Origin of the sequence: Microbacterium sp. NPDC058269, from assembly GCF_042881445.1 — a bacterium.
In the GTDB taxonomy this organism is placed as follows: domain Bacteria; phylum Actinomycetota; class Actinomycetes; order Actinomycetales; family Microbacteriaceae; genus Microbacterium.
The window spans coordinates 170,246-224,778 of the sequence record NZ_JBHVXT010000002.1 but is presented as its reverse complement, the minus strand read 5'-3'; the positions used below and the strand labels follow the sequence as shown (position 1 = coordinate 224,778).

General features: G+C 69.1%; 57 protein-coding genes (2 of these 57 running past the window's edge). 19 read left to right on the top strand and 38 right to left on the bottom strand.

Annotated features, from left to right (window positions below; translation table 11 throughout):
* Positions 1-1,157, top strand: partial view of a uracil-xanthine permease family protein gene (locus tag ACFVWL_RS09310; protein WP_387181496.1) — the 3' portion only. 172 nt of this gene lie to the left of the window's left edge; the window shows 1,157 of its 1,329 coding nt (coding positions 173-1,329); its start codon lies beyond the left edge, outside the window; the stop codon is at positions 1,155-1,157.
* A gap of 80 nt (positions 1,158-1,237) precedes the next feature.
* On the opposite strand, the gene ACFVWL_RS09305 is transcribed toward ACFVWL_RS09310, so the two are convergent.
* Genes ACFVWL_RS09305 through ACFVWL_RS09285 form a run of 5 tightly spaced genes read right to left on the bottom strand, consistent with a single transcriptional unit; the run spans position 1,238 to position 7,405 of the window.
* Entirely contained in the window at positions 1,238-2,977 is a 1,740-nt protein-coding gene (locus tag ACFVWL_RS09305; RefSeq protein WP_387181494.1) for an acetyl/propionyl/methylcrotonyl-CoA carboxylase subunit alpha, read from the bottom strand.
* Complete coding sequence (locus tag ACFVWL_RS09300; RefSeq protein WP_387181492.1) at positions 2,974-4,557, bottom strand: carboxyltransferase domain-containing protein; 1,584 nt, start codon at positions 4,555-4,557, stop codon at positions 2,974-2,976. The genes ACFVWL_RS09305 and ACFVWL_RS09300 overlap by 4 nt, the downstream gene beginning before the upstream one ends.
* Entirely contained in the window at positions 4,557-5,357 is an 801-nt protein-coding gene (locus ACFVWL_RS09295) for a putative hydro-lyase (protein ID WP_387181489.1), read from the bottom strand. Before ACFVWL_RS09295 ends, ACFVWL_RS09300 begins: the two co-directional genes overlap by 1 nt.
* Position 5,358: 1 nt before the next feature.
* Positions 5,359-6,123: a LamB/YcsF family protein gene (locus ACFVWL_RS09290; RefSeq protein WP_387181486.1), complete on the bottom strand. Its 765-nt coding sequence runs from the start codon at positions 6,121-6,123 to the stop codon at positions 5,359-5,361.
* Between the two features lie 4 nt (positions 6,124-6,127).
* Entirely contained in the window at positions 6,128-7,405 is a 1,278-nt protein-coding gene (locus ACFVWL_RS09285) for an NRAMP family divalent metal transporter (protein ID WP_387181485.1), read from the bottom strand.
* A 173-nt stretch (positions 7,406-7,578) separates the two neighbouring features.
* Between ACFVWL_RS09285 and ACFVWL_RS09280 the strand changes: the two genes are divergently transcribed.
* Both ACFVWL_RS09280 and ACFVWL_RS09275 read left to right on the top strand, forming a co-directional pair.
* The gene (locus ACFVWL_RS09280) at positions 7,579-8,217 is read left to right on the top strand and encodes a GntR family transcriptional regulator (RefSeq protein WP_387181482.1); all 639 of its coding nucleotides are present in this window, start codon (positions 7,579-7,581) and stop codon (positions 8,215-8,217) included.
* 235 nt (positions 8,218-8,452) lie between these two features.
* Positions 8,453-9,271 (top strand): matrixin family metalloprotease, encoded by an 819-nt coding sequence (locus ACFVWL_RS09275; RefSeq protein WP_387181479.1) that lies wholly within the window; start codon positions 8,453-8,455, stop codon positions 9,269-9,271.
* Positions 9,272-9,341: 70 nt separating this feature from the next.
* Here the strand turns inward: ACFVWL_RS09275 and ACFVWL_RS09270 are convergent, their stop codons facing one another.
* Positions 9,342-10,028 (bottom strand): TetR/AcrR family transcriptional regulator, encoded by a 687-nt coding sequence (locus ACFVWL_RS09270; protein WP_387181476.1) that lies wholly within the window; start codon positions 10,026-10,028, stop codon positions 9,342-9,344.
* 127 nt (positions 10,029-10,155) lie between these two features.
* On the opposite strand from ACFVWL_RS09270, the gene ACFVWL_RS09265 reads away from it, so the two are divergent.
* Positions 10,156-11,028: a DUF1266 domain-containing protein gene (locus tag ACFVWL_RS09265; RefSeq protein ID WP_387181474.1), complete on the top strand. Its 873-nt coding sequence runs from the start codon at positions 10,156-10,158 to the stop codon at positions 11,026-11,028.
* Positions 11,001-12,062, top strand: a complete 1,062-nt coding sequence (locus tag ACFVWL_RS09260; RefSeq protein WP_387181473.1) for a hypothetical protein — start codon at positions 11,001-11,003, stop codon at positions 12,060-12,062. Before ACFVWL_RS09265 ends, ACFVWL_RS09260 begins: the two co-directional genes overlap by 28 nt.
* An 80-nt stretch (positions 12,063-12,142) precedes the next feature.
* Here the strand turns inward: ACFVWL_RS09260 and ACFVWL_RS09255 are convergent, their stop codons facing one another.
* From ACFVWL_RS09255 to ACFVWL_RS09230, 6 genes are all read right to left on the bottom strand, one after another.
* The gene (locus ACFVWL_RS09255) at positions 12,143-13,138 is read right to left on the bottom strand and encodes a LacI family DNA-binding transcriptional regulator (protein ID WP_387183580.1); all 996 of its coding nucleotides are present in this window, start codon (positions 13,136-13,138) and stop codon (positions 12,143-12,145) included.
* 110 nt (positions 13,139-13,248) lie between these two features.
* On the bottom strand, positions 13,249-13,785 hold the full coding sequence (locus ACFVWL_RS09250) for a DUF6578 domain-containing protein (protein WP_387181470.1): 537 nt from the start codon (positions 13,783-13,785) through the stop codon (positions 13,249-13,251).
* A 27-nt stretch (positions 13,786-13,812) separates the two neighbouring features.
* Entirely contained in the window at positions 13,813-15,243 is a 1,431-nt protein-coding gene (locus ACFVWL_RS09245; RefSeq protein ID WP_387181467.1) for a GH1 family beta-glucosidase, read from the bottom strand.
* Between the two features lie 5 nt (positions 15,244-15,248).
* Complete coding sequence (locus ACFVWL_RS09240) at positions 15,249-16,139, bottom strand: carbohydrate ABC transporter permease (protein ID WP_387181464.1); 891 nt, start codon at positions 16,137-16,139, stop codon at positions 15,249-15,251.
* Entirely contained in the window at positions 16,136-17,224 is a 1,089-nt protein-coding gene (locus ACFVWL_RS09235) for a carbohydrate ABC transporter permease (RefSeq protein WP_387181461.1), read from the bottom strand. The genes ACFVWL_RS09240 and ACFVWL_RS09235 overlap by 4 nt, the downstream gene beginning before the upstream one ends.
* 95 nt (positions 17,225-17,319) lie before the next feature.
* Positions 17,320-18,630, bottom strand: a complete 1,311-nt coding sequence (locus tag ACFVWL_RS09230; RefSeq protein ID WP_387181458.1) for an ABC transporter substrate-binding protein — start codon at positions 18,628-18,630, stop codon at positions 17,320-17,322.
* Between the two features lie 238 nt (positions 18,631-18,868).
* Here ACFVWL_RS09230 and ACFVWL_RS09225 point away from each other — a divergent pair, with 238 nt between their 5' ends.
* From ACFVWL_RS09225 to purQ, 3 genes are all read left to right on the top strand, one after another.
* Entirely contained in the window at positions 18,869-19,402 is a 534-nt protein-coding gene (locus ACFVWL_RS09225; protein WP_387181455.1) for an adenine phosphoribosyltransferase, read from the top strand.
* Positions 19,403-19,609: 207 nt separating this feature from the next.
* A complete protein-coding gene (gene purS, locus ACFVWL_RS09220; protein WP_387181453.1) occupies positions 19,610-19,858 on the top strand; it encodes a phosphoribosylformylglycinamidine synthase subunit PurS in 249 nt (82 codons plus the stop codon).
* Positions 19,855-20,562 (top strand): phosphoribosylformylglycinamidine synthase subunit PurQ, encoded by a 708-nt coding sequence (gene purQ, locus ACFVWL_RS09215; RefSeq protein ID WP_387181451.1) that lies wholly within the window; start codon positions 19,855-19,857, stop codon positions 20,560-20,562. Before purS ends, purQ begins: the two co-directional genes overlap by 4 nt.
* A 21-nt stretch (positions 20,563-20,583) precedes the next feature.
* Here purQ and ACFVWL_RS09210 read toward each other — a convergent pair whose 3' ends face one another.
* Positions 20,584-21,849: a hypothetical protein gene (locus ACFVWL_RS09210; RefSeq protein ID WP_387181448.1), complete on the bottom strand. Its 1,266-nt coding sequence runs from the start codon at positions 21,847-21,849 to the stop codon at positions 20,584-20,586.
* Between the two features lie 186 nt (positions 21,850-22,035).
* Complete coding sequence (locus ACFVWL_RS09205) at positions 22,036-22,464, bottom strand: DUF1761 domain-containing protein (protein ID WP_387181446.1); 429 nt, start codon at positions 22,462-22,464, stop codon at positions 22,036-22,038.
* 159 nt (positions 22,465-22,623) lie between these two features.
* On the opposite strand from ACFVWL_RS09205, the gene ACFVWL_RS09200 reads away from it, so the two are divergent.
* Both ACFVWL_RS09200 and ACFVWL_RS09195 read left to right on the top strand, forming a co-directional pair.
* Positions 22,624-24,294: a glycoside hydrolase family 13 protein gene (locus ACFVWL_RS09200; protein WP_387181444.1), complete on the top strand. Its 1,671-nt coding sequence runs from the start codon at positions 22,624-22,626 to the stop codon at positions 24,292-24,294.
* An 85-nt stretch (positions 24,295-24,379) separates the two neighbouring features.
* Entirely contained in the window at positions 24,380-25,387 is a 1,008-nt protein-coding gene (locus ACFVWL_RS09195; protein WP_387181443.1) for a LacI family DNA-binding transcriptional regulator, read from the top strand.
* Here ACFVWL_RS09195 and ACFVWL_RS09190 read toward each other — a convergent pair.
* Positions 25,384-27,027 carry an FAD-dependent oxidoreductase gene (locus ACFVWL_RS09190; protein WP_387181440.1) on the bottom strand — a complete coding sequence of 548 codons (1,644 nt, stop codon included), beginning with the start codon at positions 27,025-27,027 and terminating at the stop codon, positions 25,384-25,386. The two genes, ACFVWL_RS09195 and ACFVWL_RS09190, sit on opposite strands and share 4 nt — an antisense overlap.
* A 259-nt stretch (positions 27,028-27,286) precedes the next feature.
* Between ACFVWL_RS09190 and ACFVWL_RS09185 the strand changes: the two genes are divergently transcribed.
* Positions 27,287-27,574, top strand: a complete 288-nt coding sequence (locus ACFVWL_RS09185) for a metal-sensitive transcriptional regulator (protein WP_387181437.1) — start codon at positions 27,287-27,289, stop codon at positions 27,572-27,574.
* A gap of 16 nt (positions 27,575-27,590) precedes the next feature.
* Here ACFVWL_RS09185 and ACFVWL_RS09180 read toward each other — a convergent pair whose 3' ends face one another.
* Genes ACFVWL_RS09180 through fdxA form a run of 4 tightly spaced genes read right to left on the bottom strand, consistent with a single transcriptional unit; the run spans position 27,591 to position 30,420 of the window.
* Positions 27,591-28,220 (bottom strand): superoxide dismutase, encoded by a 630-nt coding sequence (locus tag ACFVWL_RS09180; protein ID WP_046746808.1) that lies wholly within the window; start codon positions 28,218-28,220, stop codon positions 27,591-27,593.
* Between the two features lie 12 nt (positions 28,221-28,232).
* Positions 28,233-28,742 carry a flavin reductase family protein gene (locus ACFVWL_RS09175; RefSeq protein WP_387181435.1) on the bottom strand — a complete coding sequence of 170 codons (510 nt, stop codon included), beginning with the start codon at positions 28,740-28,742 and terminating at the stop codon, positions 28,233-28,235.
* Positions 28,739-30,097 (bottom strand): FAD-dependent oxidoreductase, encoded by a 1,359-nt coding sequence (locus ACFVWL_RS09170; protein ID WP_387181433.1) that lies wholly within the window; start codon positions 30,095-30,097, stop codon positions 28,739-28,741. Before ACFVWL_RS09170 ends, ACFVWL_RS09175 begins: the two co-directional genes overlap by 4 nt.
* The gene (gene fdxA / locus ACFVWL_RS09165; protein ID WP_387181430.1) at positions 30,094-30,420 is read right to left on the bottom strand and encodes a ferredoxin; all 327 of its coding nucleotides are present in this window, start codon (positions 30,418-30,420) and stop codon (positions 30,094-30,096) included. The genes ACFVWL_RS09170 and fdxA overlap by 4 nt, the downstream gene beginning before the upstream one ends.
* A 119-nt stretch (positions 30,421-30,539) precedes the next feature.
* On the opposite strand from fdxA, the gene soxR reads away from it, so the two are divergent.
* On the top strand, positions 30,540-30,989 hold the full coding sequence (gene soxR, locus ACFVWL_RS09160; protein ID WP_028503084.1) for a redox-sensitive transcriptional activator SoxR: 450 nt from the start codon (positions 30,540-30,542) through the stop codon (positions 30,987-30,989).
* A 103-nt stretch (positions 30,990-31,092) separates the two neighbouring features.
* Here the strand turns inward: soxR and ACFVWL_RS09155 are convergent, their stop codons facing one another.
* The 6 genes from ACFVWL_RS09155 to ACFVWL_RS09130 all read right to left on the bottom strand — a co-directional run bounded on the left by ACFVWL_RS09155 (position 31,093) and on the right by ACFVWL_RS09130 (position 38,923).
* On the bottom strand, positions 31,093-33,339 hold the full coding sequence (locus tag ACFVWL_RS09155) for a glycoside hydrolase family 3 N-terminal domain-containing protein (RefSeq protein WP_387181428.1): 2,247 nt from the start codon (positions 33,337-33,339) through the stop codon (positions 31,093-31,095).
* Entirely contained in the window at positions 33,339-34,478 is a 1,140-nt protein-coding gene (locus ACFVWL_RS09150) for an ABC transporter permease (RefSeq protein ID WP_387181426.1), read from the bottom strand. The genes ACFVWL_RS09155 and ACFVWL_RS09150 overlap by 1 nt, the downstream gene beginning before the upstream one ends.
* 1 nt (position 34,479) lies before the next feature.
* Complete coding sequence (locus ACFVWL_RS09145; protein WP_387181423.1) at positions 34,480-35,568, bottom strand: ABC transporter permease; 1,089 nt, start codon at positions 35,566-35,568, stop codon at positions 34,480-34,482.
* Positions 35,565-36,371, bottom strand: a complete 807-nt coding sequence (locus ACFVWL_RS09140) for an ABC transporter ATP-binding protein (protein ID WP_387181421.1) — start codon at positions 36,369-36,371, stop codon at positions 35,565-35,567. The genes ACFVWL_RS09145 and ACFVWL_RS09140 overlap by 4 nt, the downstream gene beginning before the upstream one ends.
* Positions 36,368-37,192, bottom strand: coding sequence for an ABC transporter ATP-binding protein (locus tag ACFVWL_RS09135; protein WP_105671199.1), 825 nt, complete (start codon positions 37,190-37,192; stop codon positions 36,368-36,370). The genes ACFVWL_RS09140 and ACFVWL_RS09135 overlap by 4 nt, the downstream gene beginning before the upstream one ends.
* Positions 37,193-37,264: 72 nt before the next feature.
* On the bottom strand, positions 37,265-38,923 hold the full coding sequence (locus ACFVWL_RS09130; protein ID WP_387181418.1) for an ABC transporter substrate-binding protein: 1,659 nt from the start codon (positions 38,921-38,923) through the stop codon (positions 37,265-37,267).
* Positions 38,924-39,082: 159 nt separating this feature from the next.
* On the opposite strand from ACFVWL_RS09130, the gene ACFVWL_RS09125 reads away from it, so the two are divergent.
* Together ACFVWL_RS09125 and ACFVWL_RS09120 are read left to right on the top strand one after the other, a co-directional pair.
* Positions 39,083-39,730: a TetR/AcrR family transcriptional regulator gene (locus ACFVWL_RS09125; protein WP_387181416.1), complete on the top strand. Its 648-nt coding sequence runs from the start codon at positions 39,083-39,085 to the stop codon at positions 39,728-39,730.
* 53 nt (positions 39,731-39,783) lie between these two features.
* Positions 39,784-40,998 carry an amidohydrolase gene (locus tag ACFVWL_RS09120; protein WP_387181414.1) on the top strand — a complete coding sequence of 405 codons (1,215 nt, stop codon included), beginning with the start codon at positions 39,784-39,786 and terminating at the stop codon, positions 40,996-40,998.
* A 24-nt stretch (positions 40,999-41,022) separates the two neighbouring features.
* On the opposite strand, the gene ACFVWL_RS09115 is transcribed toward ACFVWL_RS09120, so the two are convergent.
* The 8 genes from ACFVWL_RS09115 to ACFVWL_RS09080 all read right to left on the bottom strand — a co-directional run bounded on the left by ACFVWL_RS09115 (position 41,023) and on the right by ACFVWL_RS09080 (position 46,905).
* Positions 41,023-41,535 (bottom strand): hypothetical protein, encoded by a 513-nt coding sequence (locus ACFVWL_RS09115; RefSeq protein WP_387181412.1) that lies wholly within the window; start codon positions 41,533-41,535, stop codon positions 41,023-41,025.
* A 71-nt stretch (positions 41,536-41,606) separates the two neighbouring features.
* Entirely contained in the window at positions 41,607-42,275 is a 669-nt protein-coding gene (locus ACFVWL_RS09110) for a uridine kinase (RefSeq protein WP_387181409.1), read from the bottom strand.
* Between the two features lie 30 nt (positions 42,276-42,305).
* Positions 42,306-42,575, bottom strand: coding sequence for a hypothetical protein (locus ACFVWL_RS09105; RefSeq protein ID WP_387181406.1), 270 nt, complete (start codon positions 42,573-42,575; stop codon positions 42,306-42,308).
* 58 nt (positions 42,576-42,633) lie between these two features.
* Positions 42,634-43,719 carry a GTP 3',8-cyclase MoaA gene (gene moaA / locus ACFVWL_RS09100; RefSeq protein WP_387181403.1) on the bottom strand — a complete coding sequence of 362 codons (1,086 nt, stop codon included), beginning with the start codon at positions 43,717-43,719 and terminating at the stop codon, positions 42,634-42,636.
* A gap of 118 nt (positions 43,720-43,837) precedes the next feature.
* The gene (locus tag ACFVWL_RS09095) at positions 43,838-44,932 is read right to left on the bottom strand and encodes a sulfate/molybdate ABC transporter ATP-binding protein (RefSeq protein WP_387181400.1); all 1,095 of its coding nucleotides are present in this window, start codon (positions 44,930-44,932) and stop codon (positions 43,838-43,840) included.
* Positions 44,929-45,717 carry a molybdate ABC transporter permease subunit gene (gene modB, locus ACFVWL_RS09090; RefSeq protein WP_387181397.1) on the bottom strand — a complete coding sequence of 263 codons (789 nt, stop codon included), beginning with the start codon at positions 45,715-45,717 and terminating at the stop codon, positions 44,929-44,931. Before modB ends, ACFVWL_RS09095 begins: the two co-directional genes overlap by 4 nt.
* Positions 45,714-46,511: a molybdate ABC transporter substrate-binding protein gene (modA, locus tag ACFVWL_RS09085; protein ID WP_387181394.1), complete on the bottom strand. Its 798-nt coding sequence runs from the start codon at positions 46,509-46,511 to the stop codon at positions 45,714-45,716. Before modA ends, modB begins: the two co-directional genes overlap by 4 nt.
* A gap of 1 nt (position 46,512) precedes the next feature.
* Positions 46,513-46,905, bottom strand: coding sequence for a molybdopterin-binding protein (locus tag ACFVWL_RS09080; RefSeq protein WP_387181391.1), 393 nt, complete (start codon positions 46,903-46,905; stop codon positions 46,513-46,515).
* Positions 46,906-47,060: 155 nt separating this feature from the next.
* Here ACFVWL_RS09080 and ACFVWL_RS09075 point away from each other — a divergent pair, with 155 nt between their 5' ends.
* The 5 genes from ACFVWL_RS09075 to ACFVWL_RS09055 are packed head-to-tail and all read left to right on the top strand — an operon-like array spanning position 47,061 to position 51,258.
* Entirely contained in the window at positions 47,061-48,434 is a 1,374-nt protein-coding gene (locus ACFVWL_RS09075) for a D-alanyl-D-alanine carboxypeptidase family protein (RefSeq protein ID WP_387181389.1), read from the top strand.
* Between the two features lie 34 nt (positions 48,435-48,468).
* Positions 48,469-49,287 carry a HesA/MoeB/ThiF family protein gene (locus ACFVWL_RS09070; protein WP_387181386.1) on the top strand — a complete coding sequence of 273 codons (819 nt, stop codon included), beginning with the start codon at positions 48,469-48,471 and terminating at the stop codon, positions 49,285-49,287.
* Positions 49,284-50,519: a gephyrin-like molybdotransferase Glp gene (gene glp, locus ACFVWL_RS09065; RefSeq protein WP_387181383.1), complete on the top strand. Its 1,236-nt coding sequence runs from the start codon at positions 49,284-49,286 to the stop codon at positions 50,517-50,519. The genes ACFVWL_RS09070 and glp overlap by 4 nt, the downstream gene beginning before the upstream one ends.
* Positions 50,516-51,028: a cyclic pyranopterin monophosphate synthase MoaC gene (gene moaC, locus ACFVWL_RS09060; protein ID WP_387181380.1), complete on the top strand. Its 513-nt coding sequence runs from the start codon at positions 50,516-50,518 to the stop codon at positions 51,026-51,028. The genes glp and moaC overlap by 4 nt, the downstream gene beginning before the upstream one ends.
* Complete coding sequence (locus ACFVWL_RS09055) at positions 51,025-51,258, top strand: MoaD/ThiS family protein (RefSeq protein ID WP_387181376.1); 234 nt, start codon at positions 51,025-51,027, stop codon at positions 51,256-51,258. The genes moaC and ACFVWL_RS09055 overlap by 4 nt, the downstream gene beginning before the upstream one ends.
* Before the next feature lie 25 nt (positions 51,259-51,283).
* Here the strand turns inward: ACFVWL_RS09055 and ACFVWL_RS09050 are convergent, their stop codons facing one another.
* The 5 genes from ACFVWL_RS09050 to ACFVWL_RS09030 all read right to left on the bottom strand — a co-directional run.
* A complete protein-coding gene (locus tag ACFVWL_RS09050; RefSeq protein ID WP_387181375.1) occupies positions 51,284-51,718 on the bottom strand; it encodes a molybdenum cofactor biosynthesis protein MoaE in 435 nt (144 codons plus the stop codon).
* Complete coding sequence (locus ACFVWL_RS09045) at positions 51,715-52,203, bottom strand: molybdenum cofactor biosynthesis protein B (RefSeq protein WP_387181372.1); 489 nt, start codon at positions 52,201-52,203, stop codon at positions 51,715-51,717. Before ACFVWL_RS09045 ends, ACFVWL_RS09050 begins: the two co-directional genes overlap by 4 nt.
* A 41-nt stretch (positions 52,204-52,244) precedes the next feature.
* The gene (locus ACFVWL_RS09040; RefSeq protein ID WP_387181369.1) at positions 52,245-53,900 is read right to left on the bottom strand and encodes a molybdopterin-dependent oxidoreductase; all 1,656 of its coding nucleotides are present in this window, start codon (positions 53,898-53,900) and stop codon (positions 52,245-52,247) included.
* 112 nt (positions 53,901-54,012) lie between these two features.
* Positions 54,013-54,300: a hypothetical protein gene (locus tag ACFVWL_RS09035; RefSeq protein WP_387181366.1), complete on the bottom strand. Its 288-nt coding sequence runs from the start codon at positions 54,298-54,300 to the stop codon at positions 54,013-54,015.
* A gap of 70 nt (positions 54,301-54,370) precedes the next feature.
* A protein-coding gene (locus ACFVWL_RS09030; RefSeq protein ID WP_387181363.1) for a GTP pyrophosphokinase family protein crosses the window boundary here: on the bottom strand, positions 54,371-54,533 show its 3' end. The gene runs 572 nt beyond the window's last position; the window shows 163 of its 735 coding nt (coding positions 573-735); the start codon falls outside the window, past its right edge — the gene reads right to left on this strand; it ends in the stop codon at positions 54,371-54,373.

The window sequence follows — 54,533 nt, the reverse complement described above, 5'->3', positions numbered from 1 at the left end:
CCACGCTGCTCTTCAGCGGTGTGGGCACGATCCTGTTCCTGCTGGTCACGCGCAACAAGCTGCCCAGCTACCTCGGTTCGTCGTTCGCCTTCATCGCACCGGTCACCGCCGCGACCGCCTCCGCGAACATGGGCACCGCCCTGGCCGGAATCGTCGCGGTCGGCGTGCTGCTGGCGATCATCGGCGTCGTGGTGCACACGGTCGGAGTGAAGTGGGTCGATCGGTTCCTGCCGCCGGTCCTCGCCGGAACGATCGTCGCGCTCATCGGGTTCAACCTCGCCGGCGCGGCGCACAACAACTACGCCGCAGCACCCGTGACCGCGACGTTCACCCTCGCGATCACCATCCTCTTCGCTGTGGTGTTCCGCGGCTTCCTCGGGCGCATCTCGATCTTCCTCGGCGTGATCGCGGGGTACATCTTCGCGGCGTTCCGCGGCGAGCTCGACTTCAGCGCCGTCGAGAAGGCCGACTGGGTGGGCCTGCCGACCTTCACCTTCCCGAACTTCACCGAGCCCGGCACCCTCACCGCACTCGCGATGTTCCTCCCGGTCGTCCTCGTGCTGATCGCCGAGAACGTCGGCCACGTCCGCGGCGTCGCGACCATGACCGGCGACGCGAGCGTGAACCAGCAGACCGGAAAGGCGCTGATCGCAGACGGTGTCTCGACCACCCTGGCCGGCTTCTTCGGCGGTTCGGGCACCACGACGTACGGCGAGAACATCGGCGTGATGGCATCCACCCGCGTCTATTCGACCGCCGCTTACTGGGTGGCCGGCGCAGCCGCGATCCTGCTCAGCCTCTCCCCCAAGTTCGGCGAGGTCATCAACTCGGTGCCCGCCGGAGTGCTCGGTGGCGTGACGACGGCGCTCTACGGCCTGATCGGCGTCATCGGCATCAAGATCTGGGTCGACAACCGCGTCGACTTCTCACGCCCGGTCAACCAGTACACGGCAGCGGTCGCATTGATCATGGCCGTCGGGGGTTTCATGATCAAGGACGAGGCTTCCGGGTTCGAGCTCGGCGGCATCGTCATCGCCACCGTCGCGGCGATCCTCATCTACCACCTGGGCAACCTCATCGCCCGCCTGCGCAAGACCGGCGCCGACGACCCCAAGCCTCTCGAGGCGGTCGGTCCGCTCGGCGGCGACCCCGCGTAGGTCGCCCCCCACGAACACGAAGATCCCGGATGCCTCGCGTGAGGCATCCGGGATCTCTGCGTTTCGCAGCCCGCAGAGTCTCAATCGATGACGGCGAGCACGGCGTCGGCGGCGACCATCGCGGACAGCTCTGCGCGCTGCGACAGGGTTCCGGCGCGATGCGCACCGACCGTGGTCTCCATCTTCATGGCGTCGAGGACCGCGACCGGCTCACCCTCCGCGACCTCGGCGCCGTCGTCGACGAGCCACCGCACGAGCGTGCCCGGCACCGGCGAGCGCAGTGCAGTCGGATCGGCCGTGGGCGCCGCCGCCGCAGGGCCCGCCGCACGCCCCAGACCCGCCAGCAATCCGGCAGGGAGGCCGAGCATCACGCGGCGGCCGTCGATCTCGACCGGGAAGCGCTGCAGCGCGGCATCCGACACGGCTGCAGGCCGCGACTGTGTCTCCAGCTTCGGCAGCAGGGCGCTCTCGATCCACTGCGTGTGCACCGCGAAGGTCGCCGTGGCGAACGCCTCCTCGTCGAGGGCCATCAGGTCGAACGGGATGACCGTCGCCGGGCCCTCCACCGCGAGCTCGCGCAGCGCCCGCCTCGCGCGCACGATGGCCGCGTCACGGGATTCGGCGTGCACGATCAGCTTGGCGATCATCGAGTCGAACGCCGACTGCACGACGTCACCCTCTTCGATACCGCTGTCCCAGCGCACGCCAGGACCGCCGGGGATCCGCAACCTCTCGACGCGACCGGGGCTCGGCAGGAAGCCGCGCCCGGGGTCTTCAGCATTGATGCGGAACTCGAACGCGTGCCCGACGGGGGTGGGCGTCTCGACGAACGACGGCCCGTCCCCGAACGCGATGCGGAACTGCTCGCGCACCAGGTCGACGCCGGTGACCTCTTCGGTGACCGGATGCTCCACCTGAAGCCGGGTGTTCACCTCGAGGAACGAGATGGTGCCGTCAGCCGCGAGAAGGAACTCCACGGTGCCGGCCCCGCGGTACTTCACCTCGCCACAGATCGACCGTGCCGCATCGTGGAATCGCGTCCGCTGCTCGACGGAGAGCCCCGGAGCCGGCGCCTCCTCGATGAGCTTCTGGTTGCGGCGCTGCATCGAGCAGTCGCGGTCGCCGACCACCACGACACCGCCCAGTCCGTCGCCGAGCACCTGCACCTCGATGTGTCGCGGGCTCTCGAGGAAGCGCTCCACGAAGCACTCTCCCCGCCCGAACGCCGCGATCGCCTCACGGGTGGCCGCGTCGAACGCCTCCGCGACCTCGGAAAGCTCGCGCACGACCTTGAGGCCGCGTCCGCCACCGCCGAACGCCGCCTTGATCGCGATGGGGAGACCGTGCTCCTGCGCGAACGCCACGGCTTCCTCCGGGCCAGCCAGCGGCTCGTCGGTTCCTGCGGCCAGCGGTGCGCCGACCTGCTGGGCGATACGCCGCGCGGTCATCTTGTCGCCGAGCGCATCGATGCTCTCGGGCGTCGGTCCGATCCAGACCAGCCCCGCATCCTCCACGGCCCGTGCGAACGTCGCGCTCTCCGACAGGAACCCGTATCCGGGGTGCACAGCGGTCGCACCCGACTGCTGTGCGGCGGCGAGCAGCGCATCCACGGAAAGGTACGTGTCGGCAGCGGTCGAACCCCCCAGACCCACGGCCTCGTCGGCCAGGCGCACGTGCAGGGCGTCGGCATCCTGATCCGCGTAGACCGCGACGGATGCGTATCCGGCTTCGGCGCAGGCGCGGATGACACGCACCGCGATCTCCCCGCGATTCGCGATCAGGACCCTCTGCGTGGTCGGCGCGGTCGACACGGTGGTCATGAGGACTCCTTGACGGTGAAACGAAGGCGCACGCCCGGAGCCAGTTGACCGGCGAGGTCGAGGCTGCGGTCCGTGAGTGCACCGATGATGGGGTATCCGCCGGTGAGCGGATGGTCGGGAAGGAACAGGACCGGCTGCCCGTCGGGCGGCACCTGGATCGCACCGGTGACGGCTCCCTCGCTCGGCAGTTCGCCTCCGAGCGCGCGCTCCAGCGGCACCTCGCCCTCGAGTCGGATGCCGACGCGATCGGAGCGCGGGGTGACGGTCCACTCCTGGCCAGTGAGGGCCGCGAGGGCCGCAGCCGTGAACCAGTCGTCGCGAGGGCCGAGCGTGATCTCGAGGTCGACGAGCTCTCCGGGTGCGGGAAGCTCGCGCGGCATGACGGCCGGCTCGACAGCATGCCGACCGGCGTCGCCGACCGGGAGCACGACGCCGGCTGCGAGAGGTACCGGGCCGAGTCCCGCGAGGGTGTCGGCAGCACGGCTGCCGAGCGCGGGGGCCGCATCCAGTCCGCCGCGAACGGCGACGACGTAGCGCAGCCCACGCTCGGGGTGGCCGAGGGTCAGCTCGTCGCCGTCGACCGTGGCGAAGGGCTCACCGTGCGCGACGGGTCGCTGTGCGCCGCCGGCCTCCTGCAGCGTGAGCGAGCCGAAGGCCCCCGTGACAGCGGCCACGCCGGAACCTCGGAACCGCAGCACAGCGCCCCCGACGCTCTCGAGCACGGCGGCCTCGGTCGCATTGCCCACCGCACGGTTCGCGTCGCGCATCGCCCGGCGGTCGGCCGCCCCCGACGCCGAGACTCCCAGGGCCGCATAGCCCGGACGCCCGGCATCCTGCACCAGCAACTGCAGCGACGGACGCACGACCTCGACGGCAGCATCCGCGCCGGAACCGAGACCAGGTGCGTCGACCGCAGCAGCTCCGTTCCGATCGGGCGCTCCCGCGTCGAGCCTTCCCCCGTCGAGCCGAGCCGTGCCCCGCGTCTGCTCGAAGCGCACGGCGATTCCGGGAGAGAGCAGTGCCGGCGGGTTCCGATCGATGTCCCACATCACGGCATCCGTGCGTCCGATGAGCTGCCATCCCCCCGGGCTCTCGCGCGGGTAGACGCCGGTGAACTGTCCGGCGAGGGCGACCGCGCCGGCGGGCACGCGTGTGCGCGGCGACGAACGGCGTGGCACGTCGAACAGGGGATCGCTGCTCACCACGTATCCGAAGCCGGGGGCGAACCCCGAGAACGCGACCCGCCAATCCGCGGCGAGGTGGCGATTGACAAGCTCCTCCGCCGAGAGGCCCAACAGCGATGCCGCCTCGTCGAGGTCTTCGCCGTCGTACCGCACGGGCACGATGACCTCGCCGGTGCCCGGCAGATGCGCGGTGTCGATCTCGGTCGCAGCGAGCGCGATCGCAAGGTCGGACGCGGACACTCGAAGGGGGTCGAAACGCACGAGCACGGTGCGGGCCCCGGGAATGCGCTCGAGAACGCCGGGCACACCCTCCCACGCGAGGTTCAGACGCATCGCCTCGTCGAGGTCGTCCGCCTCGATCAGGAGCGCATGATCGGATGCCGTGAGGATGCGCATCAGACGAGGTACTCCGCATCCGGAACGTCGGTGATGAACATGTACCCGGGGGCGTGCGTGATCGCGAACGGCGGCTTCGAGGACATGATCGCGGCCTGAGGCGTGACGCCGCAGGCCCAGAACACCGGCACCTCGCCGTCGCGCACCTCGGGAGCATCTCCGAAGTCGGGATGCGCCAGGTCGTCGATGCCGAGCGCTCCCGGGTCACCGATGTGCACCGGGGCGCCGTGCACCGCGGGAGTGCGGCCGGAGATCTGCACGGCATCCGCGACGCGAGCCGCGGGGATCGGGCGCATCGACACGACCATCTCACCGCGCAGGCGCCCGGCAGGCACGCAGGCCACCGCCGTGCGATACATCGGCACGTTGCGGCCGAGCTCCTGATGGCGGATGGGGATTCCCGCCTGCACGAGCCCGGATTCGAAGGTGAAGCTGCATCCGATGAGGAACGAGACGAGGTCCGGGTGCTCCGCCCAGGCTGCGGTCGCGTCGGTGACCTCTTCGACCAGTTCGCCGTCACGCCAGATGCGATACCGGCCGATGTCGGTACGGATATCGCTTCCGGATGCCAGTCGTGACTCCACTGCGCCCTGCTCGATGACCTCGAGCACCGGGCACGGCTTCGGGTTCCGCTGCGCGAAGAGCAGCGTCTCGAAGGCCCAGTCGGCCGGCACCGCGATGAGGTTCGCCTGTGTCAGTCCGACCGCGACTCCGCTGGTCGGCTCGGAGTGCCCCGCCCGAATGGCGGAACGAGCCGCCCGGGCGTCGGCGAGCTGCTCGGCGGTGGCGAGAACGGTCATGTCAGGCGCTCACGAACGGCGCGATCGTGATGCCCGCTTCCTGCAGCATCCGCTTGGTCGCCGCCGCCATCGCCACCGAGCCGGGGCTGTCGCCGTGCACGCAGATCGACTGGGCGGCCACGGGCACGTCGGTGCCGTCGATCGCACGGATCACACCGTCGGCGGCCAGGCGCACCATGCGCTCGGCGACCGCGGCAGGATCGTGCAGAACGGCCCCCTCCTCGGTGCGCGACACGAGCTGTCCATCGGGCTGATAGGCCCGGTCCGCGAACGCCTCGGCGGCGACGGCGAGACCTGCGCGCTCGGCGACATCGAGCACGACGCCGCCGGAGAGCCCCAGCAGCACCAGGCTCGGGTCGATCGCGCGGATCGCCGCCACGACGTCTTTCGACTGCCGTTCGTCGCGCGCGATCGTGTTGTACAGCGCTCCATGCGGCTTCACGTACGACACCCGGCCGCCGACGGCGGCAGCGAGTCCCATGAGCGCACCGAGCTGGTACTCGACGTGCGCCTGCAGGGTGGCCGAGTCGATGTCGACCGTCGTGCGGCCGAAGTTCTCGTAGTCGCGGTAGCCGGGGTGCGCGCCGATCACGACGCCGCCCCGCACGGCGGCCGCGAGCGTCTCGCGGATGCCCTCGGGGCTGCCGGCGTGGAACCCGCACGACACGTTCGCACTGGTGACGAGGCGGAGCATGCTCTCGTCGTCGCTGACGATGCGGTCGGCGACGTTCTCGCCGAGATCCGAGTTCAGGTCGATGGATGTCATGCGATCACGCTCCGATTCCGAGGAAGGCGAAGATGGGGCCGACCGAGACGATACCCATGTACCAGGTGAGCAGGGTCACGAGCGTACCCGCGACGAGCAGCCACATCGGGTACTTCTTCGAGCCGAGCAGGTCGCGGCGGAACCAGCCGATGTACATGAAGACCGTGAGCCCGATCGGCAGGATGAGGCCGTTGAAACCGCCGACGAAGACGAGGATCGCCGCCGGGGCCGTGCCGATCGACAGGTACACCGCGAGCGACACCACGATGAAGGCGACGGTCGCGAGCTGCAGCGGCCATCCCCCCTTGAGCTTCTTGGTGAAGGTGGAGAGGAAGGTCGCGGAGGTGTACGCCGCACCGATGACCGAGCTGATCGCGGCGGCCCAGAAGATCGCACCGAAGATGCGGAGACCTGCGTCTCCGAGCACCGCGCCGAACGCCTGACCGGCCGGGTTCGCGCCCTGACCGGAGAGGTCGAGCGTGACGCCGGAGGCCACGACGCCGAGGATCGCGAGGAACAGCACGTAGCGCATGACACCGGTCACGAGGATGCCGTTGGTCGCCGCACGCATCACCGGGCCCGCGTGCTCCGGCCCTGTGTGACCGGAGTCGAGGTAGCGGTGGGCGCCGGAGTAGGTGATGTATCCGCCGACGGTTCCGCCGACGATCGTCGTGATCGTGGCGAAGTTCAGCTCGTCGGGAACGAAGGTCTGGCGCAGGGCCTCGCCGATCGGCGGTTGGGCGATGACGGCCACGATCACGGTCATCACGATCATGCCGATGCCGAGCACGACCAGCACGATGTCCATCACGGGTCCCGCCTTCTTCACGAGGAAGATGATGATGGCGAGTGCCGCGGTGACGATGCCGCCGAGCTTGGTGTCGATGCCGAGCAGCGCGTTCAGACCCAGTCCGCCACCGGCGATGTTTCCGATGTTGAAGGCCAGCCCTCCGATGACGACGAGCACGGCGATCAGGTGCCCGGAGAACGGGATGGCGCTGTTCGCGAGTTCGCCCGCACGCTTGCCGGAGGACGTGATCATGCGCCAGACGTTCAGCTGCACCGCGATGTCGACCAGGATCGAGATGAGGATCGCGAACGCGAAAGCCGCGCCCATCGTCGCCGTGAACGTGGCGGTCTGCGTGATGAAGCCGGGTCCTATGGCGCTGGTGGCCATGAGGAAGATCGCGCCGATGACGGCACTGCGGCCGGCGCGCTTCTTGGCGGATGAGAGGCGGGCTTCGTCTTCCGGGGAGAGGGAGGCGGTGGTCTGCTCTGACATGCGGGGGATTCCCATCGTCGTTGGTGGGTGTCGGGTGACCCCCAGTGTAGAACGGATAGAACCCGATTGTTCAACAATCATGTTACGACGGTGCTACAGCGCGGTTGCCTTCGTGTGAGGGTTTCCGGTCGGCTGCGGAGGATCCTGCCGCCCCGACGCCTACGATGAGGGTCATGAACCAGCAGGGCGTGCTCGCCGACGTGCTCCGTCAGCGCATCATCGACGGCGACTTCGCACCGGGGTCTCGGCTGTCGGAGTCGGCCCTCGCCGAGCAGTTCGATGTGTCGCGCAACACCCTCCGCGAAGCCTTCCGGGTGCTCGCGGAGCAGGGCCTCGTCGAGCACATCCCCCACCGCGGGGTGTCGGTGGCCTCCCCCACCATCGCCGACGTGATCGACATCTACCGCGCTCGCCGCGTGATCGAGTGCACGGCGCTGCGCCAGTCCGAGCCGGAGCACCCCGCCGTGCAGCTCATGCGCGACGCCCTGGCCGAGGCGGAGGAGCAGCTGCCACATGAGGACTGGCGGCGCATCGGCAGCGCCAACATGGCCTTCCACGACGGGATCGTCGCCCTCGCCGACAGTGCACGCCTCGCCCGCACCTACCGCGATGTCGCCGCCGAGCTGCGTCTCGTCTTCCTCGAGATCGACGAGCCACGATCCCTGCACGAGCCGTACGTCCGCCGCAACCGCGCGGTGCTCACGGCACTGCTGGAACAGGGCCCGGAGGCCGCCGCCGAAGAGCTCGAGCGCTACCTCACCGCCTCCGAGCGCAGCGTGCTGGGCGCCTTCGCCCGCATGGGTCACCCCTGACCCCTGACGTCTCGCGAAGGGGAAGGCCACTTTCGACCAGACCGGCGTTCGGTATTTCTGACCTGAGTGCAGGAATCTGTGAACGTGCCGGGAAATGCCTTGCCATCTCGTGAAAGGCATGGTTACCGTGAGCGGACTTCGGCACGATCGGCGGCGCAGAGTTGCTCCCCTTTCACGCCGGGGGCCGCGTGCCGAGGGGGCGCGCGGATCGTTCAGATCGAAAAGGACTACTACTTTGCGACTCACGAGAAAACTGGCGTTCGCCGCTACCGCGGCTGCTGCGCTCTGCCTCGGCACGGTCATCCCCGCTGCCGCCAATTCCGCACCCGACGCCGACGACATCCCCACCTTCCAGGAGTTCGAGGCGTCGACCTACCGAGACGTCGACGGCGCGTACGTCGTCAACGGAGACGAGGTGATCTCCAACCAGGGCGAGCTGCGGTCGTTCTACGAACAGCTCCTCGGCGCCGACCCCGTGACCAACGGTCTCATCGTCAACACGGTCAACAGCATCGACGACAAGTGGTCCGACGCGCAGGTGGCGAACCTCACCTACTGCGTCAGCACCGCGTTCGGTGCGCGTCACGCCGACGTCGTGAGCGCGATGGAGAGCGGTGCCGCACTCTGGGAGGCGGCATCGTCCAAGATCGACTTCATCTATGACGCCAGCGCCGACGCCAACTGCACGACGCGCAACAACGCGGTCCTCTTCTCGGTGGAGCCGGTGCAGACGACGCAGTACATCGCCCGGGCCTTCTTCCCGAGCACGGCACCGCGTCTGCAGAACGTGCTCATCGACGACTCGATCTGGACCCCCGGATCGTCCTGGACGCCGACGAACGTGCTTGGCCATGAGCTCGGCCACGTGCTCGGCTTCCGCCACGAGCACACCCGCCCCGAGGCCGGCACCTGCTTCGAGGACAACAACTGGCGTCCGCTGACGCCGTATGACTCGTCGTCGATCATGCACTACCCGCAGTGCAACGGGTCATCCGACGACTTGTCGATGACGAGCGTCGACACCGCCGGAGTCGTCTCCCTCTACGGGAACTGACGCCCTCCGGCGCTGACGGAATCAGCGGGGCCCGGTCGTTCTCGACCGGGCCCCGCGTTCATTCGACTCGTCAGGAGGCGCCACCCGGGTCCTGTCCACCCGACCGCAGCGCCGCCGTCGCCCTCGGCCGCGGTTCGCCGTCGCGGAGCGGAGCCGGCGGCGCGATCGATGTCGTCGGCTCGGGTAGCCCGTAGCGCCGGAACATCCAGCGCCGAGCCTCCTCGAGCGGATAGGTGTCGCCGAAGAGGGCCGACTTCACGAAGACGCCCTCGATCGTGCTGCGGAGCATCACCTCTTCGAGCGCCGGGTCATCCGCCCCGCGCGCGCGGAACAGGTCGCGAACCGCATCTTCCGCCGCGGTGGCCCCGGCTTCATGCCGCGCCTCCGATTCCGCGAAGAGCCGGTGCGTGGCCGGCTGCTGCTGCATCGCCAGCACGGCCCGCTGCAGGGGTATGGCATAGGCGGTCGCGGTGAGGGCACCATCGATCACGGCGGCGAGCATCTCGTCGGGCGTGCCCTCGACGCGGGCGAAGCCGAGCACGGTCTCGAACCAGCGATCGATCACGGCGGCGACGAGCTGTTCCTTACCGCCGAAGTGGTAGTTCACGAGCCCCTGGGCGACTCCGGCGCGCTTCGTGATCTCGGCGATGCTCGCCCCTGCGACACCGCGTTCGCTGAAGGCCTCGATCGCCGCCTGCAGGATGTTCTCCCTGGCACGTTCTCGGGCCAGCCGGTTCTGCTCGTCGGAGCGCGCCACGCGGCATCCACCTCCTGAGTCCCGCCGGTCTGTCTTTCGAAATCGCCCCCCTGCCGTATAGATTACTCACTGAATGTTCGTTCAATCTATGAACCGACACGGATTCACCCCTCCCAGGAGCACCACCATGCACTCTCTCGCGAGCGTCGACTTCAACAGCATCACCTCGATCTTCGAGTGGCTCGTCAGCCAGTGGTGGGCATGGGCGATCGTCGGCGTCGTGGTGCTGTTCTTCCTCGTGATCTGGATCCTGCCCGCGGCGAAGGTCAAGGCTTCGCCGGATCATCCCACGACCGGCGTCGAGGCCGATGAGATCGCCCTCGGCTTCCTGCAGATCGTGAACCTCCCCTCCGGGTACTGGAACGATCCGACCGCCTCGCTCCTCGGCGACCGCGAGAAGAAGGTCCTCATCGACCAGTGGGGCGTGCACACGCGCGACGAGTGGCTCGCCAACGTCGAACGCCTCAGCACCGTGCGTCGCCGCCGCGAGGTGTGGATGCTCTACCTCGCCGTCCGCACCGAGCTCGCCGAGCGTCTCGGCCGGGCGCCGAAGGCCAAGGAGTGGCTCGCCGCGATCGTGCAGGAGGGCGGGGACAAGCGCGACGCGCGCACCTTCGTCACCTCGATCGAGTACTCCGAGTCCGAGGTGCGCAAGCGCGTGGGGAAGGACATCGTCACCCCCGGCCTCTTCGTGAAGACCCTCGACGGCTACGGGATCGGTCAGGCCGTGGCCATGACGACCTGGGGCGTCGCGCTGGGACACGGTGACGTCGCCGAAGCACGGGCGATCATCCACCGCATCAACGTCGAGGGGCGCCCGGCGTTCGAGTCGTGGGCCGACTTCGGTCTGAGCTACATCGTGGGTCGCGTCATGCACTGGTCGGACGGCAACGTCGACGAGAAAGCGTTCGAGAAGTTCGGAGACGGCTGGTCCGACTTCCAGGCCGCTGCGACCGAGAAGCGCAACGGTCCGTGGGCGACACTGTCGTGGAGCCTGTAGCCGTAGACCTCGAACCGCTGCGACGAAGCGCCGGACTCCGCGACATCCTCACGTACGAACGCATCTGCGGGATGCCTCCGCATCGCCGGTTCCTGGTGATCCTGGTGGCCGTGCTGCTGTTCGCCGCCGCGATGCTGACGGGGCTGTGGTTCCTCGGACGCAGCGACATCCTCACGGTCGCGCCGGTCCTCGGGGTGTTCGTGATCGGATACACCGTGCTCGCCGCCGTCGGCTTCGTCTGGTGGGCCGTGGGACTGAGCCGGCGGGTGAAGGTCGCTGCCTTCGCCTGGCAGAACGGATGGTCATACGCCGACGCGCTCGATCGCACCCGCCGCCCCGGCGCCGCTTTCGCGCGGGTCGTGCACGGACGCGAGCGTGCGGTCATCGCCTGCGACGACGAGCGGATGCCGTTCGAGCTGGGCATGCACCATTCGGTCGCCCACGGACAGGAGCGCGCCACGATCCAGCGGCCGTTCGCCTTCATCGAACTGCCGCTGCCGGCATCCGTGCCGCACATCGTGCTCGCGAACCGCACGCGCAGCATCATTCCGACGCTCGGGCTCGGCCGCGGCGCCGCGCGGATGGACCTGGAGGGAGATTTCGCGAGGACCTTCCGCCTCATCGTGCCGGAGGGCTACCAGCAGGACGCGCTCTACATCTTCACCCCGGATCTCATGGCCCGCGTTCTGGACCTCGGATCGGGTGCCGAGATCGAGCTCGTCTCCGACCGGCTCTACGTGTACCTCCCCGCACGCACGCGATTCGACCGCGCCGAGACCATGGCGGCCGCTCTCGTGCTGGCCGAGGAGTTCCACCGTCGCTTCGCCGCACGTACCGAGTTGTACGGCGACGAGAAGGCAGGAGCCATCGCCGCCAGAGCGGGCGTCGCGGTGGGCCTGCGCGGCCAGCGTCTGGGCGGCCGGGGGATCTCCGTCTTCGCGGTGGCGGGCACGGCCGCGGTGCTGCTGTTGTCCGCCGGCGTCACCGCCTTCTCCCTGTTCGGCGGTGATCTGCTCAGCTCTTTGGTCGGCTGAGCCTCAAGACCCACGGCTGTGGGCCTGGCCCGGAGGGGGCGCCAGGGCCACAGCCGTGTTCATCCCGTCGAAGACTCCGCTCAGGCGGAGGCCCGGATCACCAGCTCCGTCGGCAGGATCGTCGTGGTCGGCGGCTCTTCGCCCGCGAGACGCGAGAGCAGAACCCGCGCCATGGCCTCGCCCTGGGCGTACATCGGCTGGCGCATCGTGGTCAGCTGCGGATCGGTCGTGACGGCGACGGACGAGTCGTCGAAGCCGACCAGGGCGATGTCCTCCGGGACGCGCACGCCCGCCGAACGCAGGGCGGTCAGCGCGCCACGGGCCATCAGGTCGCTCGCGACGAAGATCGCATCCGGCCGTCCGCCGTCGAGCAGGCGCCTGGCGGCCTCCGCTCCGCTGGCCTCGCTGTAGTCGCCCTCCTCCTCCGCATACGGGGTGAGTCCGGCATCCGCGAGAGCGGACCGGAACCCCTGCACGCGGTCTTCCGAGGCGACCATCGTGAGCGGACCCGAGATCGTGGCGATCTGCGTGCGGCCGATGTCGATCAGACGACGTGTGGCGTTCTTGGCCCCTGCCACGTTGTCGACGTCGACGACATAGTCGCCCTCGCGCCGGCGCACGGGGCGACCGCCGAAGACGACCGGCACGGCATCGGCTATCCGGTCGACGAAGGCGTCACTCGTGTGATGCGACACGATCAGCGCGCCGTCGACACCGCCGTTGCGCACGAAGCTGGTCATCTTGTCGCCGGGATCATCGCTCGCGATGAGCAGGTTGAGCAGGTAGTCCGAACCGCCGAGCGCCCCCGTGATGCCCGCGACGATGGCTGCGAAGAAGGGGTCGCCGAAGAAGCGGGTGGTGTCCTCGGGCACGATCAGGGCGATCGCGTGCGTCTGCCGTGAGGCCAGGGAGCGTGCCGCACGGTTGGGCACGTAGTTGAGCTCGTCGATCGCGGCGCGCACCGCAGCGAGTGCCTCCGGGCTCACGGCCGTCGACCCGTTCACAACCCGCGAGACGGTCGATCGGGAGACACCGGCGGCGGAGGCCACCTCTTCGATGGTCGCTCGGGGCGACATCAACGTACGCACTCTTCCATCGCCCTATTCTCACCGGTCCGCTCACTCTGCGCCGACGCTCGCGCTCCGAGTCGCGCAAATGGTCGCATCTCGGCCCCGGATACGACCATTCACGCGATTCGAGGGGCGGGCGGTGTCTCCTCGATGTCGACGAGCCAGCCGACCCGTTGGCGGCGGCGCTCCTCTGCCGGCGACTCCTCGGCATCAGCGGGTCGGGCGGACGGCCCGTGATGCTCGACGGCCGCGACCGGGATTCCTCCGACGGACGACAGTCGGGTCGTGCCGGGCACCCGTTCGATGCTGGACCCTTGCCGCGAGAACCTCGCCCCCGCGGACACGCCATCCGGAAGCCGCATCCTGCCGGACGGTCGGGCCCGGGCGAACGGGTCCACGAAGTGCTCGAACCTGCGCTCGACAACTTCCCGACTGGCCTCATGCACCGCGACGACTCTGCCGCGAACCCGATCCGCGTACTCCTCTTCGTGGTGCGACTCCAGTGCATCGACGGTGCCGGTCAGCTCCGCGCCCAACTCGTCGACCAGGACCTCCGGATCACGCGACCGGATGCCGAAGTCGACCTCGTCGCCGATCTCGAACGGTTCTCCGCAGCACGCCCATTCCCACGGCGTGAGCCACACACGCGTCATGCGGCCAGACTATCCCCGACGCTCGGATCAGAGCGCGCGGGCACCGATGATGCGGGCGTACTCCCGGCCGGAGTCCTTGAGCGTGCGCTCCTGGGTGTCGTAGTCGACGCGCACGATGCCGAAGCGCTTGTCGTAGCCCCACGCCCATTCGAAGTTGTCGAACAGCGACCAGTAGAAGTAGCCGCGCACATCGACGCCCGCTTCCGCCGCATCGAGCACGGCGCCCAGGTGCAACCGCAGGAACTCGGTGCGGTCGAGGTCGTGCACGCGCGTCTCGCCGCCTTCGACCACCACGACGTCGTCGTAGGCCGCACCGTTCTCGGTCATGTAGAGCACGGTGCCTGCAGGTTCGGCGTACTCGGTCCAGATCCGCTGCAGCACGCGGGTGAGCCCCTCTGGTTGCACCTCCCAGTTCTGCGCGGTGCGGCGCAGCCCCCGCTCGACCGCGTGGATGCCGTCACTCGACGGATACGGGCTGCGCCGCACGCGCTCGGTCTCGGGCTCCGCGGAGACCGGCTGGTCGACCGGGGCCGTGCCGGAGACGAGGTCGCCGTGGTAGTAGTTCACGCCCTGCGTGTCGATGTGCTGCGCGATGGTCTCGAGGTCGCCGGGGTAGACGGCCGCCTCGAATCGCGCGACGCCATCGGCGTCCACCGCGCGGATGTCTTCGACGATGTCGGCCGGGTAGCTGCCCCGGTAGATCGGATCGAGGAACCAGCGGTTGAACTGCCCGTCCACGCGACGAGCGGCATCGACGTCGGCTGGATTCTGCGGGTCGGCGGGGTCGGCGACCGTGTGATTCAGGGTGATGCCGAGGTTGAGCGACGCATCACGTCGGCGGAACTCCTGCACCGTCTTGCCGTGCGCGAGCAGCAGATGGTGCGAGGCGAGCAGGCCTTCGGCGATGCTCGTGTGCCCCGGCGCGTGCTCACCCGCCGTATAGGAGAGGAACGACGAGCACCACGGCTCGTTCAGCGTGGTCCACACGTTCACGCGGTCGCCGAGCGCGTCGTGCATGGTGCCCGCGTACTCGAGGAAGCGGTCGACCGTGTCGCGGTTCGTCCAGCCACCGGCATCCTGCAGCGCCTGGGGCATGTCCCAGTGGTACAGCGTCAGCCACGGCAGGATGTCGGCGGCGAGCAGCTCGTCGACCAGGCGCTCGTAGAAGTCGACTCCCGCCGCGTTGACGGCTCCGCCGTCCGGACGCACCCGCGACCACGACGTCGAGAACCGATACGTCTGCAGGCCGAGCTGCTTCATGAGAGCGACGTCCTGCGGGTAGCGATGGTAGTGATCGCACGCGACGTCGCCGTTCTCGGCTCCGATCACGGCACCCGGCTCACGCGAGAACGCGTCCCAGATGGATGCGGTGCGCCCATCCTCGAACGCGGCCCCCTCGATCTGGTACGCGGCGGTCGCGGCGCCGAACAGGAAGTTCTCGGGGAAGGAGCGGGTCATAGGGGTCATCCTTTCACCGCGCCCGCCATGATGCCACTGACCAGCTGGCGCCCGGCGACCACGAAGAGCACGAGCAGCGGAAGGGTCGCGAGCACCGCGCCGGCGAGCACGATCGAGTAGTCGATGTAATAGCCCGACTGGAGCTGGCTGAGCGCCGTCTGCAGGGTCGGGTTCTGCGGGGAGAGCACGATGAGCGGCCAGAGGTAGTCGGTCCACGCGGTCATGAAGGTGAAGAGTCCGAGGATCGCCATGGCCGGCCGTGCTGCGGGGAGCCCGACGGTCAGGAAGGTGCGGAACTGGTTCGCGCCGTCCATGCGCGCGGCCTCGATCAGCTCGTCGGGGATCACATCGACCAGGTACTGCCGCATGAAGAAGACGCCGAACGCGGTGACGAGAGTCGGCACGATGACGGCGCCGATCGAGCCCGTCCAGCCGAGCTCGCGCATCAGCATGAACAGCGGGATGATGCCCAACTGCGTCGGGATCGCCATGGTCGCGATGACGAAGATCATGAGCCCGTCGCGGCCCTTGAAGCGCAGCTTCGCGAAGGCGTATCCGGCGAGCGTCGAGAACGTGACCACCGAGAGGGTGATGATGCCCGAGATGAGGAACGAGTTGCCGAGAGCGAGCCAGAACGGGATCGCATCGAACACCTGGGCCGCGTTCGCGAAGAAGTTGCCGCCCGGGATCAGCGGGAGCGTCTCACCGCGCGTCGCGTTCGTGCCGCTCGCGACCACGACCGACCACCACAGCGGATACACGCTGCCGATGATGAACGCGGCCAGGAGCCCGTAGGTGAGGAAGCCGGGGCGGCTGCCGATACCGGCGGTGCCGGACGATGTGCTCCGGCGACGGCGGATCTTCTCGGGGACGCTCAGCGCCTGGGTGGCGGTCATCGCGCGTTCTCCTCGGTCGTGGTGGCGATCGTCGCTCCGGCGGCGGCTGCGGTCGCCGCCGTGGCGGCGGTGCGCGCCCGGCGACGGGCGGCGCGGTTCTTCGGTGCCTCTCCGGTGGAGATCCGCCGGGAGATCAGGAAGTTGATCACGCCGATGCCGACGATCAGCAGGAACAGCAGGATGGCGACGGCGGACGCTTCACCGAGGTTGCGGCGGAAGAACGCGAGCTCCCACAGGAACAGCACCGTCGTCTGGAACTGCCGGTCGCTGCCGCCGATCCCGCCGGCCGTCGACACGTCGAACAGGCGCGGCTCGGCGAAGACCTGCAGCCCGCCGATCGTCGCGGTGATGATGACGAAGATCAGGGTGGGGCGGATCGTGGGGATCGTGATCGAGAAGAAGCGGCGTGCAGCCCCTGCCCCGTCGAGCGCGGCGGACTCGTACAGGTCGCGCGGCACGGCCTGCATCGCCGCCAGCAGGATGAGGGCGTTGTAACCGGTCCAGCGGAAGTTCACCATGACCGCGATCGCGATGTGCGACAGCGCGGTGTTGTGCTTCCATTCCTGGTCGGCGATGCCGACCAGGTTGAGCAGGTTGTTGGCCAGGCCGTCGGCCTCGTTGAAGATGCTCGAGAAGATGATGGCGACGGCGACCGGGGTGACCACGAACGGGATGAGCACGCTCATGCGCCAGAAGGTCGGAGCCCGCAGTCCGCGGTCGAGGAGGTACGCGATCACGAGGGCCACGGCCAGCTGCGGGATCGCGGAGAGCAGGAAGATGCTCAGGGTGTTGCCGATCGAGTTCCAGAACATCGCATCGCCGAGGATCTCGACGAAGTTGCCGACACCGACGAACTCGCCCTCGCCCTCGAGCAGGTCCCACTCGTGCACGGCCACCCACACCGTGTAGAGCAGTGGGAACAAGCCGACCAGTCCGAACAGCAGGAAGAACGGCGAGATGTAGAAGTACGGCGAGGCGTTCTGGTCGAACCGTGAGACGCGGTGGCGCCAGGAGCGCTTCGGCGGAGCATCCGAAATAGTGGAGGCGGCGCGCTGCTGCTCCGCCGGCGGGGCGGTGAGAGTCATGGGGTGTCCTTGTCCCGGTGTTCCGAGGGTTTCCGGTCGCAGTTCCTGCCGCCGCCGTGGAGTGGAGGCGACAGGAACTGCGACCGGAAGGGATGTCAGCCGACGAGGTCGTTCAACAGACCGATGGCCTGGTCCCAGGCGCCCTGCGTGTCGGTCTCGCGACGGTCGAGACTGCTGAGCGCCGGACCGAAGACGTTCTCCTGGATGACCGAGTCATCGGCACCCTTGAACTGGGCGACGACACCCTTGGCGCGCTCGGCGAGGATCGCACCGGTCGGAGCATCGTTGAAGAAGGCGTTCGGCGTCGCATCGGAGGCGAGCGTCTCCTGCGCCTTGATCGTGGAGGGGAAGTTGCCGGCAGCTGCGGACTGCTTCACCTGCTGCTCGGGCTGCGTCAGCCAGTCGGCGAGCTCGGCGGCCGCCTTCTTGTGCTGCGACGACTCCGGGATCGACAGGAATGCTCCACCCCAGTTGGCCGCGCCTCCGGGGAACACGTCGGCGAAGTCCCATCCGGTCGATGCGTCACCGCCACCGGCCTCGACCTGACCCTGCACGACGCCGAGCATCCAGCCCGGGCACACGAAGGTCGCGAATGTGCCGTCGACGAACGACTTGCCGCCGTTCCAGTCCCACGCCGTCTGCGCGGCAGACTGGCCGCCTTCGGTCGCGGCGCCCAACAGCTCGAAGCGCTCCTTGAGCTCGGCGTTGTCCTCGACGTTCAGCTCGCCGTCGGTCGTGTAGTACCCCTCATCGAGCTGGTTGACCATGGCGTTCCAGACGAAGCCGGAGTGGTCGTACCAGGCCTTGCCCGTCTTCGCGGTGTAGTCGGCACCCACCTGGAAGTAGTTCTCCCAGTCGCCGTTCAGCAGCTCGGCGACGGACTCGCGGTCGCTCGGGAGACCGGCAGCCTCGAATGCGGCCCCGTTGTAGCAGATACCGCTCGGGCCGATGTCGGTGCCGTAGCCGATGACGCGGCCTTCGGCATCGGTCGCCTGGCCGTACTTCCAGTCGACCCAGTCGTCCTTGCGGTCCTCGATGCCGTAGTCGCGCAGGTCGACGAAGGTGTCGGAGACATCCATGATCGCGCCGAGCCACCCTTCCTCGATCGCGACGACGTCGCTGAGGCCGGAGCCGGCGGCGATCTTGGTGAAGGCATCGGTGCGGGCGTTGCCACCGGTGTCGATGTTGGTCGCCTCGATCTTGACGTTCGGATGCGCCTTCTCATACTCCTTGTAGAGATCTTCGTAGCCGAAGGTGCCGAAGGTGGTGACGGTCAGCGTGACCTCCTCGTCGGCGCTTCCTTCCGCAGCATCGCCGGTGCTGCCGGAGCAGCCGGCGAGGGCGAGGGCGGAGACGGATGCCACGGCGGCAGTCACGAGGATCCGGTTGCGGGCACGTGTGTTCACGGTTCACTCCTTTGTGGTGGTCGTGCGGTGTGTGTAGTGCTTCGGGACGCGTGTGGGAGCGCTCCCACGCGCTGAGGAGTCACTCTATGGGAGCGCTCCCACAGTGTCAAGCGGACCGGTGCGGGCTCGGAGCCGTTCACAACTCAGGAAGAACACGCGGTTCCTGCCGCCACAGGCCCACTTTCAATGAAACGGTCGCGTTTCTCCTGAGTTGCGCACGGAGGGGTAGCCTTGCTCGGTGCCCGAAGCCACGCTCTCCCCCGCCCTCGTCCGCGCCGAAGCCCTGATCCGCAACGTGCCAGACTACCCGCAGCCGGGCATCATCTTCCGCGACATCACGCCGCTCCTCGCCGACGCCGAAGCACTCCGGGTCACGACCGAGGCGATCATCGAGCCCTTCGCGGGCCAGTTCGACGTGATCGCGGGCGTCGAGGCGCGCGGGTTCATCCTCGCCAGCGCCGCCGCCATCGCCGCAGGTGTCGGCCTCATCCCGATCCGCAAGGCGGGCAAGCTGCCCCGGCCCGCGGCATCCGTCGACTACGCCCTGGAATACGGCACCGCGACGATCGAGATGCACGACGACCTGCCCGCGGGCTCCCGCGTGCTGCTCATCGACGACGTGCTCGCCACCGGCGGCACCCTCGCCGCGGGGCGCGAGCTCGTCGAACGCCTCGGCAGCCACGTCGTCGGCATCTCGGTGCTGTTCGAGATCGACGGCCTCGGCGGCCGCGAAGCAGTCGGCGACCTCCACACCGTCTTCCACTCTGCGTAGGGCGCTTCGCGCCCAGGACGCCACGGTCGTCGAGTGCACGGCTTCTCGCCGAGTGCACGGCATCCGCGCGCGCGTAAGCCGTGCACTCGTCAGCTAGCCGTGCACTCGACGCCGGGATGCGGGGGATGCGGGGGATGCGGCGAGGGAGAGGCTCGGGCGGGGCAGTAGACTGGGTCCGCCCCTCCGCCCGCGACTCTTGGAGCCGTCATGCCCACCATCGTCGTCGACGTCATGCCCAAGCCCGAACTGCTCGACCCGCAGGGGAAGGCCGTCTCCGGCGCCTTCGCCCGCCTCGGCATCGAAGGCTTCACCGACGTCCGCATCGGCAAGCGCTTCGAGCTCACCGTCGAGGGCGAGGTCACCGACGAGGTTCTCGCCGAGGCCAAGCGCATCGCCGACGAGGTGCTCTCCAACTCCGTGATCGAAGACGTCGTCGGCATCGAGGTCGCGGAGTGACCGTCCGCATCGGCGTCATCACCTTCCCCGGCTCGCTCGACGACCGCGACGCGCAGCGCGCCGTCCGCATCGCCGGCGCCGAGCCCGTCGCCCTGTGGCACGGCTCGCACGACCTCGAAGGTGTCGACGCCCTCGTCCTCCCCGGTGGGTTCAGCTACGGCGACTACCTGCGCGCCGGCGCGATCGCCGCGCTCTCGCCGATCATGAGCGAGGTCAAGGATGCGGCGGCGAAGGGCATGCCCGTCCTCGGCATCTGCAACGGCTTCCAGATGCTCGTCGAGGCGCATCTGCTCCCCGGCGGCCTGATCCGCAACAACCACCAGCACTTCGTGCGTCGCGACCAGAAGCTCACGGTCGAGAACTCCGACACCGCGTGGACCAATGCGTTCCGCACCGGCCAGGAGATCGTGATCCCGCTCAAGAACGCCGACGGCGGCTACATCGCCGACGAGCAGACCCTCGACCGCATCGAGGGCGAGGGTCTCGTGGCCTTCCGCTACGCCGGAGTCAACCCGAACGGCTCACTCCGCGACATCGCAGGCCTCACCAACGAGTCGGGCAACGTGGTCGGCCTCATGCCGCACCCCGAGCACGCCACCGAGGCAGGTTTCGGCCCCGACACCGCCGCCGCCATGCGCAGCGGTGTCGACGGACTCGACTTCTTCACGAGCGCCATCGCCGCGGTCGCCCGCGTCGCCGCGTAACCCCCAGGGGCGAACGGCAGGTCAGTCGACCGGCAGGGTGAACGGATTGTCGCCCACCGCCGCGAGCAGGTACCAGGCGGTCGCGCCCGTATGCAGGCTGGCGTAGTAGAGGTCGCCGAAACCGGAGTCGAGGCCGTCGTTCGAGGTCGCGACGATGCCTTTGCCGTCGCCGTTCGGGGCATCGCGCTGCGCCAGACGGATGCTGCTCAGCAGCGTCTCCGCACGGTCGGCATCGCCCGGTGCGTCACGCAGCTCGAGCGCGAGCGCGAGGTGCCCACTGCCCTCGAACCACGCCTTCGACACGTCGACCTCGCTGATCGAAGGTCCCGTGTAGGGGCCGTCGGTCGCGATGAGGTTCGCCAGCGTCCAGTCCAGCGCCGCGCCGTAGCGTGGGTCGCCGGTGGCGAGTGAACTCCACGTCTGCGCGTCCAGGGGAATGGGACGAGTGTTGGCAGTCGAGCCGTCGAGCCCGGTGCCGGTGTTCACGTGGCCGTCTGCGCCCTGCATCGCCGCGACGAAGTCGGCTGCGACCGCTGCCCGGTCGGACCACACCGCATCACCGGTGAGCTGTGCCAGCTGCGTGAAGAAGCCGGACACGTCGCTGTTGTGCTCCGTCGACTTCCAGGTCAGCGACGTGCCGTCCTCGAGCTGACCCCCGGTGTAGCCGTACGGGGCTCGATCCATGTCGGCCGTGTTGTCCTGGATCCACTGCCCCACGCGCAGCGCGCCGTCGAGGTATCGCGAATCCCCGGTGGCATGGGCGAGACGAGTGAGCGCCAACCCGACCCAGGCCTGGTTCCCGGTGAAAGATCCGGGACCGGTGATCTCCACCCGCCCCTGACGGATGCCGTGCGGCTCGTAAGATGCCCGAGTGCGGCCGTCGCCGATCGGGTCGTTCTCCTGAACGAGGAGGAGCGTGTCACCGATCGCCCGCGCGCGGCGGAGGTCATCCGGCAGGCCGCGGGCGGTGTACGCGATGATGACGAGCGCGTCGTCGTAGACGAACGAGGGCGTGAAGTCCCAGCTCGGAGTGGTGAAGAACCCGCCCTCGTAGCTGCGCGGCAGGCAGTGGCCGGCTCCATCGCAGAACTCGTCGGTGCGCGCATCCAGGAACTCGTATGCCAGCGCGACGGACTGGGCGGGATCGAGAGGATTCGCCCCGGGCGCCTGGTCGTCGGAAGGCCGCGCGGCACCCAGAGCGGCGGGAGCCGCGCCCACGAGCACCGCTGCGGCGACGAGCGCGGCGGCTATCCCCCATGGCGCGGATCGGCGCGGAGAACCGGACATCGAGACCCCTCGGTCAGTACCGCGGCCCGTCAGCAGCACGCGGGCGACCAGGAGGCCACGACATCACACTGACAGTTCGGTCGCGCCCGCAGAAGCGGCGAAGGTCTAGGGATGCCTCGCCGATCGGCGAATCCGATCTCTGCCGATTCGACGGCCCCGGTCGGGGCGACTTCCGGGCCCCGGCCCCTACGCCAGAGCCGGCGGCCAGACTCCGATGATGAGCGCCATGATGACGACGGTGACCAGCTCGTGAGCGATGTTCAGGGTGGTGAGTCGGGTCGAGCGCCCCTCGAACGCGTCATGCGTGATGAACCGGGCGGCGGTGAAGCCCGCCCACAATGTGACCGCGGTGACGATCGCACCCCAGAAGTACGATCCGCCGTAGAAGTGCCAGGCGATCGAGGAGGCTCCGGCGAGCACCCACGCCGTGATGAAGCTCACGATGACCGTGGTGATGATCGGCCATGCCGCGGTCGCCGCCGGGCGGTCCATGTCCACGTTCGCGAGCTTCGACCAACGCGTGCCGAACACCTTCGGGGCGTACCAGACCGAGCCGACGAGCATGCTCGACGCGGTGGCCAGCAGGACCGCCCAGTAGTTGATCTCGGGAACCATGACAGCCTCCACTCATCGGATGCCTCACCATACTCCCGGGGTGCACCGCCGCGCGTGCGGCACGGCCGCACATCACTGACCACAGGCCCGACCCCGTCCGCCGAACCGATTCGATCCCGGCTCTGGCATGAATGTAAGCGTTTGCACTAGCCTGTTCCCATGGCACAGCTTGAGCAGATCGCAGCCCCCGGTTCCGAGTGGTGGCGCAGCGCCGTCATCTACCAGATCTACCCCCGTTCCTTCGCGGATGCCTCGGGTGACGGCATCGGCGACCTGCCGGGCATCACCAGCCGGCTCGACGCGCTGCAGGAGCTCGGCGTCGACGCGATCTGGCTGAGCCCGTTCATGACAAGCCCGCAGCGCGACGCCGGTTACGACGTGGCCGACTACCGCGACGTCGACCCGCTGTTCGGCACGCTCGCCGACTTCGACGACATGCTCGAGGCCGCCCATGCCCGCAACATCCGCGTGGTGGTCGACCTGGTCCCGAACCACTCGTCCGACCAGCACGTGTGGTTCCAGGAAGCATTGAAGGCCGCACCGGGAAGCCCCGAGCGCGCCCGCTACATCTTCCGCGACGGCAAGGGCGAGAACGGCGAGCTTCCGCCGAACAACTGGGAATCGGTGTTCGGCGGCGGCATGTGGGAGCGCGTCGTCGAGGCCGACGGCACCCCCGGCCAGTGGTACCTGCACATCTTCGACGCGACCCAGCCCGACTTCGACTGGACCAACGAAGAGGTGCGCGAAGAGTTCCGCTCCATCCTGCGCTTCTGGCTCGACCGCGGTGTCGACGGCTTCCGTGTCGACGTCGCCCACGGCATGATCAAGGCCGACGGTCTGCCCGACTACACGCCCCCGAGCGATGCCGACTCCATGGGCGGCGGGGAGTCGAACGTGCCGTACTGGGGCCAGGACGGCGTGCACGACATCTATCGCGACTGGCACCAGGTGCTCGCCGAGTACGACGGTGACCGTGCCCTGTGCGGCGAAGCCTGGATGCCGACGCTCACGCAGACCGCCCTCTGGGTGCGTCCTGACGAGATGCACCAGACCTTCAACTTCCCGTACCTGATGACCCCGTGGGACGCGAAGGCCCTGGGCGACGTCATCCGCGAGTCGCTCGACGAGTTCGGCCGCGTCGGCGCACCGAGCACCTGGGTGCTCTCGAACCACGACGTCGTGCGCCACGCCTCGCGCCTCGCGCTGACCGCCGACAACCCGCAAGGCGAGGGCATCGGCCCGAACACCCCGAGCAAGCCCGACACCGCGATCGGCCTCGCTCGCGCCCGTGCCGCGACCACGCTCATGCTGGCTCTTCCCGGTTCGTCGTACCTGTACCAGGGTGAGGAGCTCGGACTGCCCGAGGCCATGGAGATCCCGGACGAGTTCCGTCAGGACCCGACCTGGTTCCGCACGAACGGCGAGCGCTACGGACGCGACGGATGCCGCGTGCCGCTGCCCTGGGAAGCGGAGGCTCCGGCCTTCGGCTTCAACGACACGGGCCTGTCGTGGCTCCCGCAGCCCGCGGACTGGGCGGCCTACGCCCGCGACGTCGAAGAGGTCGACCCCGGCTCGACCCTCGCGCTGTACAAGCGGCTGCTGGCTGCACGCCGTGAGCACGGCTTCGGCAGCGGCTCCCTGGTCTGGGAAGACGCCGGCCCCGACGCGGTGGCCTTCCGCCGCGGCGACGTGCACGTGGTCGCGAACCTCGGCACCGCACCGATCGAGCTACCGGCCGACGCCTTCGTGATGCTGCAGAGCCAGCCGTTCGAGGGCGCGTCGATCCCGGTCGACACCGCCGTCTGGTACACCACCGCAACCCAGGCCTGATAGGCCCTTCCGGTCGCGATTCCTGTTGCTCACCCCCACGTGAGACGACAGGAATCGCGACCGGAACCTTTCGACAGAGGGAACCATGGCCAGCATCGATGAGGTCGCCCGGCTCGCCGGAGTCTCCACCGCGACCGTCTCGCGCGCACTGAGCGGACGCGGTCACGTGTCCGAGTCCGCTAAGGAGAGGGTGCAGGCCGCGGCGCAGTCACTCGGCTACGTGGTCTCCTCGCGCGCGTCGAGCCTGGCCTCTGGTCGCACCCGCAACGTCGGGGTGATCGTGCCCTTCCTCGACCGGTGGTTCTTCAGCACGGTGCTCTCCGGCGTCTCCGCCGCGCTCATGCGCGAGGGCTACGACATCACGCTGTACAACATCACCGCCGACAAGGACGTGCGCCGGCACGTGTTCGACACCTTCCTGCGTCGGCAGCGCGTGGACGCCGTGATCGCCGTGTCGATCGAGCTCGACGAGGACGAGACGCAGTACCTGCTCGACCTCGGGCTTCCCGTCATCGCGATCGGCGGCCCGAACCCCAAGCTCGACACGCTGACGGTCGACGACGTCGCGGTCGCCCAGCTGGCCACGGAGCACCTGATCAGCCTCGGCCACACCGACATCGCGCACATCGGGGCCAACCCGGAGTTCGACATCGACTTCCACATCCCGACCAATCGCCGCCTGGGCTTCGAGAAGGCTCTGGCGAAGGCCGGGATCCCCCTGAATCACGCCTTCCTCGAACCTGCCGACTTCACGGTCGAGGGCGGTTACCGGGCGGCGAAGCAGCTGCTCGGGCGGCCCGGCCCCCGCCCGACCGCGGTGTTCGCGGCGTCGGACGAGATGGCCATCGGGGCGCTGCTCGCGGCTCGCGATCTGGGCTTCAGCGTGCCCGAGGAACTGTCGATCGTCGGCATCGACGGACACGAGCTCGGCGAGTTCTTCCGCCTGACCACGGTCGATCAGTTCCCGCTCGGACAGGGCGAGCGGGCAGCGGACGCGGTTCTGGCGAAGCTCGCCACCCCGGATGCCGTGCACATCCCGTCTGCGCTTCCGTACGAGTTGAACGTGCGCGGCACCACCGCTCGCCTGGTCTAGCCCGGAAGCAGGGTGGCGTCGCGCCACGTGCGATAGCCGCCGTCGAGGTTGCGCACGTCGACACCGTGCTGCCGCAGCAGTCGGGTCGCGATGTGGCCACGCAATCCGACCTGGCAATGCACGACGACGGCCCCTTCGGGAAGGTCGTCGAGCCGGTCGCGGAGCTCGTCGAGTGGCACGTTCACGGCGCCGGGGATCGCTCCGGCCGCGAACTCCGACGACGAACGCACATCGACGAGAGTCGCGCCGGCCCGGCGCGCATCATCGAGCTCATGCCATTGGATCGTCGGGGTCGTGCCGGTACGGGTGTTCTCCGCAACGTAGCCGAGGATGTTCACCGCATCCTTCGCGGAGCCGAACTGCGGCGCATAGGCGAGTTCGAGGTGCGCCAGCTCGGCCGCGGTCAGCCCGGCGTGCATCGCCGTCGCCACCACGTCGATCCGTTTGTCGACGCCGTCGCGACCGACGATCTGCGCACCGAGGATGCGGTCGGATCGCGGGTCGGCGAGCATCTTCATCGACAGCGTCTCGGCACCAGGGAAATAGCCGGCGTGGGAACCGGGGTGCACATGCACGACGTAAAAGTCCCGTCCGGCGGCGCGGAGCTGCTTCTCGCTCCATCCGACCTTCGCCGCCGCGATGCCGAAAACCTCGACGATGCCCGTGCCCAGTGCAGGACGCGAGGACTCCTCACGACCGGCGATGAGGTCGGCCACCATCCGCCCATGCCGGTTCGCGAGTCCCGCCATCGTGATCAGTGCCGCGTCACCACCCACGAGGTCGGCCTTCTCTACGCCGTCTCCGACGGCGAACACGTCCGGAGCACTCGTACGGTAGGCCTCGTCGACGTGGATCCCCCCGGTCGCACCGATCCGGATGCCGGCGGCTTCGGCCAGCGCGGTCTCCGGCACGACGCCGGACGCGTCGATGACGAGCTCGGCGGGGACAGACGCGCCGTCGCTCAGCCCGACGCTTCCGCGACCCACCTCGGCGACCTCGACCCCGAGGCGCACGTCGACGCCGTGCGCGCGGATATCGGCAGCGATCGGGGCGGCCATCTCCGTGTCGAGGGGCGAGAGCAGTTGCGGCGCACGCTGCACGAGAGTCACGGATGCTCCGCGCGCGACGAGGTTCTCGACCGCCTCGAGACCCGTGTAGCCGCCGCCGACCACCACGACGGGAAGACCAGGGCGCACGAGCGCATCGATCGCATCCGCATCCTCGACCGTCCTCAGGCTGCGCGTCGGGATATCCGAGCTCGGCTCGTCCCGACGCGGCCGCGCGCCGGTGGCGAGGATCAATCGGTCATAGGGCTGAGTGAAGCGGCGCCCGCTCTCGCGGTCGACGACCTCGACGAGTTTCTGCGCGGTATCGATACGCACGACATCGTGACGCACGCGCACGTCGAGTCGGAAGCGGCTGTGCAGTGACGCGGGCGTCTGCAGCAGCAGTGAATCCCGCTCGGCGATCACGCCTCCGACGTAATAGGGCAGGCCGCAGTTCGCGTACGAGACCTCGGGTCCGCGCTCGAAGACCACGATCTGCGCGTGCTCGTCGAGACGGCGCAGGCGTGCGGCCGCCGACATCCCTCCGGCGACCCCACCGACGATGACGACGCGGAGCGGCTCGACGGCGGTCATCGCTGGAACAGCCGTGAGAAAAGGCCGCGCTGCCCCTGCTCCTTCGCGTGCCCGGAGCACCACTCGGAAGCCGGCACGGTGACCCGCACGGCATCGACGTGCTGACCGCAGCCCGCCCAAGTCGTCTTATCGCAGGTCTTGCATCGGACTGCTCTGCACATTGTTCTCGACTCCTCACTGATACCCCCGTGGGTATGCGTGCACCCACTATACCCCCGGGGGTATAGTGGGAATCCCAGCCGACACTCAGGGAGCGACCATGTCAACCGCAGACGCCGAGACCCAGCGCAGGATCGCCAACCGCCTCAAGCGCGCCCAGGGACAACTCGGAGCCGTGATCGCGGCGGTCGAGAGCGGAGGCGACTGCCGAGCGGTCGTGACACAGCTCGCCGCCGTCACCTCCGCGCTCGACAAGGCGGGCTTCCAGATCATCGCCTCCGCCATGAAGGACTGCCTGACCGACCCCGAGTCGGAGACGGAAGCGGCCACCGACACCGGTGGGGTGTCGATGGCCGAACTGGAGAAGCTCTTCCTCTCCCTCGCGTGAACCGCGGCGTCGCCGATCAGCTCGCGACGATGAGTCCCTTCGTCGCGGTGCGGGCCGCCTCGAATCGACGCTGCACGTCGGGCCAGTTCACGAGGTTCCAGAACGCCTTGACGTAGTCGGCGCGCACGTTGAGGTAGTCGAGGTAGTAGGCGTGCTCCCAGACGTCGAGCTGCAGCAGCGGGGTGACCCCGAGCGGCGCGTTGCCCTGCTGGTCGAACAGCTGGAAGATCACGGGGCGGGCGCCCACGCTGTCCCAGGCGAGCACGGCCCAGCCCGATCCCTGCACACCGAGTGCGGTCGCGGTGAAGTGCGCACGGAAGGCATCGATCGACCCGAATGCGTCGACGAGTGCGGCCTCGAGCTCACCCTCGGGAGCGCCGCCACCCTCGGGCGAGAGGTTCTGCCAGAACACCGAGTGGTTGATGTGACCGCCGAGGTTGAACGCGAGGTCCTTCTCGAGCTTGTTCACGTTGGCGAGATCACCGGCGCTGCGGGCCGTCGCGAGCTGCTCGAGAGCGGTGTTCGCCCCCGTCACGTAGGCCTGGTGGTGCTTGGAGTGGTGCAGCTCCATGATCTTGCCGGAGATGTGCGGCTCGAGGGCCGAGTAGTCGTAGGGCAGCTCGGGGAGCGTGTAAAGAGTGGACATGACGTCTTCCTTTCAGTGGTGAGTGTCGTGCGGAAGTGCGTGGAAGCGGCGGTCGAGATAGACGAGAGGGCGCCCGGCTTGCCCCGGCAGCACCTCGATGACCTCGGCGATGACCACGGTCGACGAGCCGACGGCCACGGTCTGGATCGTCCGACAGCGCAGGGCGGCCCTGGCCTCGGGCAGGTGCGGTTCGCCGGTCGGCAGCGTCGCCCAGCCCTGCTCGGGTGTGAAGCGCTCGGAGCCGCTGACCGCGAAGCTCTGCGCGAGGTCGGAGTGCTCGTCGTCGATGAGGTGCACCACGAAGGTGTCGGCTCCGAGGATCGCCCCGGCGGAGCCGGTGGCACGAGTCACGGAGAACACGATCGCTGCCGGATCGACCGCGACCGAGGCGACGCTCGACGCGGTGAGACCGACGGGGCCCTCCGAGGTGCTCGCGGTGATGATCGCGACGCCGGCGGGATGTGTGCGGAACGCGGCCTTGAGCCCTTCGCCGATCGGGGTGGGCACGGGTGTTGCGGTCATCGGCCGGTCTCCATCATCTGCTCCTGCTTCGCATGTGTCAGCATCTCATCGCGCTCGACGATCTTCGTCCGCTCGCGACCGCGCTCCGCTCCGGCACCGCGCTCCGCGGCATCGATCCGCAGCCAGCCGTCGAGGTCGACCGCGTGCGCGAGATGGGCGATCGGATCGTCGTCGCGCGCTTCTCGCTCGACCGATTCGAGGTCATCCACGACGTGTCCGATGGTCTGCGCGGCGTCCGACTTGGTCGAGCCGATCAGCCCGACCGGGCCGCGCTTGATCCACCCCGTCGCATACAACCGCGGGATCGGCGCACCGTCCGCATCGATGACGCGGCCTTCGACATGCGGCACGACGCCGAGGGCGGCGTCGAACGGCATCCCGGGAACGGGTGTCGAGCGGTAGCCCACCGCCCGGTAGACGGCTCCGACGTCATAGCGCAGCAGTTCACCCGTGCCGACCATGCGGCCGAGCTCATCGGATGCTGTGCGCTCCATCTCGATGCCGGTCACGGTATCGGTGCCGAGCAGTCGCACCGGGCGCTGCCGGAGGTGCAGGTGGATGCGACGCGAGGCTGTGCGGCTCGCGGGATCGAGGGCCGCCCATTCGGTCATGGTGCGCACGATGATACGGCGCTGCGAGAACTGCGCCACCATCCGCTCGGCGTGCGCGTCGAGGGCGAGCTCGTCCGGGTCGACGATCACATCGACGTCCTCCTGCTCGGCGAGCTCACGCAGCTCCATGGCCGAGAAGCGCACGTCGGCCGGGCCCCGACGGGCGAACAGGTGCACGTCGCGCAGCGGGCTGGCCGCGAGCTGGTCGAGCACGGCATCCGGAGTGTCGGTGTGCGTCAGGGTGGAGGCGTGCCTGGCGAGGATCCGCGTCACATCGAGCGCAACGTTGCCGGCGCCGAGCACCGCGACGGACTCGGCGGCGAGCGGCCAGGTGCGCGGCGCATCGGGGTGCCCGTCGTACCAGGCCACGAAGTCGGCCGCGCCGAAGGAGCCGGGCAGATCGATGCCGGGGATGTCGAGCGCGACATCGAGGTCGGCCCCCGTCGCCACGATCACGCCGTCGTACGCGGCACGCAGCTCGTCGATCTCGACGTCACGGCCGATCTCGACGTTGCAGCGCAGCCGGATGCGCGGGTTCACGAGCACCTCGTGCAGGGCATCGGTGATCTTGCGGATGCGGGGGTGATCCGGGGCGACCCCGTAGCGGACCAGCCCGTAGGGCGCCGGGAGCTTCTCGAACAGGTCGATCGACGCGTTCGGCACGCGGCCGAGCAGGATGTCGGCGGCGTAGATGCCCGCGGGCCCTGCTCCGACGATGGCGATGCGCGGTGCGGCGATGGTCATGCGTGGTCCCCCTGTGGCGCGAGCGCGGCGATGATCGGGTGGTCGAAGGCGAGCATCCCCGTCTTGGCCGCCCCACCGGGAGAGCCGAGCTCGTCGAAGAACTCGACGTTGGCCTTGTAGTAGTCCTGCCACTCATCGGGCAGATCGTCTTCGTAGAAGATGGCCTCGACCGGGCACACCGGCTCGCATGCACCGCAGTCGACACACTCGTCGGGGTGGATGTAGAGCGAGCGTTCACCCTCGTAGATGCAGTCGACGGGGCACTCGTCGATGCAGGCCTTGTCCTTCACATCGACGCACGGCAGAGCGATCACATAGGTCATCGCGGGGTCTTCGTTCGGGTCACACTGTCCTCGTTCGGTCGATCGACCCGTTTCGGGGCCACTCGTCAACCGTAAAACCTCAAGTATACTTGAGGTCAAATCGAAGGAGAGACAGCCGGATGACTCCGCACGCACCTGACGAGCCGCTGACGATCGGCGAGATGACCAGGCGCACCGGTGTCGCGGCCTCCGCGTTGCACTTCTACGAGACGCTCGGCCTCATCGCCTCGACCCGCACTCCCGGCAATCAGCGCCGCTACGCCCGGCACATGCTGCGCCGCGTCTCGCTCATCACGGTCGCCAAACGCCTCGGTATCCCGCTCTCCGACGTGCAGACCGCGTTCGCCGACGTGCCGCTGACCGAGACCCCGAGCCACGCCGACTGGCAGCGGGCCTCGAGGCGGTGGAAGCGCGAGCTCGAGAAGCGGCGCGAGGGCATCGAGCGCCTCGAACGCGAACTGACCGGATGCATCGGCTGCGGCTGCCTGTCGATGAAGGCGTGCGGCCTGCTCAACCCCGACGACGCCCTCGGCACCCAGGGCGCCGGCCCCCAGCGCCTTCAGGACTGATAGTCCACTCTTCCCTCACTCGCGTTGAGACCCACGCCCGCCGCCGGGACCCACCGCCGGATACGTCGGCGGTGGGTCCCGGCGAAGGCAGGAGTGCGACGGGTCAGGCGACCTCGAAGTCCGCGGAGAGGAGCACCTCGTCGCGCGAGCTCGGACCCACCAGCAGCTCGAACGCGCCGGCCTCGACGATGCGGTTGCCCGCGGCATCCACGATCGTGCAGTCGGCAACCGGCAGCTCGACCCGCACCTGCACGGACTCACCCGGAGCGACGTCGACCTGGCGGAAGGTCTTGAGCTCTCGGTCGGTCCAGCTCACGCTCGTCACGGAGTCGCGCACGTAGACCTGCACGGTCTCGCGTACGGGCCGCTCCCCCGTGTTCGACACCGTGAGGTGACCGACGATCGTGTCGGACTCCCCCAGCGAGGTCGCCTCCAGCACGAGGTCGGAGTACTCCACCGTCGTGTACGACAGCCCCTCGCCGAACGCCCAGGCCGGCGACTGCGTGAGGTCGGCGTAGCGGTCGCCGTGCTGTCCGCGGATCTGGTTGTAGTACGTCGGCTGCTGACCCACGTGGCGCGCGAACGAGATCGGCAGACGCCCGGACGGCTCGGCCGCCCCCGAGATGATGTCGGCCAGAGCGCGCCCGCCCTGCATGCCCGGGTTCGCCGCCCAGATCACGGCGGCGGCCTTCGACGCGGAGGCCGGGAGCACGAGCGGCTTCGAGGCGAGCAGCACGATCACGACGGGCTTCCCTGTCGCGATGAGCGCGTCGATCAGCGCGTTCTGCCCACCGATGAGTTCGAGCGTTGCGGTGGAGCGTCCCTCGCCCACGAGCTCGATCCGATCGCCCACGACCGCTACGACGACGTCGGAGTCGGATGCCGCGGCGACGGCTTCCGCGATCAGTGCGGCATCCGGCTCGCAGGCCTTCACGACCGGGGGACGCGGCTGCTTGTCGGGGAAGAACGGCCCCTGCGGGTCTTCCTCGAGGGTGAGGATGTCGGCACCGCGGGCGTGCGTGACGGTCCAGCCGTCGATCGCCTGCAACCCGTCGAGCACGGTCGTGATCATCTCGCGCGGCTGACCGTCGAGCCAGCCCGCCTGACCCGAGCCGCCGGCCCAGTCGCCGAGCTGCGTCTGCGCGTCGTCAGCGAGAGGGCCGGTGACGGTGACCTTCAGCGCAGACGTGGGGTCGAGCGGCAGCACGCCATCGTTCTCGAGCAGCACGAGCGAACGGCGCGTGACCTCGAGGTTCAGGTCGGCGTGCGCCGCACTGCCCACCACGGCGTCGAGCTCGGTGCCGGGCAGGCGCGGGTTCTCGAAGAGCCCCAGCTCGAACTTGAGCGTCAGGATGCGGGCGGCCGCCGCGTCGAACGCGTCCTCGGCGAGCATGCCCTGGGCGACGGCGTCGAGCGCCCCCTCGAAGAAGGCCGGCGTGGTCATGATCATGTCGTTGCCCGCCCGCACGGCCGCCGCGGCCGCGTGCGTGATGTCGGGCTGGATCCGCTGTTCCCACACCATGCGACCGACGTTGTCCCAGTCGGTGATGAGAGTGCCGGTGTAGCCCCACTCGCCGCGCAGCACGTCGCTGAGCAGCCAGTCGTTGGTCGTGATCGGCACCCCGTCGGTGGTCTGGTAGCCGAGCATGAACGTGCGGCACCCTTCGCGGGCGACGCGCTCGAACGGCGGCAGGAACCACGAGCGCAGCTTGCGTCGTGAGATGTCGGCCTCGCTCGCATCGCGCCCGCCCTGGGTCTCGGAGTAGCCGGCGAAGTGCTTGGCGGTCGCGAGGATCGCGGTGGGGTCGTCGAGTCCGTCGCCCTGGTAGCCGCGCACCATCGCCGAGGCGAGCTCGCCGATCAGGAACGGGTCTTCACCGAAGGTCTCGTCGATGCGGCCCCAGCGCAGGTCACGCGCGATGCACAGCACAGGAGAGAAGGTCCAGTGGATGCCGGTCACCGCGACCTCTTCGGCCGTCGCGCGGGCGACGCGTTCGACGAGGTCGGAATCCCATGACGCGGCCATGCCGAGCTGCGTCGGGTAGATCGTCGCACCCGGCCAGAACGAGTGCCCGTGGATGCAGTCCTCCCCCACCAGCAGCGGGATGCGGAGCCGGGTCTGGGCGGTGAGCTCGTTCGCCCGCAGGATGCGCTCCGGCGAGGTGTGCAGGATCGATCCCGCGTGGCGGCGGGCGATGTGGTCGTCGATGTCGTCGCGGGCGTCGAGCTGGAGCATCTGCCCGACCTTCTCCTCCAGCGTCATGCGGCTGAGGAGGTCGGCCACGCGCTCGGGGATCGAGAGCGCGGGGTCCTGGTACGGGAGCTGCGTGGTCAGAGTCTGAGAGGTCATCACTTCGTGTTCTGGGTCGAGTTCGGTGTCGAGGTCTTCGGGGAGTCGGAGGTGTCGGGCGAGGTCGCCGACGTTACGGGATCGGGGGCCTTCTGCGGCAGGGGCACGCTGCGGACGGCCGTGACGGCGTCGTTCACGTTCAGGCCCTTCTTCTTCATGGCCCTTGCCCGCTCACCCGCGGAGCGCAGGCGCGGGTTGACGTACTCGTCGATGCCGAAGTTGATGAGCGAAAGGGCGACGCCGATGATCGCGATGCAGAGGCCTGCGGGCACGTACCACCACCACAGGCGCGGGAAGGCACCGTTCTGCTGTGCCCAGAACAGGATGGTGCCCCAGTTCAGGTTGCTCACCGGGATCACCCCGATGAACGCCAGCGTGGTGAGGCCGAGGATGGCGGCGGTCACGGTGCCGACGAAGCTCGAGGCGATGAGCGCCATGAGGTTCGGCAGCATCTCGACCGTGATGATCCGGCGCAGCGGTTCGCCGTTCGCGCGCGCGGCCTGGATGAAGTCGCGGTTGCGCAGCGACATGGTCTGCGCGCGCAGCACGCGGGCACCCCACGCCCAGCCCGTTATCCCGAGCACCGCGGCGATCACGATGAGCGGCGGGTTCTCGAACTGCGAGGCGATGATGATGATGAGCGGGATGCCGGGGATCACCAGGAACACGTTGGTCAGCGCCGAGAGCGACTCACTCTTCCAGCCGCGCACGTAGCCGGCGATCACGCCGATGGTGATCGCGATGATCGTGGCGATGAAGGCCGCGAGGAAGCCGACGACGATGACGCCGCGGGTGCCGTAGATGATCTGGCTCAGCACGTCCTCCCCCATGTGCGTCGTGCCCAGCCAGTGCTCCCACGAGGGAGGCTGACGCAGGGCGGTGCGATCCTTCTGCGTCGGGCCGTACGGCGAGATCCAAGGGGCGAGGATCGCGATGAGCACGAACACCCCGAGGATGATGAGCCCGGCGATCGACTTGGGGTTGCGGAACATCGCGAACGCCTGGGCGAGCTGGGACCAGAACGTCTTGCGCGGCGGAGCGCCGGCCGGCGGGGTGCGCAGGGTCGCGGTCTCGGGCATGCCGGAGACGACGGCCGACCCGTTGGGCGCGGTGCTCGCTGCGGTGGTGGGAACGGTCATGTCAGGACTCCATCTGGCGCGTGCGCGGGTCGAGGTAGGCGTAGACGACATCCGCGAGGATGTTGGCCACGAGCACCGACAGCGTGATCACGAGGAACACGCCCTGCATGAGGGCGAAGTCCTTGGCGTTGGTGGCATCGAGCAGCAGCTTGCCGACGCCCGGATAGCTGAACACCATCTCCATCACGATCGTGCCGCCGACGATGAAGCCGATCGACAGCGCGAAGCTCTGGATCTGCGGCAGCACCGCGTTGCGGGCGGCGTAGCCCCAGAGCACCCGCTTGTTGGGCATGCCCTTGGCCTGTGCGACCGTGATGTAGTCGTCGTCGAGCACGGTCAGCATCATGTTGCGCATGCCGAGCACCCAGCCGCCGAGCGAGGCGACCACGATGGTCAGCGCCGGCAGCGTGCCGTGCATGATCACCTGGCCGATGAAGTCGAAGCTCCATTCCGGGGATTGCCCCTTGTCATACGCGTGCGATGAGGGGAACCACTTCAGGGTCGAGGAGAAGATCGCGATCGCGATGAGCCCGAGCCAGAAGTACGGGATGGTGTTGAAGAACGTCGTCACCGGGATGATCGCGTCGAGCTTGCTGCCGCGCTTCCAGCCGACGACCGCTCCGGCGACCGTGCCGATCGTGAACGAGATGATGGTGGCGATGCCGACCAGGCCGAGCGTCCACGGCAGAGCGGCGGCGAGCACCTCGGCGACCGGGCGCAGACCGTGCAGCGTCGAGATGCCGAGATCGCCGCGCAGCAGCATCCCCCAGTACTCGATGTACTGCTGCCAGATCGACTTGTCGGTGTCGATGCCGAGCAGGATGCGCAGCGATGCCTCGGCCTCGGGGCTCACGCTGCGGTTGCGCGCGAGGTACGAGCTGACCGCATCACCCTTCATGAAACGCGGCAGGAAGAAGTTGATCGTGATGGCCGCCCACAGCGTGAACAGGTAGAACCCTGCTCGGCCGGCGAAGAAGCGCCACGGGACCTTCCGGTGCGTGCGCTCGGCTGTGGTCGCAGTCGTGCCGACCTCGAGGGCGTCGCGGGCGACGAGGTCGTTGTCGTCGAGCTGGGGGAACGCGGTGCTCACAGGACACCTCCGGTCGATGCTGCCTGTGCGAAGAACTTGTCCGGGTCGGGGGAAGCGGATCGAAGTTCGCGCGTGTACGGGTCCTGCGGGTTCAGGATGACGTCGTCGGCGGCGCCGTACTCGACGACCCGGCCCTGGTTGAGGACCATGATCTCGTCGCTGAAGTGTCGGGCCGTGGCGAGGTCGTGGGTGATGTAGAGCACGCCGAGTCCCTCCTCACGCTGCAGATCGGCGAGCAGGTTGAGCACACCGAGGCGGATCGAGACGTCGAGCATCGAGACGGGTTCGTCGGCGACCAGGAGCGAGGGGCGCGAGGCCAGCGCGCGGGCGATGGCGACACGCTGCCGCTGACCACCGGAGAGCTCGTGCGGACGGCGGTCGATCACGGCGTCCGGATCCAAGCGCACACGGTCGAGGAGCCGGCGCACCTCGTTCTCGGTCTCCTTCTTCGGCACCACGTCGTCGAGGCGGATCGGGCGCTCCAGGTGGTAGCGGATCGAGTGGTACGGGTTGAGCGAGGCGAACGGATCCTGGAACACCATGCGCAGCTGCTGCCGGTACCTGCGCAGCCCCTTGCCGCGGCGTGGGATCGGCGTGCCGTCGAGCAGCACCTCTCCGCTGGTCGGGGTCTCGAGCTGGGTCAGGATCTTCGCGATCGTGGACTTGCCGCTTCCGGACTGGCCGACCAGCCCGATCGTCTGCCCGGAGGTCAGGGTGAAGCTCACATCGTCGAGGGCCTTGATCTGACCGGCACCGCGGACGTTGTAGGCCTTCGTGACGTTCCGGAATTCGAGGGTGGTCATCGCACCAGCACCCCTCTCTCCCCGGTCAGCCGGGGGAAGGAAGACAACAGCGTCTTCGTGTACTCGTGCTCGGGCTGCGTCCAGATGCGCTCGGCGGTGGCGAGCTCGATGATCTCGCCTTCGCGCATGATGGCGATCCGGTCGCTGATCTCCAGAAGGAGGGGAAGGTCGTGGGTGATGAAGATCACCGAGAAGCCGAACTCGTGCCGCAGCTGCGAGATCTGCTTGAGGATCTCCCGCTGCACCAGCACGTCGAGCGCGGTCGTCGGCTCGTCCATGACCATCAGCTGCGGGCGCAGGGCGAGAGCCATCGCGATCATCACGCGCTGGCGCATGCCGCCGGAGAGCTCGTGCGGGAACGAGCGGATGCGCTGGCGCCCGACCTTGACGATCTCGAGCAGTTCCTCGGCCTCGGCACGCCGCTGCTTGCGGTTCATGTCCGGCCGGTGGATCTCGAAGACGTCCTCGAGCTGCGAGCCGATCGTCGCGACGGGGTTGAGGGCGTTCATGGCGCCCTGGAACACCATCGACACCTTGTCCCAGCGGAAGCGCTGCATCGCATCCACATCGAGCGCGTTGATGTCGATGTCGACGCCGGTGACGTCGTGGAAGGTCACGCTGCCGCTGGTGATGACGGCCGGTGCGCGGAGCAGGCGCTGCACGCCGTAGGCGAGCGTGGTCTTGCCGCATCCGCTCTCACCGGCGAGACCGAGGATCTCGCCGCGCTGCAGTTCGAGGGTGACGTTCTTCACCGCCTCGACGGGCGGATCGACGTCGTACACGACCGAGAAGTCGCGCACGCTGAGCAGGGGGTCTGGCATGGGGTGTCCTTCGTCGACCTGATCAGGGGAGCCCGCGCCGTCGCCGAGGCGGGCTCCCCTGCAGGATGCTGCTTACTCGGCGGGCTTCAGCTTCGTGAGGATCTGCACGATGTTCTGCTGAGTCGGGTCAGCAGACGCGTACGGGTCCTCTTCCGACGGCCATCCGACGTAGTTGCGGGTGTTGAACTCGCCCAGGAGCGGGTGCGCGCCCAGCGGGATGGCCGGCACCTGCTCGGAGAAGATCGTCTGCAGCGTGTCGACTGCCGCGGTGCGCTCCTCATCCGACGAGGCGTTCGCGTAGGAGTTCAGCGCGGCCGTCGCCGTCGGGTCGTCGAAGCGACCGAAGTTGAAGCCGGCCTTCCCGTCCGAGATCCATCGCGGGTCCATGGTCGAGGTGTACAGGCCGTAGGCCGTGCCGCTGTCCTCGAGCCAGTGGATGATCGCGGAGAACGTGCCGTTGTCGCGCGGGTCCGCCCAGCCACCCCAGTCGGGCATGTCGATCTTGACCTCGGCGCCGATGGCCTCGGTGACGTCTTCGGCGATCAGCTCCTGCGCGGTGTTCCAGTCGCTCCAGCCGGAGGGGACGGAGAGCGTGAACGAGACGGGTGCGCCGTCGGGGTCGATCAGCGCGTCGTCCTTCCAGGTGTACCCGGCCGTGGTGAGCAGGTCGCGAGCCTTCTCGGCGTCGACCGCGTACTCCTTGCCCTGGAACTCGGGCTGGATCTCGTCGTCGAGGATCGACGAGAGTCCGGTCACCGACCAGACGGCCTCGCTGGCGCCTTCGCGGGCGATGTCGACGTAGGCGTCGCGGTCGATCACCCAGGCGAGCGCCTGCCGGAAGGCCGGGTCATCGAACGGCTTCTGCTGCAGGTTCATGAACAGCGTCGCGGAACCGGTGGTGGGAGCCGCCCAGAACTTGTTGTGCTCGGGGTCGGCCGAGAGGAACTGCTCCTCGATCTGCGGGATGAACGCCTGCGCCCAGTCGGCGTCGCCGTTCGCGAGGGCCGTGGTGAGCGCCGTGTTGTCGCCGTAGGAGACGTAGTGCAGCTCGGGCACGGCCAGGTCGCCGCCCCAGTAGTCGTCGCGGGCGTCGAGCGTGACCGACTCCGTCGACCAGTTCGAGAGGACGTAGGGTCCGGTGCCCACCAGGTCGTCGCCCTTGACGGGGTCGGTGGCCGGGTCGTCGAGGTTCTCCCAGATGTGCTTCGGGACGATCGGCACGTGCAGGGCGCGGGCCTGGTTGACGTACTTCGACGCGGCGAAGGTCAGCACGACCTTGTCACCGTCGACGGCAGCGCTGTCGAGCTGGAGGCCGGCGGTGTCGAGGGCGGGGGTGGATGCCAGCTCGTAGGAGTAGACGATGTCTTCGGCGGTGAAGGGCTCGCCGTCGCTCCAGGTGACGTCCGCGCGCGGGACGACGGTGAGAACGGTGTAGTCGTCGTTCCATTCGAGGCTGTCCGCGAGCCACGGGGTGACGCCGCGGTCACCGGTCTGGTTCACGAGGGCGAGGGTCTCGAAGATCACCTTGCCGTAGCCGTACTTCGAGGCGGACGAGTCGCCGACGAACGGGTTGTTGGATTCGGTGGTGATCGCGCCGTCGGGCTTCGCGATCGTGAGGGATGCGGAACCGGCGCCGTCGTCGGATCCACCGCCTGCCGAGCATCCGGCGAGGGCCGATACGCCGAGGGCGGTGATCGCGGTCACGGCGATCAGAGACTTTCTGAGCTTCATTGCTTCTCCTAGGGGCACGGGTCTTTGTGCTGCGTCGCCGGAGGACGGGAGCCCGCCGACTGTCGTGATTTGCTTACTGTCGAGAAAGTAAGCTCCCGTGAGGTTACCGAGTAGTAAGTTGGATCGCAAGCACAGCTCAGCGATGGAGAGGAGGCCGCGGTGGCAGACAGCGACCAGACAGTGCGCGTGCGCCCGGCGACTCTCGCGAAACGCGAGCAGATCCTCAAGGCGGCCGTCGAGATCTTCGGCAACAAGGGCTCGACCAACGGCACCCTGGCAGACGTGGCTGAGCAGGTCGGCATCACGCACGCCGGCGTCCTGCACCACTTCGGCTCGAAGCAGAAACTGCTGCTCGAGGTTCTCGCGTACCGCGACCAGGCCGACGTCGCCGAGCTCGCCGAGAAGCACATCCCCGACGGGCCCGAGCTGTTCCTGCACCTGGTGCGCACGGCGTTCGCGAACGAGAAGCGGCCCGGCATCGTGCAGGCCTACACGGTGCTGTCGGCCGAGTCCGTGACCGACGACCATCCCGCGCGGCACTTCTTCGAGGACCGCTACACGACCCTGCGTCGCGAGGTCACGGCCGCGTTCCACGAGCTGTGCGCCCAGGAAGGCGTGCAGAATCCCGACACGATCGCCGACGCCGCCGCCGCGATCCTCGCGGTGATGGACGGCCTGCAGCTGCAGTGGCTCCTGCACCCCGACGTCGTCGAGCTCGGTGGGGCCAGTGAGTTCGCGATCCGGGCGATCGTGAACGCCGTGCTGCACCCCGGACCCGAGCTGCCGACCTACGTGCACCCCGCCTGATCCCTCGATCGCGGACCCTCGGCAACGACCGCCGGCCCGGCTAGGCTCGGGCCATGACGATCGACCTCGAAGCGCTCTACATCGACCTGCACCAGCATCCCGAGCTCTCGTTCCAGGAGACGCGCACCGCCGGCATCGCCGCCCAGCACCTGCGCGACCTGGGCCTCGAGGTCGAAGAGGGCGTCGGCGTGACCGGCGTCGTCGGAGTGCTGCACAACGGGGAGGGTCCCGTCGTGTGGGTGCGGGCCGACATGGACGCGCTGCCCGTCGAGGAGCAGACCGGCCTGGCGTACGCGAGCACCGCGAAGGGCGTCGACCCCGCGGGCACCACCGTCCCCGTCATGCACGCCTGCGGCCACGACATGCACGTCACCGCCATGGTCGGCGCGGTCGAGAAGCTCGTCGCCGAGCGATCCGAGTGGTCGGGCACACTCGTCGTGCTGATCCAGCCCGCCGAGGAGTATGGCGCCGGGGCGCGCGCGATGCTGGACGACGGGATCCTCGACCGCTACCCGAAGCCCGATGTGGTTCTCGGCCAGCACGTGACCCCGCTGCCCACCGGTGTGATCGGTGTGCGCAGCGGCACGCAGATGGCCGCCTCAGACGGACTCACCGTGACCCTGCACGGCCGCGGCGGACACGGCTCGCGCCCGCATGCGACGATCGACCCCGTGGTCATGGCCGCGGCCACCGTGATGCGCCTGCAGACCATCGCCTCACGCGAGATCGACCCGCAGGGCGTCGCCGTCGTGACCGTCGGGTCGATCCACGCGGGACTGAAGAACAACATCATCCCCGCCGAGGCGAAGCTCGAGCTCAGCCTGCGCTACCCGAACGAGGAGACGCGCGAGAAGGTGCTCGCGAGCGTCGAGCGCATCGTGCGGGCCGAGGCCACGGCCTCGGGCGCCGAGCGCGAGCCCGAGATCCGCACCGACCACACTCTGCCCGCCACGATCAACGACGAGGATGCCACGGCACGCGTCACCGCGGCCCTGCAGCGCGCACTGGGCGAGGCGGCCGTCATCGACCCGGGCATGTTCACCGGCAGCGAGGACGTCTCCTGGTTCGCCCGCGACGCCGGAGCACCCCTCGTGTTCTGGTTCTGGGGCGGCATCGACCCCTCCCGGTTCGCCGAGGCGGTCGCCGCAGGCCGTCTGGGCGAGGACATCCCCACCAACCACTCGCCGTTCTTCGCACCCGAGATCCACCCGACGATCGAGGTCGGCGTCACCGCACTGTCGGCCGCGGCCCGGGAGTTCCTCGCGTAGAGGCGGACGGCCTGCCCACAACGCTCACACGGGTGCGTCTGGCTTGCGCAGGAAGATATGCAGGCCAGGAGCCTTTCGATCGGTCGACTGCTCCACGAGGAGATGACGGCGCAGGAGGTTCGCCATCCCCGCAGGAATCGGATCGATCGCGTTGGTCTTCTTGACGTCTTGGGAGCCGAAACCGGCCAAGAGCGTCACAGACCTGCTGTCCGCACACCTCAGCTCGACGCGGGCGTAGTCCGTGTCGACACGGATCAGCACGCGAGAGATCGACGCCCAGGAGATCGCTCGCGCCGCCGTGGCTCCGATGATGCGGATCCCCTCGTCATCCCACTCGATGACGTAGCGATTCCTTCGCCAGGCGAAGACCCACAACAATGCGAGCACGATGACGATCGCCAGGCCACCGGCGACCAGCACGACACCAGATCTGCCGAGCATGATCTCGGTCTCCAGAGAGAAGGCGATCAACGCTCCCGTGGCGGCAGCTCCTCCCACGATGATGCACCCGACGATGATCGCGACCAGTTGGAGCATGGAGACTCGTGTCGCCCGGATCGTCAACCGGTATCCGTCGCTATCCCGCCCGATCGGCTCCCACATCCCCGTCAACCGCCGTTCCGGCGAAACGTCGGACGGTCCAGCACTGTGTTGTCCCAGACCCAGGTCGCCCGCTCCTGCGGTCGGGCTTCGGCGAGGTACATGCGCTGACCACCGACGTACCTGCGGTGGGAGGGGGCCTCCGGGTCGGGGTCGTGGCTCCCCGGGAATCGGGCGTTGCCTCGGGGGACGCTGACCTCGAAGGGGGCATGGACCCAGACCGTGGCGTCCCATACCGCTGCGAGCTCGGGACGCTGGAGGAAGATCCCATCGACGAGGACGACCCCCGTCGGCGGAACGGCGATGCGCACGGGGTCAACGGGTTCGTCACGACCGACGTCCCAGACAGCCGGGGTGATCGACCCGTGCGCGCGCAGGGCATCGACGACACAGGCGCGAAACGCGTCATACCGGTAGGAACCGGAGTAGAAGCCTTCCGGGCCTGTCCCCGCCGCGACGCGGTCGACCTTCGGGCGATGGAATCCGTCGATGCTCACGCCGACCGTCGGCCTTCGCGCGCGCCGTCGAGCGTGTTCTGAGAGTTCGCGGGAGAGGTGCGTTTTCCCTGCGCCATCGAAACCGTCGATGGCCACCAGGATCCGTTCGTCCGGACGAAGGCTCTCGATCTCGTCCCAGAGCTGCGCCAGCACTGCTGAGCGTGATTCCGTGGTGCGCACGGGCCCACCCTAACGGTCGCGGCGCAGGTTTCAGACCGGGCGGATCGTGATCGATTCGCGCTCGAGGTCGCGGCGCCGGTTGCCTAGACACTGCGTGCACAGCAGCTCAACCCGACGCGGATGCCCACCGCCGCAGGTGCACTCGATCGTGACCCTCCACCGTGCCTTGTCTCCACACGCCCGGTAGTCGTCAGGCGTGCCGTGGTCGCATTCGCAGCGCAGGTCACCGCGGTCGAGCATCGGCAGATCGTCGAGCTCCTCGCGGATCCGCGAGTCGGGCACGGCAGCGGTCGTGGTCATCGAGAACGACCGTATCGCGGATCAGCCTCCGACGGCCCGAGGCACAGGAGCGCGGCGGTCAGCCGCCGATCGCGTTCATCCCGCGTGCCGGCTGCAGGAACGAGGGGTCGTCGATCGCGTGCCCCGGCAGCTTGCCGTGCACGCAGGAACGCAGCAGCGCAGCGATCTCGTCGGCGCGCCCCCCCGGCGCAGCGGCCGACTCTCCGCGCAGCAGCCCGGTCAGGTCATACTCGGCGAGCGAGAACAGGCAGTTGCGCAGCTGGCCGTCGGCGGTCAGCCGCAGGCGGTCGCAGGCGCCGCAGAACGGGGCGGTCACTGAGGCGATCACGCCGACCTCGTGCGGCCCGCCGTCGATCCGCCACTTCTCGGCCGGAGCGCCACCGCGGCCCTCGATCGGCTCGAGACGCCAGCGTTCCCCCAGCGACGCGAGGATCTCCTCGCGTGTGACCATCGAGGCGCGATCCCAGGTGTGTCCGGCATCCAGCGGCATCTGCTCGATGAATCGCAGTTGCGCACCCACACTCATCGCGAACTCCACGAGGTCGACCAGCTCGTCGTCGTTGACCCCGCGCATCGCGACCGCGTTCAGCTTGAGGGGGCGGAGTTCGGATGCCGCGGCCGCGGCGATGCCCTCGAACACGTCGTCGAGACGGTCGCGGCGGGTGAGGTCGGCGAAGCGCTGACGGTCGATCGTGTCGATGCTGATGTTGAGGCGCGTCAGCCCGGCATCGATCAGTTCGGGGAGCTTCTTGGCGAGGCTGATGCCGTTGGTGGTCATCGCGACCTCGACGGGGCCTTCCTCGCCCTCGATCCGAGCGATCCGTTTCACGACCTCGACGATGTCGGTCCGCAGCAGCGGTTCGCCACCGGTGAGGCGGAAGGTGCGGATGCCGAGGGCCGCGGCCACTTCGGCTACCTCGACGATCTCGTCGGTGGAGAGGATGCTCGTGCGGGCGAGCCACTCGTTGCCCTGCTCGGGCATGCAGTACGTGCAGCGCAGGGAGCAGCGATCGGTGAGCGAGATGCGCAGGTCGCGATGCACCCGGCCATGCGTGTCGACGAGGCCGCCGCCGACTCCCGAGGCGTGCGGCGCGGACTCGACGCGCGGCGCGCGCACACCGATCACGACCGGTACGGCCGTCATGGCGCTTCCACGCTCCCCGTCATCGTTCGAGACTAACCCGCGGACCGCCACCGAGGGCCGTCGCGACGACGACGACCGGCAGATTGCCAGAGTCCGAAGCGCCCCGCAGCGGCTCCCCTCAATGCACCGGCACGAACCGCACACGGTCCGGGTCGATCCGCAGGCCGAGCGGATCCCCCGGGGCAAGCCCCGCGGCTTCGGTGAGAGAGACGTCGACCGCGCACGACGTGGTCTGCACGCGGACCCCGGCAAGGGTGGACTCGAGTCGGGTGACTTCGGTGCGCCAGGCATCCGCGTCCCCTGCCTCGACCACCTGCACATGCTCGGGACGGAACACCGCCGCGAGAGGCACCCCCTCGACCGCGGCGAGCGCGCGTGAGGCGGCATCCGTGCTCACGAGTCGCAGGTCGCCGCTGCGCCAACCACCATCCGCGGCGACCCCCATCAGACGGTTGACGCCCGCGATCGAGGCGACGAAGCCGGTGGCCGGGGCCGACAGCACCTCGCGGACCGGTCCGCTCTGCGTGACCCGGCCTGCCTCGACGACGACGAGCCGATCCGCCAGCGCGACCGCATCAGCGGCATCGTGCGTGACCGCGATCGTGGTGATCCCGGTCAGTTGATCGCGCAGCATCTGCCGGATGTCGCCCGCCGTCGCCGGGTCGAGCGCCACCAGCGGTTCGTCGAGCAGCACCACGCGCGGGGAGGCCGCGAGCGCTCTGGCCACGGCGACGCGCTGCCCTTCGCCGCCGGAGAGTTCGCGCGGCATCCGATCGCCTGCACCAGGGAGGCCGACACGTGCGAGCCATTCATCAGCCGCATCTCGCGCCGATCTGGTATCCGTCCCCGCCGCACGGGGGCCGAAGGCGACGTTCTCGCGTACGGACAGGTGCGGGAACAGCCGCGCATCCTGCCCGAGAAGCACGATGCCCCGGTTCATGGGCGCAGTCCGCACCCGTGGTGGGGCGACCCGGTCGACCACGCGTCCCGCGACCTCGATCTCTCCTGCGGTCAGCGGCTCGAGTCCGGCGAGCGCCTGCAGCAGGGTGGACTTGCCCGCGCCGCTCGGCCCCATGACGGCGACGGTCTCGCCGACAGCGACCTGCAGCGCGACCTCGACGCCGAAGTGCTCGCGCTCGACCACGATGTCGGCGCGCAGCCCCGACTCATCGGCGGCGCGGTGCTCGGCCGGCAGTCCGTTCGCCACGGTCATCGCGCCGCCCCCGGTCGCCAGCCGCGCACGAGCAGCAGCACGACGATCGCAGTCGCGAGCAGCAGCAGGGCGAGCGCGACCGCCGTGCCCTGCGTCACTCCGGCCCCGTTGAAGGCGGTGTAGATCGCGAGCGGCATCGTCTGGGTGACCCCTGGCCGGTTTCCGGCGAACAGGGCCGTCGCACCGAACTCTCCGATGGCCCGCGCGAAGCACAGCACGACTCCGGCGACGATCCCGGGAGCTGCGAGCGGAAGGGTGATGCGGCGCAGGATCGTCCATCGTCCGGCTCCGAGCGCGGCTGCCGTGCGCTCGTAGTCCACGCCCGAGGTGCGCACCGCTCCCTCGACCGCCAGCACCAGGAAGGGCAGCGCCACGAACGTCTGCGCCAGCACGACCGCAGGGGTGCTGAACGACAGCCCGAGTCCTCCGAGCCACCCCGCGCGCCCGAACAGGTACAACAGCGCGACGCCGCCCACCATGGGCGGCAGCACCAGCGGCACCGTGACGACGGCACGGAGCACCGCAGCCACGCGAGGTCCGGAGCGAGCGATGTACAACGCGAGCGGCACCCCGACGATGATGCACAGCACGGTGGCCAGCAAGCCGGTGCCGAGCGAGAGCAGGAGGGCCGAGAGCGCGGCCTCCGACGTCACATCGGCGAGGAACGTCGACCACTGCACCCGCACGACGAGTGCAGTGAGCGGCAGGATCAGGAAGGCCAGACCGACGAGGGCCGGCACCGCGAGCGCACGCGGAGCATATCCGCGCGCACCTGACGCACTCATGGAGCCCCGAAGCCGAAGTCCGCCAGGATCTTCTGACCCGCGTCCGACAGCACGAACGCCACGAATGCCTCGGCCGCCTCGCTGTTCCGCGCCTCGGTGAGCGCGGCGATCGGGTAGTGGTTGACGACTTCACCGGCACCGTCGGGCACGATCACCTCGACATCTTCGAGACCGACGCCGTCGCGACCGATCACGTCGGTGGCGTACACGAGTCCGGCATCGGCCTCGGAGGCGGCGACCTTCGTGAGCACGGCCGTCACGTTCTGCTCGAGACTCGCCGCGTCGACCGTCACGCCCGCCGCGGAGAGCAACTTCGCGGAAGCCGCACCGCAGGGCACCTCCGGCGCGCACAGCACGGTGGTCACATCTGAGAGATCGGAGAGCGTCTTCACTCCGCCCGGGTTCCCTGCCGGCACCGCGATCACGAGGGTGTTGGAGGCGAACAGTGTCGGATCGACGGCCACATCTGCCGCCTTGTCCATGTTCGCCTCGTCGGCGGACGCGAACACGTCGGCCGGCGCTCCTTCGAGGATCTGCGTGACCAGGGTGGACGAGCCGTCGTAGACGGGAGTGAACCGCACGTCGGGGTTCTCGGCGGTGAACGCCTCGCCGATCGCATCGAAGGCCCCGCTGAGCGATGCGGCGGCATAGACCGTGAGCTCTCCGCCGGCACCGCTCTTCTCCGCCGTCGCCGACGGGGAGGGAGTGCTCTCGGCGGCACCCGCACAGCCGGTGAGAGCGAGCGCGGCGGCGGCGAGGACGGCGAGTGTGGAGCGACGCACGGTGCGGTTCATGTCAGCCTTTCGGTACGTCAACCACGACCTGGGTCGCCTTGACGGAGGCGGTGGCGAGCGAGCCGACCTCGAGCTGCAGTTCGCGGGCGGCCTCAGCCGACATCAGCGAGACCACGCGGTGAGGACCGGATTGGATGTCGACCTGCGCCATCAGTCCCTCGATCTGCACCCGGGTGACGATGCCGACGAAGCGGTTGCGGGCGCTGGAGAGCACATCTCCCGCCTTCTTCGCCTCCTCGGCGAGTGCGACGGCTCGCGCCGCGACGGCATCACCGGGGATCTCGGCGGGCACCGCATCGGTGACCGGCAGCAGACCCTGCTCGATCCAGCGGCGGACGGTGTCGTCGCTCACGCCGAGCAGCTGCGCGGCGCGGGAGATCCGATACGTCTGCATGGCACGAATCTACCGCAGATACGGCGATATTCATCAGAAATATCCGATTCTGCTGGAATCACTGACCGGGCGCACCCGTCGCCATGACGAGCGATCCCCGTGTCCCCCGAATGGCCGATACCGCGGGGGACGCAGGTCCGCGAAGATGGCTCTCGATGACGGCACCGAATCCACCGGCGGACGACCTGTCCGAGTTCGCCGAGCTGATGGCCCACGAACAGGATTTCGTCGACCCCCGTGACCGCGTCGATCCGAAGGTGCGCCGAAGGCGCCGGCGACGCGGGCTCATCATCACCGCGGTGTGCGTGGTCCTGCTGCTGGCCGCGACCGGCGGCTACATCGGATGGGCTCTCACCGCTCCCATCGATCCGCCGACCGTGACCACGCAGGCGCCGCAGGCCCCGACGGTCGACGCCTCGACGATCGCCGCACCCCTGGTGGGCGCCTCGGCGCTCAGCGTCGTCGGTGCGGACGCGTATCTGGGCGCGGAGGCGAGCGGAGTCTGGTCATCGACCGGGACCGGCGAGCCCCTCCCGATCGCGAGCATCACCAAGCTGATCACCGCACTGGTCATCCTCGACGCCGTCCCGCTCGCCTCCGCCGACGACCCAGGCCCCACGATCACCTTCAGCAAGTCCGACCACGACCTCTACGACCGGTACTACGTGATGGGCGCGACCATCGCCCCCATGCCCACCGGCACCTCGATGTCGCTGCACGATGCCCTGGCCGCCATGCTGATCCCTTCGGCGAGCAACTACGCCGAGGCGTTGTCGTCCCGGATCTTCGGATCGCAGAACGCATTCCTCGGCGCGACGCGCGATTGGCTCTCCGCCAACGGGCTCGCCGGAACGACGATCACCGAGCCCACCGGCATCAGCCCCCGCAACACGAGCACGCCTTCCGACCTCCTGGCGATCGGGAAGCTCGCCGCCGCGAATCCAGTGATCGCTCAGATCGTCGCGACCCCGTCGATCTCGCTCCCCGGCGCCGGTCAGCTCCACAACACCAACGGCCTCCTCGGAACCAGCGGGATCACGGGGCTGAAGACCGGCACGCTGGGCGAGGGCACCTACAGCCTGCTGTACACCGCGACCCTCGTCGTTGGCACCGCCGATCCGCTCGCAGTGACCGGCGTCGTTCTCGGAGGATCATCGCGCGAGTCGGTGAACACCAGCGTGATCGCCACACTGGACAGCCTCCGTAACGGTTTCCACGCGGTGCCGGTCGCGACGTCCGGGCAGGAGGTCGGCACGATCGCGACGCCCTGGGGTTCCACGGCCCGGCTGGTCATCGGCGAGGAGGCATCGATCTTCACCTGGTCGGATACACCGATCACCGTGACGATGGACATCAAGACCCCGCCGACCTATCGAGACGGTTCGGCGGTGGGGACCGTGACCTGGACCGCCGGCCCGAACACCGTCACGGCTCCGGTCGAGATCAAGGGGAGCATCGACCCGCCGTCCGAGTGGTGGCGGCTCACCCACCCGTCCGAACTCGGTTCGATGACGGATGCCCGAGACTGAGACACCGTGCAACTGCCGGGCCTACTCTGAAGCCATGCATCCTCTCGTCGCCCCCACCGCCGCGCTGGACCCGGAAGAACTCGTGCGCACCGCCCGGCACGCGGTGCTCGCCGGTATCGGCGAAGAAGGGCAGCGTCGTCTGAGCGCCGCCCATGTCGCCGTCGTCGGTGCGGGAGGCCTCGGCTCACCGGTGCTGCTCGCACTGGCTGCGGCGGGGATCGGCTCGATCACCGTGATCGATGATGACGTCGTGGAGCTGACCAACCTGCAGCGCCAGCTTGCACACCGCGTGGAAGACATCGGGACCAGGAAGACCGCCTCGGCCGCGCGCGCGATCACCGCCCTCGCCCCGCAGTCCGTCGTGACCCAGATCGCCGAACGCCTCGACGCCACCAACGCCGGACGCCTGCTCGCGGGCGCCGATGTGGTGGTCGACACGAGCGACTCCTTCGCCACCCGCCGCGACGTGGCCGCTGCGACCGAGACGCTCGGACTGCCGCTCGTGTGGGGCGCCGTGCAGGAGTGGCACGCGCAGGCCACCGTGTTCTGGTCGCGGCCGACCGAAGGAGACCCCGTGGTGCTCGCCGACCTCTTCCCGCTCGACACCGAGGGCGAGCCGCCCAGCTGCGCCCAGGTCGGCGTGCTCGGGGCACTGTGCGTGCAGGTCGGCGGGATGCTGGCCGGCGAGGCGATCAAACTCGTCACGGGCGCGGGTGAACCGCTGCTCGGACGACTCGCGATGGTCGATGCACTCACCGGTCGCCAGCACGAGATCGCGATCCGGTCGGCGTCCGCGGCGGCAGGGACGGCACCGATGGCGGGCACGGAAACGATGATGGGGGCGCGCGCATGACCGGCCGTCGCACGGTCGAGGAGCAGCTCGCCCGCGTGCTCGATGCCGTCCGCGTGGTCGAGCACTCGACGCGTCCGGTGGCGGATGCCGCTGGTCGCACACTCGTCGCTCCCGCCGCGGCCGCCCACGACATCCCCCTGTTCGACAACTCGGCGATGGACGGCTTCGCGGTGCGCGGTGCCGATGTCGCGAATGCATCCGCGGAGAACCCGGTCACCCTGCGCGTGGTCGCCGACCTCCCCGCCGGTGTCGCCCTCGATCCTGCGCTCGGCGCCGGTGAGGCCGCCCGCATCATGACCGGCTCGCCCACCCCCACCGATGCCGACGTGATCGTTCCCTTCGAGGACACGGCCGGCGGTCTCGCCGACTCCCTCGACGAGGTGAGAGTGCTGCGGGCACCCGCGAAGCCCGGCGTGTTCGTGCGCCGACGCGGATCCGACCTGCACGCGGGCGACGAGGTCGTGCACGCCGGTGAGCGCCTGGGGGCCTTCCAGGTCGCCGCCGCGGTCGCCGCCGGCATCGCCGAGGTCTCGGTGACACGCGCGCCGCGCGTGGCCGTGGTGTCGACGGGGAGCGAACTGCTCGCACCGGGAGAAACCCCCACCCGCGGACGCATCCCCGACTCCAACGGCCCGCTGCTCGAGCAACTGGTCGCCGAAACCGATGCCGAGGTGGTGCTGGTCGCGCGCGTTCCGGACGAGGCCGAGGCCGTGCGGGCCGTGACCTCCGAGGCCACAGCCCTCGGAGCCGATGCGATCGTCTTCACCGGGGGCGTGAGCGCGGGAGCCTACGAGCCGGTGCGCGGCGCCTTCGACGGCGGCGGCCAGGTCGAGTTCAGCGCGGTCGCGATGCAACCGGGCAAGCCGCAGGCCTTCGGGGTGCTCGAGACGGGGTGCCTGGTGTTCGGCCTTCCGGGGAATCCCGTGAGCGTCGCGGTGTCGTTCGAGGTGTTCGTGCGACCGGCCCTGCTCGCGATGCAGGGACGCAGCGCCATCCACCGCGCGCGTGTGCCGTTCACCGCCGACGCATCGTGGACGCCCCCGCCGGGCCGCCGTCAGTACCTCCCCGCCGTCGTCGACCTCGCCGCACGCACCGTGCGGCCGGCGACCGCGGGCGGATCGGGATCCCACCTCGCCGGCGGACTCGCCCGTGCGCACGCATTCGCGATCGTGCCGGCCGAGGTCGAGACCGTGGCCGTGGGCGACGTCATCGATGTCATGCTGGTCGGATGAGCTTCCCTCACCTTGACGCGGCGGGCCGCGCACACATGGTCGACGTGACCGCGAAGCAGCCGACAGTCCGCACCGCGACCGCCCGTGGATTCGTGCGCTGCAGCACTGATGTGATCACCGCTCTCCGCGACGGCACCGTACCGAAGGGCGACGTGCTCGCCGTGGCGCGCATCGCGGGCATCCAGGCAGCCAAGTCCACGCCCGCACTGCTGCCGCTCGCGCACGTGATCGGGGTCCACCGGGCGAGCATCGACCTCGACATCGTCGACGACGGGGTGCGCATCGAGGCGACGGTGGGCACCGCGGACCGCACCGGTGTGGAGATGGAGGCGCTCACGGCCGTGTCGGTGACCGCCCTGGCGATCGTCGACATGATCAAGGGTGTCGACCGCTCCGTGGTGATCGACGACGTGCGCATCGTGGCGAAGTCGGGCGGGCGTTCGGGTGACTGGGTGCGCCCCGGCGAAGCAGCCCCCGGAGAACCTCACGCCGCGGGAGACGCCCGATGACTCGGGTGCGCTACTTCGCCGCCGCCGCGGAGGCTGCGGGGACCGATGCCGAGGAGCGTGGCGAGACGTCACTCGTCGCCCTGCGCGCGGCGGTCGTCGCCGAGCATCCGGCACTCGCCGACATCCTCCCGCGCTGCGCCGTGCTCGTCGACGGGGTGCGCACGGACAGCGACCTCGTCCTCGACGACGCCGAGCTCATCGACGTGCTCCCACCCTTCGCGGGCGGATGACGCGGAGGGTGATGACCCACGCGGCTCAGCCGCCGATGCCCTTCCACGACGAGGTTCCGTCGACCTCGAGCTGACGCTTCCACACCGGGAGGTCGCTCTTGATCGCCTCGATGACCGCCCGGCATACCTCGAACGCCTCGGCACGGTGCTCGGAGGCGACCGCGATCACCACGGCCGCATCGCCCACGTCGAGGTGCCCGATGCGATGACTCACCGCCACCACGGCGGAGGCTTCCGCTCCGGCACCGGCCTGCTCGGCGATCCGCCGCAACGTCGCCTGGGCATCGGGGTGGGCGCTGTACTCCAGCCCGACCACGGGCGTCTCGGCATCCGGGTCGTTGTCGCGCACCCGTCCGACGAAGGTCGTCACCGCGCCCAGTCGAGGGTCTTCGACCGCGGCGAGATGCGCATCGAGATCGAGGCTCTCCTCCGACACGGCGGCGATTCGCACGTCGTTCATGAGTGGTCTCCGCCCTTCACCTGATCCAGGATGTGCGCGGCGACGCCGAGCACCACGGGGACGCCGGAGGCGACGGCGCGCGGCGAACCGGGAAGGTTCACCACGAGCATGCCGTCGGGGTCGACGATGCCGGCGAGCCCGCGCGACAGCACGGACAGCGGGGTGTCGGCGAGCCCGCTGCGACGCAGCTCCTCGGCGATCCCGGGGATCTCTCGGGTGATCACACGCCGTGTCCCCTCGGGCGTCAGGTCACGGGGACCGACACCGGTTCCCCCGGTCGTCACGACCAGCCGGATGCCGCGGGCGACGGCCCGGCGCAACGCGTCCGCCACCGAACCCGCGCCGTCGGCGACGATCTCGGCGTCGGGGCAATGCCACCCGGCGTCGCGCAGCAGACCCACGACGATCGGGCCGCCCCGATCCTCGCGCTCTCCCGCGAACGATCGGTCCGAGACGGTGATCACGAGTGCGGGAAGCGGGCCCATGGCTCCCACCCTAGGCCCGAGCGTCCGGCGGCGCACCGGGCTCAGTTGACCCGGATGAGCGAACGCTGCCAGCCCGACGAGCCGTTCGGCGCGATGGGGGCGCGTTCCTGGATCTGCAGATCGCCGTTCTTGTTGACCGCGCGCACCGCGACGTAGTGCGTGCCCGGCGTGGCATCCCACTCCATGAACCACTGCACCCAGGTGTCGTCGTTGATCGGGGCCGACAGCGTCGCCGGCATCCAGTCTCCGTCGTCGATGCTGACCTCCACGCGATCGATGCCGACCGACTGCGCCCAGGCGACTCCGGCGATCGGGATCTTCCCCGCGGCGACCGCCTCGCCGATCTTGGGGGTGTCGACGCGCGAGGCGAACTTGATCGGTGCCTCGGCGCTGTAACCACGGGGCGTCCAGTACGCCTCGTCCTGCGCGAAGGTCGTGACCTTGAGCTCGGTGAGCCACTTGGTCGCCGACACGTACCCGTAGAGACCCGGCACGACCATCCGCACCGGGAACCCGTGCTCGAGCGGCAGCGGTTCGCCGTTCATCCCGACAGCGAGGATCGCATCGAGGTCGTCATCGGTCAGCGCCGAGAGCGGTGTGCTCGCCGTGTAGCCGTCGACGCTGCGCGAGAGCACCATGTCGGCACCGGACTTCACGCCGGCCTTCTTCAACACGTCTCGCAGCGGAACGCCGAGCCACTTCGCATTGCCGACGAGCTCACCGCCGACCTCGTTCGACACGCAGGTGAGCGTGATCGCGTATTCGTCGAGCCCCATGTCGAGGATGTCCTGGAAGCTCATCTCGACGCGTTGTTCGACCATGCCGTCGATCACCAGGCGCCAGGTGTCCGGGTCGATCGAGGGGACTGTGAGAGCGGTGTCGACGCGATAGAAGTCCTTGTTCGGGGTGAACAGCGTGCTGAGTCCGGGGATGTCGAGCTCGGCGCCCTGCGGCACCGTGACAGTGGTCTTCGGCGAAGGCAGCTTGAGTGCGCTCCGGATGGCCTCGACCGACGAAACCGCCATGCTGACCGTGCGGGCGGTGATGCCCACGACCAGCGCGGATGCTCCGGCGAGCGCGGCGAGGACGAAGAACCGACGACGGTCGATGCCGAGCCGAGCGGGCTCGACCTCCGCCGGCCCGACACCGCCGTCCTCCGGCTCGGCGATTCCCGCGCCGGAGTCTTCGGCACCGACGGCTTCCGCCCCGGCGGCTCGGGCGCCTCGCGTGCCGACCGCGGAGTCCCTCCACCCGCGCAGGTGGCGACTGAGGAGCACGAGGACGATCGATCCTGCAATCGTTCCCAGGACCGGGGGCAGGAAGGCGAGCGGCGCCACCGCGGCTCGGGTCACGATCGCCGCGGTCGAGAGCACCCCGGCGACCACGAGCGCGATCACGCCGAGCGGCGGACGCACGAGTTGCAGGATTCCGGCGATCGCCGAGGCGATGAGCACGGCCAGACCGAGGCCGGCCAGCAGCGCGATCTTGTCGTACTCGCCGAACGTGGCGATCGCGAACTCTTTGAAGGGCTGCGGCACGATGTCGATCACGAATCCGCCCACCGCGAGGATCGGGCTGGCAGCGCGCGCGAAGAGCAGTGCGAACAGCTCGGCCGTCGCGAGGAAGACACCACCGCCGATCACGCCCGCGAGCGCGGCCCAGACGAGGAATCTCTTGCCACTGCGGCGCTGCACCATGGTCGTCTCCTGTTCCACCGTCTGCGTGAACACCGTCGCCGGTGCGATCCCCCCTTGTTCGGAGCCGACGGGCGATCGGATGTGGGGATCCGCGGAAGACGCTCTCCGCTCGTCAGAGGCGGCGCACGGTGATGGCCTCGCGGCCCTGGAACTGCCGCAGCGTGCGCATGCATCGCGAGCACAGGATCTCGACGCGGCGCGGGTGGCCTTCGCCGCAGACGCAGTCGACCGTCACGCGCCACTTGGCCTTGCGTCCGCACGGCTGGTAACCGTCGTCGTCGCCGTGGTCGCACTCGCACCGCTGCGGTTCACGGTCGATGCTCGCGAGATCGTCGACGCCCGCGCGCTCATCGACGTCGCGCTCGGCGTCCACGGACCCGGCTTCCTGCGTTCTCACCACCAGCCGATGCTCCCAGCACGGCGGCTCCGCGCGCAACACCGCCGCGCGGAGCCGCTCGGCATGTCTGCGCTCAGACGCCGACGACGCGCGGGTCGGTGGGTGCGTCCGGGATCGCCGGCGGGGCGGGAGGGGGTGGGGGAGCGAGCTGACGCTGCGGCACCCCGTGGGCCTCGCGGTGCAGGCGTTCCATGCGGCTGTCGAGCTCGGCGGCGGCGTCCGCGGCATCCGACAGG

What these genes read in the sequence shown, in the direction of transcription:
- ACFVWL_RS09305 (WP_387181494.1), bottom strand. Translation starts at nt 2,977, where the DNA reads ATGACCACCGTGTCGACCGCGCCGACCACGCAGAGGGTCCTGATCGCG.
- ACFVWL_RS09300 (WP_387181492.1), bottom strand. Translation starts at nt 4,557, where the DNA reads ATGCGCATCCTCACGGCATCCGATCATGCGCTCCTGATCGAGGCGGAC.
- ACFVWL_RS09295 (WP_387181489.1), bottom strand. Translation starts at nt 5,357, where the DNA reads ATGACCGTTCTCGCCACCGCCGAGCAGCTCGCCGACGCCCGGGCGGCT.
- ACFVWL_RS09290 (WP_387181486.1), bottom strand. Translation starts at nt 6,123, where the DNA reads ATGACATCCATCGACCTGAACTCGGATCTCGGCGAGAACGTCGCCGAC.
- ACFVWL_RS09285 (WP_387181485.1), bottom strand. Translation starts at nt 7,405, where the DNA reads ATGTCAGAGCAGACCACCGCCTCCCTCTCCCCGGAAGACGAAGCCCGC.
- ACFVWL_RS09280 (WP_387181482.1), top strand. Translation starts at nt 7,579, where the DNA reads ATGAACCAGCAGGGCGTGCTCGCCGACGTGCTCCGTCAGCGCATCATC.
- ACFVWL_RS09265 (WP_387181474.1), top strand. Translation starts at nt 10,156, where the DNA reads ATGCACTCTCTCGCGAGCGTCGACTTCAACAGCATCACCTCGATCTTC.
- ACFVWL_RS09255 (WP_387183580.1), bottom strand. Translation starts at nt 13,138, where the DNA reads ATGTCGCCCCGAGCGACCATCGAAGAGGTGGCCTCCGCCGCCGGTGTC.
- ACFVWL_RS09250 (WP_387181470.1), bottom strand. Translation starts at nt 13,785, where the DNA reads ATGACGCGTGTGTGGCTCACGCCGTGGGAATGGGCGTGCTGCGGAGAA.
- ACFVWL_RS09245 (WP_387181467.1), bottom strand. Translation starts at nt 15,243, where the DNA reads ATGACCCGCTCCTTCCCCGAGAACTTCCTGTTCGGCGCCGCGACCGCC.
- ACFVWL_RS09240 (WP_387181464.1), bottom strand. Translation starts at nt 16,139, where the DNA reads ATGACCGCCACCCAGGCGCTGAGCGTCCCCGAGAAGATCCGCCGTCGC.
- ACFVWL_RS09235 (WP_387181461.1), bottom strand. Translation starts at nt 17,224, where the DNA reads ATGACTCTCACCGCCCCGCCGGCGGAGCAGCAGCGCGCCGCCTCCACT.
- purS (WP_387181453.1), top strand. Translation starts at nt 19,610, where the DNA reads ATGCCCACCATCGTCGTCGACGTCATGCCCAAGCCCGAACTGCTCGAC.
- ACFVWL_RS09210 (WP_387181448.1), bottom strand. Translation starts at nt 21,849, where the DNA reads ATGTCCGGTTCTCCGCGCCGATCCGCGCCATGGGGGATAGCCGCCGCG.
- ACFVWL_RS09205 (WP_387181446.1), bottom strand. Translation starts at nt 22,464, where the DNA reads ATGGTTCCCGAGATCAACTACTGGGCGGTCCTGCTGGCCACCGCGTCG.
- ACFVWL_RS09200 (WP_387181444.1), top strand. Translation starts at nt 22,624, where the DNA reads ATGGCACAGCTTGAGCAGATCGCAGCCCCCGGTTCCGAGTGGTGGCGC.
- ACFVWL_RS09195 (WP_387181443.1), top strand. Translation starts at nt 24,380, where the DNA reads ATGGCCAGCATCGATGAGGTCGCCCGGCTCGCCGGAGTCTCCACCGCG.
- ACFVWL_RS09190 (WP_387181440.1), bottom strand. Translation starts at nt 27,027, where the DNA reads ATGACCGCCGTCGAGCCGCTCCGCGTCGTCATCGTCGGTGGGGTCGCC.
- ACFVWL_RS09185 (WP_387181437.1), top strand. Translation starts at nt 27,287, where the DNA reads ATGTCAACCGCAGACGCCGAGACCCAGCGCAGGATCGCCAACCGCCTC.
- ACFVWL_RS09180 (WP_046746808.1), bottom strand. Translation starts at nt 28,220, where the DNA reads ATGTCCACTCTTTACACGCTCCCCGAGCTGCCCTACGACTACTCGGCC.
- ACFVWL_RS09175 (WP_387181435.1), bottom strand. Translation starts at nt 28,742, where the DNA reads ATGACCGCAACACCCGTGCCCACCCCGATCGGCGAAGGGCTCAAGGCC.
- ACFVWL_RS09170 (WP_387181433.1), bottom strand. Translation starts at nt 30,097, where the DNA reads ATGACCATCGCCGCACCGCGCATCGCCATCGTCGGAGCAGGGCCCGCG.
- fdxA (WP_387181430.1), bottom strand. Translation starts at nt 30,420, where the DNA reads ATGACCTATGTGATCGCTCTGCCGTGCGTCGATGTGAAGGACAAGGCC.
- soxR (WP_028503084.1), top strand. Translation starts at nt 30,540, where the DNA reads ATGACTCCGCACGCACCTGACGAGCCGCTGACGATCGGCGAGATGACC.
- ACFVWL_RS09155 (WP_387181428.1), bottom strand. Translation starts at nt 33,339, where the DNA reads ATGACCTCTCAGACTCTGACCACGCAGCTCCCGTACCAGGACCCCGCG.
- ACFVWL_RS09150 (WP_387181426.1), bottom strand. Translation starts at nt 34,478, where the DNA reads ATGACCGTTCCCACCACCGCAGCGAGCACCGCGCCCAACGGGTCGGCC.
- ACFVWL_RS09140 (WP_387181421.1), bottom strand. Translation starts at nt 36,371, where the DNA reads ATGACCACCCTCGAATTCCGGAACGTCACGAAGGCCTACAACGTCCGC.
- ACFVWL_RS09135 (WP_105671199.1), bottom strand. Translation starts at nt 37,192, where the DNA reads ATGCCAGACCCCCTGCTCAGCGTGCGCGACTTCTCGGTCGTGTACGAC.
- ACFVWL_RS09130 (WP_387181418.1), bottom strand. Translation starts at nt 38,923, where the DNA reads ATGAAGCTCAGAAAGTCTCTGATCGCCGTGACCGCGATCACCGCCCTC.
- ACFVWL_RS09120 (WP_387181414.1), top strand. Translation starts at nt 39,784, where the DNA reads ATGACGATCGACCTCGAAGCGCTCTACATCGACCTGCACCAGCATCCC.
- ACFVWL_RS09115 (WP_387181412.1), bottom strand. Translation starts at nt 41,535, where the DNA reads ATGCTCCAACTGGTCGCGATCATCGTCGGGTGCATCATCGTGGGAGGA.
- ACFVWL_RS09105 (WP_387181406.1), bottom strand. Translation starts at nt 42,575, where the DNA reads ATGACCACGACCGCTGCCGTGCCCGACTCGCGGATCCGCGAGGAGCTC.
- moaA (WP_387181403.1), bottom strand. Translation starts at nt 43,719, where the DNA reads ATGACGGCCGTACCGGTCGTGATCGGTGTGCGCGCGCCGCGCGTCGAG.
- ACFVWL_RS09095 (WP_387181400.1), bottom strand. Translation starts at nt 44,932, where the DNA reads ATGACCGTGGCGAACGGACTGCCGGCCGAGCACCGCGCCGCCGATGAG.
- modB (WP_387181397.1), bottom strand. Translation starts at nt 45,717, where the DNA reads ATGAGTGCGTCAGGTGCGCGCGGATATGCTCCGCGTGCGCTCGCGGTG.
- modA (WP_387181394.1), bottom strand. Translation starts at nt 46,511, where the DNA reads ATGAACCGCACCGTGCGTCGCTCCACACTCGCCGTCCTCGCCGCCGCC.
- ACFVWL_RS09080 (WP_387181391.1), bottom strand. Translation starts at nt 46,905, where the DNA reads ATGCAGACGTATCGGATCTCCCGCGCCGCGCAGCTGCTCGGCGTGAGC.
- ACFVWL_RS09075 (WP_387181389.1), top strand. Translation starts at nt 47,061, where the DNA reads ATGACGGCACCGAATCCACCGGCGGACGACCTGTCCGAGTTCGCCGAG.
- ACFVWL_RS09070 (WP_387181386.1), top strand. Translation starts at nt 48,469, where the DNA reads ATGCATCCTCTCGTCGCCCCCACCGCCGCGCTGGACCCGGAAGAACTC.
- glp (WP_387181383.1), top strand. Translation starts at nt 49,284, where the DNA reads ATGACCGGCCGTCGCACGGTCGAGGAGCAGCTCGCCCGCGTGCTCGAT.
- moaC (WP_387181380.1), top strand. Translation starts at nt 50,516, where the DNA reads ATGAGCTTCCCTCACCTTGACGCGGCGGGCCGCGCACACATGGTCGAC.
- ACFVWL_RS09055 (WP_387181376.1), top strand. Translation starts at nt 51,025, where the DNA reads ATGACTCGGGTGCGCTACTTCGCCGCCGCCGCGGAGGCTGCGGGGACC.
- ACFVWL_RS09050 (WP_387181375.1), bottom strand. Translation starts at nt 51,718, where the DNA reads ATGAACGACGTGCGAATCGCCGCCGTGTCGGAGGAGAGCCTCGATCTC.
- ACFVWL_RS09045 (WP_387181372.1), bottom strand. Translation starts at nt 52,203, where the DNA reads ATGGGCCCGCTTCCCGCACTCGTGATCACCGTCTCGGACCGATCGTTC.
- ACFVWL_RS09040 (WP_387181369.1), bottom strand. Translation starts at nt 53,900, where the DNA reads ATGGTGCAGCGCCGCAGTGGCAAGAGATTCCTCGTCTGGGCCGCGCTC.